The sequence below is a fragment of the Leifsonia shinshuensis genome (genome assembly GCF_031456835.1).
In the GTDB taxonomy this organism is placed as follows: Bacteria; Actinomycetota; Actinomycetes; order Actinomycetales; family Microbacteriaceae; genus Leifsonia; species Leifsonia shinshuensis_C.
Genome location: NZ_JAVDVK010000001.1, coordinates 895,003 through 950,486, shown reverse-complemented (window position 1 = coordinate 950,486; position 55,484 = coordinate 895,003). Strand labels below are relative to the sequence as shown.

General features: G+C 70.3%; 57 protein-coding genes, 1 tRNA gene and 1 pseudogene (2 of these 59 only partly in view). 29 read left to right on the top strand and 30 right to left on the bottom strand.

Annotated elements, in window-relative coordinates; translation table 11 throughout:
• Both J2W45_RS04690 and J2W45_RS04685 read right to left on the bottom strand, forming a co-directional pair.
• Positions 1-1,394: the 5' portion of a DNA polymerase Y family protein gene (locus tag J2W45_RS04690; protein WP_310129418.1), read on the bottom strand. The gene continues 184 nt to the left of window position 1, outside the view; 1,394 of the gene's 1,578 nt are visible here — the first part of the coding sequence; it begins with the start codon at positions 1,392-1,394; the stop codon falls past the left edge of the window.
• Positions 1,394-2,086 carry a hypothetical protein gene (locus J2W45_RS04685; protein WP_310129416.1) on the bottom strand — a complete coding sequence of 231 codons (693 nt, stop codon included), beginning with the start codon at positions 2,084-2,086 and terminating at the stop codon, positions 1,394-1,396. Before J2W45_RS04685 ends, J2W45_RS04690 begins: the two co-directional genes overlap by 1 nt.
• 137 nt (positions 2,087-2,223) lie before the next feature.
• Here J2W45_RS04685 and J2W45_RS04680 point away from each other — a divergent pair, with 137 nt between their 5' ends.
• Complete coding sequence (locus J2W45_RS04680) at positions 2,224-2,655, top strand: NUDIX hydrolase (RefSeq protein WP_310129415.1); 432 nt, start codon at positions 2,224-2,226, stop codon at positions 2,653-2,655.
• Positions 2,656-2,664: 9 nt separating this feature from the next.
• Here the strand turns inward: J2W45_RS04680 and J2W45_RS04675 are convergent, their stop codons facing one another.
• The 7 genes from J2W45_RS04675 to J2W45_RS04645 all read right to left on the bottom strand — a co-directional run bounded on the left by J2W45_RS04675 (position 2,665) and on the right by J2W45_RS04645 (position 10,367).
• On the bottom strand, positions 2,665-3,498 hold the full coding sequence (locus J2W45_RS04675; protein WP_310134914.1) for a DUF3097 domain-containing protein: 834 nt from the start codon (positions 3,496-3,498) through the stop codon (positions 2,665-2,667).
• Between the two features lie 54 nt (positions 3,499-3,552).
• The gene (locus tag J2W45_RS04670; protein WP_310129414.1) at positions 3,553-3,843 is read right to left on the bottom strand and encodes a DUF6504 family protein; all 291 of its coding nucleotides are present in this window, start codon (positions 3,841-3,843) and stop codon (positions 3,553-3,555) included.
• Between the two features lie 81 nt (positions 3,844-3,924).
• Entirely contained in the window at positions 3,925-6,915 is a 2,991-nt protein-coding gene (locus J2W45_RS04665; protein WP_310129411.1) for a DUF7927 domain-containing protein, read from the bottom strand.
• Between the two features lie 133 nt (positions 6,916-7,048).
• The gene (locus J2W45_RS04660; protein ID WP_310129409.1) at positions 7,049-8,137 is read right to left on the bottom strand and encodes a VIT1/CCC1 transporter family protein; all 1,089 of its coding nucleotides are present in this window, start codon (positions 8,135-8,137) and stop codon (positions 7,049-7,051) included.
• A 10-nt stretch (positions 8,138-8,147) separates the two neighbouring features.
• Positions 8,148-9,149 (bottom strand): helix-turn-helix transcriptional regulator, encoded by a 1,002-nt coding sequence (locus J2W45_RS04655; RefSeq protein ID WP_310129408.1) that lies wholly within the window; start codon positions 9,147-9,149, stop codon positions 8,148-8,150.
• A gap of 57 nt (positions 9,150-9,206) precedes the next feature.
• Entirely contained in the window at positions 9,207-10,172 is a 966-nt protein-coding gene (locus J2W45_RS04650; RefSeq protein ID WP_310129407.1) for a cation diffusion facilitator family transporter, read from the bottom strand.
• 110 nt (positions 10,173-10,282) lie between these two features.
• Positions 10,283-10,367 (bottom strand) — tRNA-Leu (locus J2W45_RS04645).
• A gap of 131 nt (positions 10,368-10,498) precedes the next feature.
• Here J2W45_RS04645 and J2W45_RS04640 point away from each other — a divergent pair.
• Both J2W45_RS04640 and J2W45_RS04635 read left to right on the top strand, forming a co-directional pair.
• A complete protein-coding gene (locus J2W45_RS04640) occupies positions 10,499-11,818 on the top strand; it encodes a M20/M25/M40 family metallo-hydrolase (RefSeq protein ID WP_310129406.1) in 1,320 nt (439 codons plus the stop codon).
• A 46-nt stretch (positions 11,819-11,864) separates the two neighbouring features.
• A complete protein-coding gene (locus J2W45_RS04635) occupies positions 11,865-12,728 on the top strand; it encodes an undecaprenyl-diphosphate phosphatase (RefSeq protein WP_310129405.1) in 864 nt (287 codons plus the stop codon).
• Between the two features lie 27 nt (positions 12,729-12,755).
• Here J2W45_RS04635 and J2W45_RS04630 read toward each other — a convergent pair whose 3' ends face one another.
• Positions 12,756-13,703 carry a proteasome assembly chaperone family protein gene (locus tag J2W45_RS04630; protein ID WP_310129402.1) on the bottom strand — a complete coding sequence of 316 codons (948 nt, stop codon included), beginning with the start codon at positions 13,701-13,703 and terminating at the stop codon, positions 12,756-12,758.
• A gap of 87 nt (positions 13,704-13,790) precedes the next feature.
• Here J2W45_RS04630 and J2W45_RS04625 point away from each other — a divergent pair, with 87 nt between their 5' ends.
• The 10 genes from J2W45_RS04625 to lnt all read left to right on the top strand — a co-directional run bounded on the left by J2W45_RS04625 (position 13,791) and on the right by lnt (position 24,236).
• Positions 13,791-14,531 (top strand): HAD family hydrolase, encoded by a 741-nt coding sequence (locus tag J2W45_RS04625; protein WP_310129401.1) that lies wholly within the window; start codon positions 13,791-13,793, stop codon positions 14,529-14,531.
• Complete coding sequence (locus J2W45_RS04620; RefSeq protein ID WP_310129399.1) at positions 14,528-15,568, top strand: tRNA (adenine-N1)-methyltransferase; 1,041 nt, start codon at positions 14,528-14,530, stop codon at positions 15,566-15,568. The genes J2W45_RS04625 and J2W45_RS04620 overlap by 4 nt, the downstream gene beginning before the upstream one ends.
• A 40-nt stretch (positions 15,569-15,608) precedes the next feature.
• Positions 15,609-16,526: an FKBP-type peptidyl-prolyl cis-trans isomerase gene (locus J2W45_RS04615; RefSeq protein WP_310129398.1), complete on the top strand. Its 918-nt coding sequence runs from the start codon at positions 15,609-15,611 to the stop codon at positions 16,524-16,526.
• 21 nt (positions 16,527-16,547) lie between these two features.
• On the top strand, positions 16,548-17,651 hold the full coding sequence (locus tag J2W45_RS04610) for a helix-turn-helix transcriptional regulator (RefSeq protein ID WP_310129396.1): 1,104 nt from the start codon (positions 16,548-16,550) through the stop codon (positions 17,649-17,651).
• Positions 17,644-18,639: a helix-turn-helix transcriptional regulator gene (locus J2W45_RS04605; protein ID WP_310129395.1), complete on the top strand. Its 996-nt coding sequence runs from the start codon at positions 17,644-17,646 to the stop codon at positions 18,637-18,639. Before J2W45_RS04610 ends, J2W45_RS04605 begins: the two co-directional genes overlap by 8 nt.
• Positions 18,640-18,648: 9 nt before the next feature.
• Positions 18,649-19,008 (top strand): hypothetical protein, encoded by a 360-nt coding sequence (locus tag J2W45_RS04600; RefSeq protein ID WP_310129393.1) that lies wholly within the window; start codon positions 18,649-18,651, stop codon positions 19,006-19,008.
• 4 nt (positions 19,009-19,012) lie between these two features.
• A complete protein-coding gene (gene tatA, locus J2W45_RS04595; protein WP_310129392.1) occupies positions 19,013-19,306 on the top strand; it encodes a Sec-independent protein translocase subunit TatA in 294 nt (97 codons plus the stop codon).
• Between the two features lie 43 nt (positions 19,307-19,349).
• Positions 19,350-20,102, top strand: coding sequence for a twin-arginine translocase subunit TatC (gene tatC / locus J2W45_RS04590; protein ID WP_310129390.1), 753 nt, complete (start codon positions 19,350-19,352; stop codon positions 20,100-20,102).
• Positions 20,103-20,123: 21 nt separating this feature from the next.
• The gene (locus J2W45_RS04585) at positions 20,124-22,556 is read left to right on the top strand and encodes a DEAD/DEAH box helicase (protein WP_310129388.1); all 2,433 of its coding nucleotides are present in this window, start codon (positions 20,124-20,126) and stop codon (positions 22,554-22,556) included.
• Between the two features lie 72 nt (positions 22,557-22,628).
• A complete protein-coding gene (lnt, locus tag J2W45_RS04580; protein ID WP_310129386.1) occupies positions 22,629-24,236 on the top strand; it encodes an apolipoprotein N-acyltransferase in 1,608 nt (535 codons plus the stop codon).
• Between the two features lie 22 nt (positions 24,237-24,258).
• Here lnt and J2W45_RS04575 read toward each other — a convergent pair whose 3' ends face one another.
• From J2W45_RS04575 to J2W45_RS04560, 4 genes are all read right to left on the bottom strand, one after another.
• A complete protein-coding gene (locus J2W45_RS04575; protein WP_310129385.1) occupies positions 24,259-24,630 on the bottom strand; it encodes an RNA polymerase-binding protein RbpA in 372 nt (123 codons plus the stop codon).
• Positions 24,631-24,752: 122 nt separating this feature from the next.
• Positions 24,753-25,502 carry a glycerophosphodiester phosphodiesterase family protein gene (locus J2W45_RS04570; RefSeq protein WP_310129383.1) on the bottom strand — a complete coding sequence of 250 codons (750 nt, stop codon included), beginning with the start codon at positions 25,500-25,502 and terminating at the stop codon, positions 24,753-24,755.
• Positions 25,499-26,503 carry an SPFH domain-containing protein gene (locus tag J2W45_RS04565; protein WP_310129382.1) on the bottom strand — a complete coding sequence of 335 codons (1,005 nt, stop codon included), beginning with the start codon at positions 26,501-26,503 and terminating at the stop codon, positions 25,499-25,501. The genes J2W45_RS04570 and J2W45_RS04565 overlap by 4 nt, the downstream gene beginning before the upstream one ends.
• A complete protein-coding gene (locus J2W45_RS04560; RefSeq protein WP_310129381.1) occupies positions 26,500-27,000 on the bottom strand; it encodes an NfeD family protein in 501 nt (166 codons plus the stop codon). The genes J2W45_RS04565 and J2W45_RS04560 overlap by 4 nt, the downstream gene beginning before the upstream one ends.
• A gap of 106 nt (positions 27,001-27,106) precedes the next feature.
• On the opposite strand from J2W45_RS04560, the gene J2W45_RS04555 reads away from it, so the two are divergent.
• Both J2W45_RS04555 and J2W45_RS04550 read left to right on the top strand, forming a co-directional pair.
• Positions 27,107-27,877 (top strand): SDR family oxidoreductase, encoded by a 771-nt coding sequence (locus J2W45_RS04555; protein ID WP_310129379.1) that lies wholly within the window; start codon positions 27,107-27,109, stop codon positions 27,875-27,877.
• Entirely contained in the window at positions 27,874-29,868 is a 1,995-nt protein-coding gene (locus J2W45_RS04550; protein ID WP_310129377.1) for a S9 family peptidase, read from the top strand. The genes J2W45_RS04555 and J2W45_RS04550 overlap by 4 nt, the downstream gene beginning before the upstream one ends.
• Positions 29,869-29,924: 56 nt before the next feature.
• On the opposite strand, the gene J2W45_RS04545 is transcribed toward J2W45_RS04550, so the two are convergent.
• Positions 29,925-30,566, bottom strand: coding sequence for an HdeD family acid-resistance protein (locus J2W45_RS04545; RefSeq protein ID WP_310129374.1), 642 nt, complete (start codon positions 30,564-30,566; stop codon positions 29,925-29,927).
• 227 nt (positions 30,567-30,793) lie between these two features.
• Here J2W45_RS04545 and J2W45_RS04540 point away from each other — a divergent pair, with 227 nt between their 5' ends.
• The 3 genes from J2W45_RS04540 (at position 30,794) to J2W45_RS04530 (ending at position 33,258) form a co-directional block, all read left to right on the top strand.
• Positions 30,794-31,711 carry an Ig-like domain-containing protein gene (locus tag J2W45_RS04540; protein ID WP_310129373.1) on the top strand — a complete coding sequence of 306 codons (918 nt, stop codon included), beginning with the start codon at positions 30,794-30,796 and terminating at the stop codon, positions 31,709-31,711.
• A 61-nt stretch (positions 31,712-31,772) separates the two neighbouring features.
• Entirely contained in the window at positions 31,773-32,684 is a 912-nt protein-coding gene (locus J2W45_RS04535; protein WP_310129372.1) for an Ig-like domain-containing protein, read from the top strand.
• Positions 32,685-32,769: 85 nt separating this feature from the next.
• Complete coding sequence (locus J2W45_RS04530) at positions 32,770-33,258, top strand: GNAT family N-acetyltransferase (RefSeq protein WP_310129371.1); 489 nt, start codon at positions 32,770-32,772, stop codon at positions 33,256-33,258.
• 1 nt (position 33,259) lies between these two features.
• Here J2W45_RS04530 and J2W45_RS04525 read toward each other — a convergent pair whose 3' ends face one another.
• Entirely contained in the window at positions 33,260-33,814 is a 555-nt protein-coding gene (locus J2W45_RS04525) for a TetR/AcrR family transcriptional regulator (protein WP_310129370.1), read from the bottom strand.
• Between the two features lie 39 nt (positions 33,815-33,853).
• On the opposite strand from J2W45_RS04525, the gene J2W45_RS04520 reads away from it, so the two are divergent.
• The 5 genes from J2W45_RS04520 to J2W45_RS04500 all read left to right on the top strand — a co-directional run bounded on the left by J2W45_RS04520 (position 33,854) and on the right by J2W45_RS04500 (position 42,121).
• On the top strand, positions 33,854-34,576 hold the full coding sequence (locus J2W45_RS04520) for an MBL fold metallo-hydrolase (RefSeq protein ID WP_310129368.1): 723 nt from the start codon (positions 33,854-33,856) through the stop codon (positions 34,574-34,576).
• 111 nt (positions 34,577-34,687) lie between these two features.
• A complete protein-coding gene (locus tag J2W45_RS04515) occupies positions 34,688-37,765 on the top strand; it encodes an FtsX-like permease family protein (RefSeq protein ID WP_310129366.1) in 3,078 nt (1,025 codons plus the stop codon).
• Positions 37,762-40,461: an ABC transporter permease gene (locus J2W45_RS04510; protein WP_310129365.1), complete on the top strand. Its 2,700-nt coding sequence runs from the start codon at positions 37,762-37,764 to the stop codon at positions 40,459-40,461. The genes J2W45_RS04515 and J2W45_RS04510 overlap by 4 nt, the downstream gene beginning before the upstream one ends.
• Positions 40,458-41,357 (top strand): ABC transporter ATP-binding protein, encoded by a 900-nt coding sequence (locus J2W45_RS04505; protein ID WP_310129363.1) that lies wholly within the window; start codon positions 40,458-40,460, stop codon positions 41,355-41,357. The genes J2W45_RS04510 and J2W45_RS04505 overlap by 4 nt, the downstream gene beginning before the upstream one ends.
• The gene (locus J2W45_RS04500) at positions 41,354-42,121 is read left to right on the top strand and encodes an ABC transporter ATP-binding protein (protein ID WP_396427060.1); all 768 of its coding nucleotides are present in this window, start codon (positions 41,354-41,356) and stop codon (positions 42,119-42,121) included. The genes J2W45_RS04505 and J2W45_RS04500 overlap by 4 nt, the downstream gene beginning before the upstream one ends.
• Before the next feature lie 29 nt (positions 42,122-42,150).
• Here J2W45_RS04500 and J2W45_RS04495 read toward each other — a convergent pair whose 3' ends face one another.
• Complete coding sequence (locus J2W45_RS04495) at positions 42,151-42,615, bottom strand: SRPBCC family protein (RefSeq protein ID WP_310129362.1); 465 nt, start codon at positions 42,613-42,615, stop codon at positions 42,151-42,153.
• A gap of 83 nt (positions 42,616-42,698) precedes the next feature.
• On the opposite strand from J2W45_RS04495, the gene J2W45_RS04490 reads away from it, so the two are divergent.
• Positions 42,699-43,457, top strand: a complete 759-nt coding sequence (locus J2W45_RS04490; RefSeq protein ID WP_310129360.1) for a metalloregulator ArsR/SmtB family transcription factor — start codon at positions 42,699-42,701, stop codon at positions 43,455-43,457.
• Positions 43,458-43,551: 94 nt separating this feature from the next.
• On the opposite strand, the gene J2W45_RS04485 is transcribed toward J2W45_RS04490, so the two are convergent.
• Together J2W45_RS04485 and J2W45_RS04480 are read right to left on the bottom strand one after the other, a co-directional pair.
• Positions 43,552-44,019 carry an NUDIX domain-containing protein gene (locus tag J2W45_RS04485; protein ID WP_310129358.1) on the bottom strand — a complete coding sequence of 156 codons (468 nt, stop codon included), beginning with the start codon at positions 44,017-44,019 and terminating at the stop codon, positions 43,552-43,554.
• 78 nt (positions 44,020-44,097) lie between these two features.
• Positions 44,098-44,700, bottom strand: a complete 603-nt coding sequence (locus J2W45_RS04480; protein ID WP_310129357.1) for a 2'-5' RNA ligase family protein — start codon at positions 44,698-44,700, stop codon at positions 44,098-44,100.
• 104 nt (positions 44,701-44,804) lie between these two features.
• On the opposite strand from J2W45_RS04480, the gene J2W45_RS04475 reads away from it, so the two are divergent.
• Positions 44,805-45,353 carry an adenylyl-sulfate kinase gene (locus J2W45_RS04475; protein ID WP_310129356.1) on the top strand — a complete coding sequence of 183 codons (549 nt, stop codon included), beginning with the start codon at positions 44,805-44,807 and terminating at the stop codon, positions 45,351-45,353.
• A gap of 43 nt (positions 45,354-45,396) precedes the next feature.
• Here J2W45_RS04475 and J2W45_RS04470 read toward each other — a convergent pair whose 3' ends face one another.
• From J2W45_RS04470 to J2W45_RS04460, 3 genes are all read right to left on the bottom strand, one after another.
• Positions 45,397-46,224 carry a LysM peptidoglycan-binding domain-containing protein gene (locus tag J2W45_RS04470; protein WP_310129355.1) on the bottom strand — a complete coding sequence of 276 codons (828 nt, stop codon included), beginning with the start codon at positions 46,222-46,224 and terminating at the stop codon, positions 45,397-45,399.
• Positions 46,225-46,290: 66 nt separating this feature from the next.
• On the bottom strand, positions 46,291-46,902 hold the full coding sequence (locus tag J2W45_RS04465; RefSeq protein WP_310129352.1) for a class I SAM-dependent methyltransferase: 612 nt from the start codon (positions 46,900-46,902) through the stop codon (positions 46,291-46,293).
• 159 nt (positions 46,903-47,061) lie between these two features.
• Complete coding sequence (locus J2W45_RS04460) at positions 47,062-47,586, bottom strand: P-loop nucleotide/nucleoside kinase family protein (protein WP_310129349.1); 525 nt, start codon at positions 47,584-47,586, stop codon at positions 47,062-47,064.
• A gap of 230 nt (positions 47,587-47,816) precedes the next feature.
• On the opposite strand from J2W45_RS04460, the gene J2W45_RS04455 reads away from it, so the two are divergent.
• Positions 47,817-48,209, top strand: coding sequence for a carboxymuconolactone decarboxylase family protein (locus J2W45_RS04455; protein WP_310129348.1), 393 nt, complete (start codon positions 47,817-47,819; stop codon positions 48,207-48,209).
• Positions 48,210-48,435: 226 nt separating this feature from the next.
• Here the strand turns inward: J2W45_RS04455 and J2W45_RS04450 are convergent, their stop codons facing one another.
• The 5 genes from J2W45_RS04450 to J2W45_RS04430 all read right to left on the bottom strand — a co-directional run bounded on the left by J2W45_RS04450 (position 48,436) and on the right by J2W45_RS04430 (position 51,519).
• The gene (locus J2W45_RS04450; RefSeq protein WP_310129345.1) at positions 48,436-48,969 is read right to left on the bottom strand and encodes an AAA family ATPase; all 534 of its coding nucleotides are present in this window, start codon (positions 48,967-48,969) and stop codon (positions 48,436-48,438) included.
• 251 nt (positions 48,970-49,220) lie between these two features.
• Entirely contained in the window at positions 49,221-50,270 is a 1,050-nt protein-coding gene (glsA, locus tag J2W45_RS04445; RefSeq protein ID WP_310129344.1) for a glutaminase A, read from the bottom strand.
• 30 nt (positions 50,271-50,300) lie between these two features.
• The gene (locus J2W45_RS04440; RefSeq protein ID WP_310129343.1) at positions 50,301-50,642 is read right to left on the bottom strand and encodes a hypothetical protein; all 342 of its coding nucleotides are present in this window, start codon (positions 50,640-50,642) and stop codon (positions 50,301-50,303) included.
• Positions 50,643-50,703: 61 nt separating this feature from the next.
• On the bottom strand, positions 50,704-51,033 hold the full coding sequence (locus tag J2W45_RS04435) for an alpha/beta fold hydrolase (RefSeq protein ID WP_310129341.1): 330 nt from the start codon (positions 51,031-51,033) through the stop codon (positions 50,704-50,706).
• A gap of 216 nt (positions 51,034-51,249) precedes the next feature.
• Positions 51,250-51,519 carry a hypothetical protein gene (locus J2W45_RS04430; protein WP_310129340.1) on the bottom strand — a complete coding sequence of 90 codons (270 nt, stop codon included), beginning with the start codon at positions 51,517-51,519 and terminating at the stop codon, positions 51,250-51,252.
• A 118-nt stretch (positions 51,520-51,637) separates the two neighbouring features.
• Here J2W45_RS04430 and J2W45_RS04425 point away from each other — a divergent pair, with 118 nt between their 5' ends.
• The gene (locus J2W45_RS04425) at positions 51,638-52,240 is read left to right on the top strand and encodes a TetR/AcrR family transcriptional regulator (protein WP_310129338.1); all 603 of its coding nucleotides are present in this window, start codon (positions 51,638-51,640) and stop codon (positions 52,238-52,240) included.
• Complete coding sequence (locus tag J2W45_RS04420; protein WP_310129336.1) at positions 52,237-53,079, top strand: class I SAM-dependent methyltransferase; 843 nt, start codon at positions 52,237-52,239, stop codon at positions 53,077-53,079. The genes J2W45_RS04425 and J2W45_RS04420 overlap by 4 nt, the downstream gene beginning before the upstream one ends.
• 19 nt (positions 53,080-53,098) lie before the next feature.
• On the opposite strand, the gene J2W45_RS04415 is transcribed toward J2W45_RS04420, so the two are convergent.
• Together J2W45_RS04415 and J2W45_RS04410 are read right to left on the bottom strand one after the other, a co-directional pair.
• Positions 53,099-53,410: a putative quinol monooxygenase gene (locus J2W45_RS04415; protein WP_310129334.1), complete on the bottom strand. Its 312-nt coding sequence runs from the start codon at positions 53,408-53,410 to the stop codon at positions 53,099-53,101.
• 133 nt (positions 53,411-53,543) lie between these two features.
• Positions 53,544-54,274: pseudogene (locus J2W45_RS04410) on the bottom strand (flavodoxin family protein).
• Positions 54,275-54,402: 128 nt separating this feature from the next.
• Here J2W45_RS04410 and J2W45_RS04405 point away from each other — a divergent pair.
• Positions 54,403-55,326, top strand: a complete 924-nt coding sequence (locus J2W45_RS04405) for a S1C family serine protease (RefSeq protein WP_310129333.1) — start codon at positions 54,403-54,405, stop codon at positions 55,324-55,326.
• A gap of 51 nt (positions 55,327-55,377) precedes the next feature.
• On the opposite strand, the gene J2W45_RS04400 is transcribed toward J2W45_RS04405, so the two are convergent.
• A protein-coding gene (locus tag J2W45_RS04400) for an MBL fold metallo-hydrolase (RefSeq protein WP_310129331.1) crosses the window boundary here: on the bottom strand, positions 55,378-55,484 show its final stretch. 508 nt of this gene lie beyond the right edge of the window; the window shows 107 of its 615 coding nt (coding positions 509-615); its start codon lies off the right edge, out of view — the gene reads right to left on this strand; its stop codon occupies positions 55,378-55,380.

The following is a 55,484-nucleotide window of genomic DNA, read 5'->3' as shown; positions in this document are numbered from 1 at the left end:
GTCGCCGAGAACAGGGCGATCGGTGCGGTGACGTCGCCGCGGTCGGTCACCTCGACCGGTGCGCCCTCCACCGTCAGCACCGCGACGGGACGCGGCACCTCGAACACCGTCGACGGCGCCGGGGCGCGGAGCGACCCGGGCCACGGCCGGTCCGCGCGCGCGACCCCGACCGGACGGTCGCCCCACGGCACCAGCACCTGCCGCTCCGCGGGGGCGCGGCCGCCCGCGATCGTGGCGGTGACCACCGCCTCGTGCCCGAGCATGCTCTGCACCCGGGTGAGGCCGTGGTGGATGCGCTCGTCGGCGCCGCCGCCCCACAGGCCGTCCTCGTGGTGGCCGATGTCGTCGACCGCCTCCGGCGCGAGGGCGACGCGGGAGATCGGCGACGCCAGGCCGGAGTCGATGGCGCCCGCGCCCTGCAGCTGCCAGCGCACCCGGTCGACCACATCCGGCGCTGAGAACAGCCGGGGGTGCAGCCAGGTGCGATCGCTCACCCGCCCGGACTCGTCGGTCACCTCCACCCGCAGCGACGTGCACACCAGCCCCGCCTTGGTGAGGCCGGCGATGAACTGCTCCGCGGCGCCGCGCACCGCGAAGGTCACCTGGTCGACCCGGTCGAGGGGAGGCTCGAACTCGATCGCGCGGTCGAGCTGCTTCGGCGGGGTGCGCGGCACCACGGCGGTGCCGTCGAGCCCGCTGGCCAGGGTGTGCGCCTGCTCGCCCCGCTCGCCGAACCGCTCGCGCATGTCGACGCGGGAGAGCGCGGCGATGTCGCCCAGCGTGTGCAGCCCGAGCCGGCGCAGCAGCGGCGTGAGGTCGGAGAGTCCGAGCTGTGCGACCGGGAGCGGCGCGAGGAACGCGGGGGAGCCGCCCGCCGGGATGACCCGCACGCGGGTGCGGGTGCCGCCGGTGGAGCGGGCCGCCTGCTCGGCGGCGAACGGTCCGTCGGCGACGCCGACCCGCGCATCCGGCAGGCCCAGCTCTTCGAGGCAGCGCAGCAGCTCGGCGGCCGCCTCCTCCTCTCCGCCGTAGTAGCGGGCGGGGCCGCGCGCCCGCAGCCCGAACGTGCCGGGGCGGACCGGCTGGACGCCGGGCGTGATCTCCTCCACCCGGGCGAGCACCGGGTCGAAGGCGCGCGCATCCTGCACCGGGTCGTACGGGACCACCTCCAGCTGGGGGCAGCGGGCCTGCGCCTCGCGCATCCGGAGCCCCCGCTTCACACCGTCGGAGCGCGCCGCCTCCGAGCACGCGAAGACGAGACCCTTCTCGACCAGGGCGAGCGGCAGCTCCGGCGCCAGGTCGAGCGCCTGCTGGGCCGCGATCACCGGCCAGTCGGGGCACCACACCACGATGGCGCGGGTCACGGCCGGCTCGTACCCCTTGGTGGCGGCCATCAGCCCACCGCCTCGAGCCGGGTGGGGGCGGTGGCGCGGAAGCTCTCGTCGACCGCCGGCAGCCACAGGTCGGCGGCGCGGCGCGGGCCGGACCCGCCGCGCGGCGCGGACTCCACCGTCACCCGTCGGGACGAGAGGTAGCCGTACCCGGCGCCCAGCCCGTCCCAGCCGCTCCGCGCGACCCGCAGCGTGGCCTCGACCTGAGGCCAGTCGCCCGCGACGATGAGCGTCGCCTCGCGCTGCCGCAACCGGGCGCTCAGGCGCGCCACGTCGCCGCCCGTGGCGCGGGACGGCGGGGCGACGACGACCACGCTGAGCACGTCGACGACGGCCGCGGTGACGGTCAACCAGTCGTCGCCGGGATGCGGCACCAGCACCAGCCGCTCGAGGTCGATGCCGAACCGGCTCGCGGCCTCCGCGCCGAAATCGGGCATGCCCACCACACCGCACCAGGCGCCGGCCGCGCTCGGACCGGCGAGCATCGCCATCAGCAGGGTGGTCGACCCCTGCACCGAGTAGGCCACCCCCGCCTTGAGCGCGCCGCCAGGGAGGAGGGGGGAGAGGGCGGGATGCGTCTGCAGCGTCCGGCTCTCGAGCTTGGTCGCCTGCATCTGCCGGATGCGGGTCTGCAGCTCGTGCACCTGCGCCCGGTCGACGACCGGTTCGCTGAGTGAGGAGGCTGCGAGTGACACCCTCCTATTTTCGAACACATGTTCGAATCTCGCAAATGAAATCTGGCGGTATCGACCCGGTTTCGGAAGGGGGTCGAACCGGCGCAGAGCTGTGCCGGCACTGTACGCCGGACGACCGACAGCGGACACAATGGAGGGTGCGCACCACCTACCCTGCGGCCGTCTACCTCTGCCTCTTCGACGGCGATCGCCTCCTGCTGCAGCGTCGTATGGGCACGGGCTACCGGGACGGCGAGCTGTCCCTCCCCGCCGGGCACGTCGAGCCGGGGGAGTCGGCCACCGCCGCGGTCCTGCGGGAGACGCGCGAGGAGATCCGGGTGGAGCTCGACCCGGGCGACGTGCGGCTCGCGCTGGTCCAGCACGGGCGCGCGGACGGCGACGCCTACATCGACTTCTTCTTCGTCGCCGACCTTCCACCCGGCGCGCAGCCGACGATCGGCGAGCCCGACAAGGCGTCCGAGCTGGTGTGGGCGCATGTGGATGCGCTGCCCGCGGACGTCATCCCCGTCATCCGGAACGGCATCGAGGCGCTGCTGCGTGGCGAGACGTACACGGAGTACGGCTGGTAGCGCCGCCCGCTACGGTTCGGTGACGAAGTCGATGAGGTGCTCGACCCGGCCGAGGAGCTCCGGTTCGAGGTCGGAGAACGACCGCACTCGACCGAGGATGCGCTTCCACGCGCGGGCGATGTCGGCCTGGGTCTCGTGCGGCAGTCCGAGCGCCGCGCAGATGCCGTGCTTCCACGGCACCGAGCGGGGGATGGCCGGCCAGGCGTCGAGGCCGACGCGCTCCGGCTTGACCGCCTGCCAGATGTCGACGAAGGGATGCCCGACGACCAGGACATGTGCTCCGTAGGGCCCGCGCGCGACCTGCTCGGCGATCCGGCTCTCCTTGGAGCCGGGCACCAGGTGGTCCACCAGCACGCCGATTCGACGGCTGCGGTCGGGGCGGAACTCTTTCACGATCGCATCCAGGTCGTCGACGCCTTCGAGGTATTCGACGACGACGCCCTCGACGCGGAGGTCGTCCCCCCAGACGCGCTCCACGAGTTCGGCGTCGTGCCGGCCCTCGACGAAGATGCGGCTGGCGCGCGCGACGCGCGCCTTCTGCTCGCCCACCGAGAACGACCCGGAGGCGGTACGGGCCGGTCCCCCCGCCGCGCGCGACGGGACGACGAGCCGCACCGGTTCGCCGTCGATCAGGAACGAACCGGTGAGAGGGAACACCCGCTTCTTGCCGAAGTAGTCCTCGAGCTCGACGGTCTGCGCCTCCAGGCGGGTGATCGCCCCGCAGAAGCCGCTCGCGGCATCCTCGATCACCAGGTCCCGCACGGCCTCGACGGTCGGCACGGCCTTGCGGCCCGCGTTCTTCCAGTCGCCGGACAGGACATCGGTTACGTAGCGGTCGTCCATCACCCGATGGAGGCTATGCGACCGGATGCGCCTGGTGCGGGAGGCACGCCCGCCTCAGTCGAACACGCGGACCAGCCGCCACGACCGCTCGACGGCGTCGTGCCGGACGTCGAACACGTGGGCCACGCCGTCTTCGCTCGTGCCCTGGAACCGCCACCCGCCGATCTCCCGGGGCAGGCTCCCGATCGTGTAGCGATGCTCGCCGAACGGTCGCCACCAGGCGCACACCTCCGCCCAGACCGTGGGCGTGTCCGACACGCGGTACCGGGTGGACCGCCACACCAGGCGCGTGGGGACGCCCTCGTCGGTCGTCCAGACGGCGACCGCCTCGTCGATCTCGGTCATACTGCTCACCTCGCCACTCGAACAAATGTTCGAGAACGAGTGTAACGTCCACCCGCCGACAGCGCACCCCCGCGTGCCCGCTCATCCGGCTCGCCGCCGTCTGAGCAGCAGGCAGGAGCCGAGCACTCCCGCGGCGCCCAGCGTGCCGCCTCCCGCGACGGTCAGCGTGTCCGTTCCCAGGCCGCCGGTGAAGGGGAGGGCGGGGACCGGGAGCTGCGTGTTCGCGATGTCCGGAAGCGCGACCGCGGAGTCCGTCCTCGACACCACGACCGGGATCGGACGCAGATCCCGGAGGAAGCCCTCCGGCGCACGCGTCTCCACCAGCTGGTACGTGCCCGGTCCCAGCCCCGTCACGCGGAACAGGCCGGCGACGGGGTCCCTGTCCGCTCCCGGGCAGTCGCCGTCCGCCGCGGTCACGCAGTCGGCGACGGCCGTCGCGGGCCCGGTGGCCCGCCCGGACCCGTCGACGGGCGTCAGGGTCCACTCCGATCCCGCGAGGACGTTCTTCGCCGCGGTCGCGTCGGTCTTGCGCCAGGTGGCATCGACGACCTCCACCGTCACGGTCGCGGTGCACGCCGGATCGTTCGAGCCGGCCGGGCAGTTCGAGCCCGGGGATGGGGACACGACTGCGTTGACGAGCTCGTGATCGCCGGGGTCTGGGCTCCGGACGATCACCGAGTACGTGATCGTCGCACTCCCGCCCGGGGGCAGAGAGCCTGTCCATCGCAGCGTGGGTGCCACGTAGGTCACCGTCCCCGTCGTCGCCCGCTGGTCGTCTGCCAGGGTCGCCTCCGCGAGCACATCGCTCAGGTCGTCGGTCACGACGGCCTCCGCGTAGGCCTGCGAACCCGTGTTCCGGATGAGGATCTCGTACTCGACGCGGTCGCCGGGCCGCGCGTCCTTCACGGAGGACGTCTTGGTGAGGGCGAGCGAGCACCGGGCCGGGTCCTGGCTGACCTGGAAGACGGCCGCTCCGGTCGTGTTGCCGTTCGGGGCGTCCGACCCGGCGGCCGAGGTCGTCACGGCGCTCGCCGAGTTCGACAGCGTCGGCGGCGCGGCGTCGTCGCAGGTGCTCGCGGGCGCGGTGGTGGCGAAGCACATCTGCGGCGGATCCCCCCACCAGGCGACGACGATCTGGGCCCCGCGGACGTTGCCGATGTCGGTCACGCCGTTGAGGGTGACGCTCGCCGTGAGCTGCGTCACCGTCCGTGGGATGTCCGAGATCTCCCAGGCGAGCGCTCCGGCGTTGAGGGTCAGGGCGCGGTCGTGCCATCCCGGGATGACGGATCCGTTCTGATCCTTGAGCGTCACGGACCCGGTCCGGTACGCGGCCGTATCGAGGCCGGACAGGCTGAGCGCGTGCCAGAGATGGAACGACGCGGCTCCCGTGCCGCAGTAGAAGCTCTCGGGCTTCACCGTCACCGATGTCGTCGCCGGAGGGATGCACGCCCCACCGGTGACGGCGTCGAAGAAGGTGATCTGGCCGCCGTCACCGGTCGCGACGAGGCAGTCCGGGGTGAACGACGTCGCGGGACGCGTGGTGTAGTTCTTGCTGTTCGCCGGCTTTGTGAAGCCGGTGCAGGTGGGCACCGTGCCCGACCCGGAGTAGCGACCGAAGTCGAGGCAGGTCACGACGTCGCCGGCCGGCGCGTACACCTTCGTGCCGATCGTGAAGACGTCTCCCGAGCCGTTGCCTCCGGCGCCGACGATCGCGCCCGTCCCGGAGTAGGGGTTGGTCGGCTGCGCCACCCCGGTGAGGCTCCAGCAGGCGGAGGTCGTGCCGGTGCCGTTCGCCAGCGTGCAGATCCCGCTGAGTGCGCCGGTGGCCGACAGTCGGGGAGCGAACGGAGTCCCCGCTTTGGCGAGGGACGAGGACGTGGCCACCGGCCACGAGCCGGCGCACAGGGCCTTCGATGCCAGGTCGTAGCAGTAGGTCTGCCATGAGCCGGCGCTGGTCAGCTGGACGCTCGCGAATACGTGGTCGCCGAACACCGCCGACGTGTAGACGTTCGCGGTGGTGACTCCGGTCGTCAGCCGGACCTGCCCGCAGGTCGCGGAACTCGGCGTGATGCAGACCAGGTAGGCGGAACCGGAGCCGACGGCACTCGCCCAGGTGTTGCCGTCGGATGCCGGGAGGCCCGTTCCTCCGATCGTCGCGGCGACCTGGGTGTTGCTGGTGGTCGCGCCGATCGGGACGGACGAGAGGCCGCAGCTGGTCGGGGTCGTGGTCGCCAGGTCGAGGCAGGCGATGACGACGCCCGAGTTGTCGTCCGGCCCCATGTACCAGTGCAGTCGAGTGCCCTCCAGCCAGGTGCCGTTCTGCTGGGCGCTCTTGCCGGGGTAGACGATGCCCGTGCCGATCGGCGTCCCAGTGGTCGACGACCAGCTCTGGACGTTGCTCGACGTCGGCCACCCCGGGCACGTCGCGCCGGTGGGCGTGGCGCAATAGACGATCGCCCCCGAGCTGTGGTGCCAGATCGCGTAGATCATGCCGTTGTGGACGACCGCATTGTAGGCGTCGCCGCCGGCGACACGGAGGTCGACCGGAGGACTGATCGTGAACGGGGGCGACGCCTGCTGGGTGCGGGGGAGCATGCCGGACGCCCTGAAGCCGACGCCGGTCGCATCGGCCGGCGGGGCGCCCGTCGCCCACGAGACGCCGCCGTTCGTCGAGTACTGCGGGGTCACCGCGCCGGCCGGATTCGACGGGGGCGGAAGAACCAGTGAACCGGGGACGTACGTGCCTGCCCGCGTCAGCACGTCGGTGAGCGACACCTCCGCGGGCGCATCGCTGTTGTTCTGGTAGCCGACGACCCACGACACCGTGTCTCCCGGCCGCGCCGTGCCGGTGGCCGGGCCGCCGGGTGCATCCGGCGCGGCCGCCCTCGATCCGTTTTCCGTGTCGGTGCCCGTGGCCTGGATGGTGGAGAGCGCGGTCGTCGATGCGGCGGCGAGCGGAGGCGGCGCAACCAGCGCAGCGGCGACGACTCCGACGGCGGCGCACAGGACCAGGCACGCGGCTGCCCAGCACGCGCGCGGCCGTCGCGCCGCGGGCCCGAGTCGATGCGCCATGGTGAGTGCTGCCCCTCCGCCGTGGGGGACGGATGTGTCCCCGCTTAACGAAGACGACGGGGACGCGGTCGCATAACGCGGATGGCGGTCCTATGCATTCAATCTTTCGGCGGCGCCGCTGAACCGCCCCCGGTCAGCCGACGGTCGCGCCGAACAGCAGCCCGAGCAGATACGTGGCGGCTGCGGCCCCGTACCCGATCAGCAGCTGGCGGATCGCGCGCTTGAGCGGCGACGCGCCCGACAGGAGCCCGACGACGGCGCCCGTGCCGAGCAGCACGATGCCGACGAGCAGGGCCGAGACGATGATGGCAGCCGTGCCGGTGAGCCCGAACAGGAACGGCAGGATCGGGATGAGCGCGCCCGACGCGAAGAAGCAGAAGCTCGACAGCGCGGCGTTCCAACCGGTGCCGATCGCCTCGTGCTCGTCGTCGGCGGCCGTCGGAGCGATCGGGATCGGGGAGGTCACCGCCTGGAGGCTGGAGAGCACCTCGCGGGCGTGCGACGCGGCCTCGTCGGGGGTCATGCCGCGCGCCCGGTAGACGAGCGTGAGCTCGTTCGCATCCACGTCGAGGTGGGGGAGCGCCGAGCCGGTCGCCGGGTTGGGGGTGGACGCCTCCAGCAGCTCGCGCTGGGACCGCACCGAGACGTACTCGCCGGCGCCCATGGACAGTGCTCCCGCCAGCAGGCCGGAGATGCCGGTCAGCAGCACGACGTGCGTCGGGACGCCGCTGGCGCTGACCCCGAGGACAAGCGCGAGGTTGCTGACGAGTCCGTCGTTCGCCCCGAACACGGCCGCCCGGAACGTGCCGGACAGACGCTGCCGGCCGCGCGCGGCCAGGGCGCGCACGACCTCCTCGTGCACCTGCTCGTCGGCCGCCATCTGCGGCGTCGCGTCGCTGTCGGACGCGTAGGGGGAGCGGGCTTCGGCGCGCTGCGCCAGTGCCAGCACGAAGACCGAGCCGAAGCGGCGCGCGAGCCAGCCCAGCATCCGGGTGCGCACGTCGCCGCGCAGGGGCCGGCCGGCCTGTTCGCCGAGGAGATCGACCCAGTGCTGCTCGTGCCGGCGCTCCGCCTCGGCCAGGGAGAGCAGGATGTCGCGCTCCTCGCCCTCGCGACGGCTGGCGAGATCGCGGTACACCGCAGCCTCCGCGCGTTCGTCGGCGAGGTAGCGTCGCCACCTCTTGATGTCGGCGGGGCTCGGGGTGCGTGCTGCGGTCGTCATCCCCTCCAGTTTAGAGCGGGCCGTCCGGGGCCGGTCCGGGAACGGCCTCGATTCCCAGCGCCGCCGCAGACCGCGTGAAGCGCTCCCCCCAGTCGGCGGCGGCGTGCACGGCCTCCTCCGGTCCGACGATCCGGAACGGGGCGTCGACCGCCGCCAGGCCGAACAGCGCCCAGTCGGAACTGTCCGCGGTGATGCGGACGGCACAGCTGCCGTCGCCGTTGTCCTCGACGGTCGACCAGCGGCCGAGCACCTCGACGACGCGATCGTAGGGCGCCTCCACCACCGCCTCCACGACGAGGGGCTCGACGACGTTGTGGAGCGATTCCCGGACGTACTCGGCCGCATCCTCGGCCGGCAGGGCGCGCGGACGGAAGCGCGTGCCGGTCGGCCGGGGCTCCGCGATCCGGTCGAGCCGGAAGCTGCGCCAGTCGAAGCGGGTCAGGTCGTAGGCGACGAGGTACCAGCGCCGCTCGATGGACACGAGACGGTGCGGCTCCACGGCGCGCGTGGACGCCTGCCCGTCGCGCGCGACGTACGCGAACTCGATCCTCTCCTCGTCGCGGCACGCCTGCGCGAGCGCGGTGAGGATGGCGGCGTCGGCGGTCGGCGCCGGGCCCAGTGCGGTCGACAGGGTCGTCGTGCGCAGCGCATCCACCCGCCGCCGGAGCTTGGGCGGCATGACCTGGACGATCTTGGCGAGGGCGCGGACGGACGCCTCGTCGACGCCGGCTATGCCGCTCTGCGCCGCCGTGCGGAGCCCGACCGCCAGGGCTACCGCTTCATCGTCGTCGACCACGAGCGGCGGCAGGGAGGCGCCCGCGGCCAGCTGGTAGCCGCCGGCGACGCCGCGCGTCGCGTCGACGGGGTAGCCGAGGTCGCGCAGTCTCTCCACGTCGCGCCGGAGCGTGCGCGGGGAGACGCCGAGCTTGTCGGCGAGCTCCTGACCGGGCCAGTAGCGATGGGTCTGGAGCAGGGAGAGGAGCTGGAGTGCTCGCGTACCGGTGCTTGCCATACTTCGATTGTGCACGGCAAGCGGTCGGAAGCTGGCCGCTATGACCGCAATAGCGGTTCAGTCCGCCGATTCGGGCACGGCCTCGAGGTGCAGCGCGGGTGCTCCGGGGCGTGACAGGGTCAGGACCGCCTCGGTCACCCAGGGCGATTCCTCGACCTCGGCCTCCACCCGCTCCAGATCCGCGGCGACGTCGGACTCCCGGTCGTCGCCCACGAGGTCGACCGCCGCGACGAGGTAGAACCGCTCGGGCCCGACGTACTCCAGGTGCAGGTAGGTGACCTTCTCGACCTCGGGATGCTCCAGCAGCATCCCGAGCGCGGTCTGCCAGGCCCGGTCGGACCCCGGCTCACCCAGGAGGAACCGTCGGTTGCGCTCGATCAGCACGACGGCGACGACGGCGAGGAGGACGCCGATGAGGATGGACCCCAGCGCGTCCCAGAACCCGTTGCCGGTGAGCTCGTGGAGCAGCAGCCCGAAGAAGGCGATGACGAGCCCGATGAGAGCCGCCGAGTCCTCGGCGAACACGGCACGCAGGGTCGGGTTGGAGGTGCGGAGCACGTGCTCGAACGTCCCCGTTCCGATGGAGGACGCCTTCGCGTGGGCCTGGCGGTACGACTGGATGAACGAGATGCCCTCGAAGACGAACGCCGCGGCGAGCACCAGGTAGCCGACCAGGTAGTCGGTGTCCTCCTCCTTCGACGACAGCGCCTGGACGCCGTGCATGATCGACACCACCGCTCCCGCCGTGAACAGCCCGACGGCGGCGAACAGGCTCCAGACGTACGAGTCGCGGCCGTAGCCTCCCGGATGGGCGGAGTCGCGCGGCTTGGCCGCCGAGCGCTCGGCCTGGATGAGGAAGACCTCGTTGCCGGCGTCAGCCCAGGAGTGGGCCGCCTCGGCGACGAGCGACGCGGAGCCGGTGAGCACGGCGGCGATGGTCTTCGCGATGGCGACCAGGATGTTCGCCGCGAAGGCGAGCAGCACGGTGAACAGGCTGGAGGAGGACCGTTTGCTGCGGGACACAGCGACACCATAGTCCCGGACGGGGAGCGGCGCTCCCGGACGAGGTGGCGAAAAAGCGGAAGGCCCCGGTCACGCGACCGGGGCCTTCTCTACTGTGTTCTGCTCTTCTGTGTCCGAGGGGGGACTTGAACCCCCACGCCCTATACGGGCACTAGCACCTCAAGCTAGCGCGTCTGCCATTTCCGCCACCCGGACAGGTGGAAGGCTTCCGGACTCGTCCGGCTGCCGAAGAAAGACGATAGCACGGTTTTCCCCAGCGGCAGCACTTGTCCACACACCCCGGGCGTGGCGGGGCGGGGGCCGTGATCGCCCGGTAGCGTTGGGGGATGACCGACGAACTCCGCGCCTCCGGGTCCGGCCTCGACGAGACCGCGATCATCGCCCGTGACCTCATCCGTTTCGACACCACCAACTACGGCGAGGGCCGTTCGAACGGCGAGGCCGACGCGGCGGAGTACGTCGAGGCGAAGCTCGTCGAGATGGGGCTCGCACCGCAGGTCTTCGAGTCCGATCCCGGTCGCGCCAGCGTCATCGCCCGCGTCGAGGGCGCTGACCCGTCGAAGCCGGCGCTGGTGGTGCACGGTCACCTCGACGTCGTGCCCGCCGACCCGCGCAACTGGACGGTCGACCCGTTCGGCGGCGAGATCCGCGACGGACTGCTCTGGGGCCGCGGCGCGGTCGACATGAAGAACATGGATGCGATGATCCTGACCGCGGTCGGCGACATCCTGGCCGCCGGCGAGCGTCCGGCGCGCGACCTGGTCGTCGCGTTCTTCGCGGACGAGGAGGACGGCGGCCGCCGCGGCTCCCACTACCTGGTCGACACGCACCCCGAGCTGTTCGAGGGCGCGACGGAGGCGATCAGCGAGGTCGGCGGGTACTCGATCGACCTGGCCGGGCGGCGCGCCTACCTGCTGCAGACCGGCGAGAAGTCCCTGGTCTGGATCAAGCTGATCGCGCGGGGGCGGGCGGCGCACGGCTCGCGCCTGATCCGCGACAACGCGATCACGAAGCTCGCCGAGGCGGTCGTCGCCCTCGGGCGCGAGGACTGGCCGGTCCAGCTGACCGCGACGACGACCCGCCTGATCGACGAGCTGGGCCGCCTGCTCGAGGTCGACCCCGAGCGCGTCGGACCCGACGAGGTCGTGCTGCGCACGGGCACCGCGGCCGGCTTCATCCTGGCGACGCTGCGCGCGACCACGAACCCCACGCTCCTCGAGGCCGGGTACAAGCACAACGTGATCCCCGACACGGCGGAGGCGCTGATCGACATCCGCACTCTTCCGGGCGACGAGGATGCGGTGCTCGCGCGGGTGCGCGAGTTGATCGGCGAGGACGTCGAGATCGAGGTCATGCATCGCGACATCGGCCTGGAGGCGGAGTTCGGCGGCGGTCTGGTCGACGCCATCACGGGCACGCTGCAGCGTCACGATCCGGGAGCACCGGTGCTGCCGTACCTCCTCTCCGGCGGCACGGACAACAAGGCGCTCAGCACGCTCGGGATCACCGGGTACGGCTTCGCGCCGCTGAGACTTCCGGCCGAGCTCGACTTCCCCGGCATGTTCCACGGCGTCGACGAGCGGGTGCCGCTCGACGCGCTAGTGTTCGGGAGGACCGTGCTCCGCGACCTGCTGCGCTCCTACTGAGCCGCGCTCCCCGCCAGAACGCCCCTCCGGAACAGGACACCGACTCTTGGACTTCATCAACGCGCTCATCCTCGGCTTCGTGCAGGGGCTCACCGAGTTCCTCCCGATCTCGTCGTCGGCGCACATCCGCATCGTGGGAGAGCTGCTCGGCACGGGCGCCGACCCGGGCGCCCGCTTCACCGCCATCATCCAGCTGGGCACCGAGGCGGCCGTCCTGCTGTACTTCTGGAAGGACATCACGCGCATCATCGCGCAGTGGTTCCGCGCCCTGTTCGGTCGCATCCCGCGCAACGACCCCGACGCACGGATGGGGTGGCTCGTCATCATCGGCAGCATCCCGATCGTGGTGCTGGGGCTGCTCTTCCAGAACCAGATCGAGACGGTCTTCCGGTCGCTCTGGCTCGTCGCCACGACGCTGATCGTCTTCGGCATCCTGCTCGGCATCGCCGACTGGGTGGGGGCGAAGACCAAGCGGCTGCGCGAGCTGACCTGGCTCGACGGCATCATCTTCGGTCTCGCGCAGGCCCTCGCCCTCATCCCGGGCGTCTCGCGCTCCGGCGGCACGATCACGGCGGGACTGTTCATGGGCTACCAGCGGCGTGCCGCCGCGCGGTACTCGTTCCTGCTGGCGCTGCCGGCGGTCTTCGGCAGCGGGTTCTACCAGCTGTACAAGGCGGTCAAGGAGCCGTGCACCCAGGCGCTCGCCAGCGCCGGAACGTGCACCCCCGAGGTCTTCGGTCCGTTCGAGACCGCGGCCGCGACCGTCGTCGCGTTCGTCGTCGGGCTCCTCGTGATCGCGTTCTTCATGGGCTACATCTCGCGGCGCAGCTTCCTGCCCTTCGTGATCTACCGCATCGTGCTCGGCGTGCTGCTCATGATCCTGCTCGCCACGGGCGTGCTGCAGGCCTAACGGCCACCCGCCACCTGCGACCGAGCGCTAGCCGCGCCGCGGGTCGTCCGGCCCGCGCCCGGCGGTGCCGCCGTCGCGACCGCCGTCCCGGCCGTCCCCGCGCCGGCGCAGGTAGCGCTCGAACTCCTGGGCGATCGCCTCGCCGCTCGCCTCGGGGGAGTCGACGGTGTCGCGCGCCTGCTCGAGCTGCTGGATGTAGGAGGCCATCTCCTCGTCGTCCGCGGCGAGCGCGTCGATCCCCGACTCCCAGGCTGCGGCCTCGTCCACGAGGGTGCCGCGCGGGATGGTCACGTCGACCAGCTCCTCGAGCTTGTCGATCAGCGCGAGCACCGCCTTCGGGCTCGGGGCGTTGTGCACGTAGTGGGGCACGGACGCCCAGATCATGATCGTGGGGATGCCCACGTCCTCGGCGCCTTCGGCCAGCGCGCTCAGGATGCCGACCGGCCCCTCATAGCTGGAGCGCTCGACGCCGAGCTCGGCCCGGACGGCCGCGTTCTCGCTCGACGCGAAGACGGAGATCGGGCGGGTGTGCGGAACGTCGGCGAGCATCGCGCCGAGGAAGACGACCGCTCCGATGTCGGCGGCGAGCGCCACATCCATGATCTCGGCCGTGAAGCTGCGCCAGCTGCGGGAGGGCTCGGTGCCGAGCAGCAGGAAGATGTTGCCGGCGTTGTCGCCGGTGACGGTCAGCTCGGCGTCGCCCGCGAGGTCTTCGCCGATGTGCCCGGGGAGGGAGGGGCCGTAGACGACCGCGGACGGCCAGATGAGGCGCCTGCGCCCGTCGTCGTCGGTCACCACGGGCCGGTTGAACTGGAAGTCGAAGTAGAGCTCGGGGTCGACCTCGGCGATCGGCACCACGTCGAGCTGCTCCTTGAGCGTCTTCACCGCGCCGCTGGCCGCCTCGCCGGCGTCGTTCCAGCCTTCGAACGCCACCACCAGGATGCGGCCTCCGAGGATGTTCTGTCCGTCAGTCACGAAGTCGTCCCTCGTCCTTCCCGGCGTCCGGTCGGGGCGCCATCCCTCAAGAATAGGCCCGCCCCTCTCCGGATAGACTTGCCCGTTGTGACCGCGTCTTCCCCCCGCAGCGAACAGGCCCCTCTCGACCGCGAGACCGCCGGCTCGTCCGCCGCCGTCCTCCCCGCCGCCGTGCTGTGGGACATGGACGGCACCCTCGTCGACACCGAGCCCTACTGGATGGCCTCCGAGCAGGAGCTCGTCGGCTCGTTCGGCGGCACGTGGACGCACGAGGACGGCCTGCTGCTCGTGGGGCTCGGTCTCTGGAACTCGGCGGAGATCCTCCGCTCGCGCGGTGTGGCGATGGAGGCCGACGAGATCGTCCACTGGCTGACCGACCGGGTGCAGCAGAAGCTCGACGAGGAGGGCGTGCCGTGGCGGCCCGGCGCCCGCGAGCTGCTCGAGTCGTTGCGTCAGCGGGGCATCCCGACCGCCCTGGTCACCATGTCCGTGCGCCGGATGGCGGAGCAGATCGTCGGCCACATCCCGTTCGACGCCTTCGACGTCATCGTCAGCGGCGACGAGGTGGAGGAGCCGAAGCCGGCGCCCGAACCGTACCTCCGCGCCGCCCGCCTGCTCGGCGTCGAGCCGCGCGACACCGTCGCCATCGAGGACTCGCTGGTCGGGCTGGCCTCCGCCGTCTCGTCGGGCGCAGCCACCATCGGGGTGCCGCACATCGTGCCGCTGCCCGAGTCCGACGAGCACACGCTGTGGGAGTCGCTGGAGGGACGCACCGCCGACGACGTCGTCGCCGTCGCCCGCGCGCGCCGCGAGGGGGAGACCCGATGAACGAGAGCCGACGCAGCTCCGGCCCGTTCCGCGCGGGCGACCGCGTGCAGCTGACGGGCCCCAAGGGCCGCATGAACACGATCACCCTCGAGCCGGGCAAGCTGTTCCACAGCCACCGCGGCGTGCTGGAGCACGACGCCATCATCGGCCTCCCGGACGGTTCGGTCGTCACCAACAACGCGGGGGTCGAGCACCTGGCGTTGCGGCCGCTGCTCACCGACTTCGTGATGTCCATGCCGCGCGGCGCCGCGATCGTCTACCCGAAGGACGCGGCGCAGATCCTGGCCCTGGCGGACATCTTCCCCGGGGCCACCGTGGTGGAGGCGGGTGTCGGCTCCGGCGCCCTGTCACTGTGGCTGCTGCGCGCCATCGGCCCCGAGGGCCGCCTGCTCTCGTTCGAGCGCCGGGAGGAGTTCGCCGACGTCGCCCGCGGCAACGCAGCGACCTTCCTGGGCGGCGACCCGGAGAACTGGACGCTCACCGTCGGCGACCTGCAGGATGCGCTCCCGGCGGCGGTCGAGCCCGGCACCGTGGACCGCGTGGTCCTCGACATGCTCGCCCCGTGGGAGACGCTGGACGCGGTCACCGACGCCCTCAAGCCCGGCGGCGTCGTGATCTGCTACGTCGCGACCGTCACCCAGCTGTCGCGCGTCGCCGAGGCGATCCGAGCCTCCGGCGACTACACGCACCCGCAGTCGAACGAGACGATGGTCCGCGGCTGGCACGTGGAGGGCCTCGCCGTGCGCCCGGACCACCGCATGATCGCGCACACCGGCTTCCTGATCACCGCGCGCCGCCTCGCGCCGGGAACCGTGCTGCCGGAGCTCAAGCGCCGGCCCTCCAAGTCCGACTACTCGGACGCGGATGTCGAGGCCTGGACCCCCGGGGCGCTGGGGGAGCGGGAGTCGAGCCCCAAGAGCCTGCGGAAGCGGATGCGCGAAGCGGCCGCGAGCGCCGATCTCGCGAAGTCGCGCGACACCGCGACCGTGCACGAACCCTCAGGCGACGCGGACGAGGACGCTCCGGGCGTCGGCTAGCATGAATGGGCTGCTCCCAGCCCCGATCGAAAGAGAACCCGTGCGCAGAGTGACCATCGGAAGAACGTCCGCGATCGTGGCCGCCGCCGCTCTGGTGGCCGTCGCGCTGACCGGATGCTCGACCAACCCGAACGCCGACTGCGGCTCCGCACTGCCCACGGGCAACGCGTCGAACCTCGTCCAGGCGACCGGGAAGATCGGCTCGAAGCCGAAGATCACCGTTCCGACGCCGCTCGACACCACGAAGTCGGAGCGCACCATCATCACCGAGGGCACCGGGGAGAAGGTCCAGCGCGGCCAGGTCGTCGAGATCCAGTACACGATCCTCGACGGTGCGACCGGCGAAGTGCAGCAGACCTCGTACGGCAGCGGCGACACCTACCCGCTCGCGCTCGGCTCGGGCAACGAGGCGCTGAGCAAGGGCCTGCAGTGCGCGCCCGTCGGCTCGCGGGTCGCGGTCGTCGTCTCGCCGAAGGACGCCGGCGGCAGCGGCGCGACGACCTCCGGCATCATCGTCGTCGACATCATGAAGGCGTACCTCCCGAAGGCGGACGGCGCCGTCCGTCCCTCGCAGAACGGCTTCCCGACCGTCGTGCTCGCCCCGACCGGGCAGCCGGGCATCACCATCCCGTCGGCGGGTGGAGCACCGAAGACGGTCCGCACCGAGGAGCTGAAGTCCGGCGACGGCGCGACCGTCAAGAAGGACTCGATCGTCATCCTCCAGTACACGGCCGTGGGCTGGGAGAACAAGAACGTCGTCTTCTCGAGCTGGCAGTCGGGTTCGCCCGACCTGGTGTCGATCAAGAGCGGCCAGAGCCAGCTCAACCAGGCGCTGCCGCAGGGCGTGCTCGATCAGCTGGTCGGCAAGAAGGTCGGCTCGCAGGTCGTCATCAACGCGCCCGCCGAGGGCCAGGTTCCGGCCGCCGCCTGGGTGGTCGACATCCTCGGGGTGCGCTGACCCGCGGACTAGGATGGACGGGTGTCCCGTTCACCCGTCTCGCCCGCGCGCGTCCCCGTCGAGGAGCGTCTGTTCAGCCTCGTGCTGGCGTTGCTCGCGACGGAGAACGGCCTGACCAAGAGCGAGATCCTCTCGACCGTGCAGGGCTACCGCCAGCGGTATGAGCCGCACGGCGACAACAGCAGCCTGGAACGGCAGTTCGAGCGCGACAAGGATGACATCCGCGAGCTCGGCGTCCCGCTCGAGACGGTGGAGGCGCCCGAGGCGTCCGGCAACAATCAACTGCTGCGCTATCGCATTCCCAAAGGGGCATACGACCTCCCGTCCGACGTGAGCTTCTCGCCGGAGGAGCTGACGCTGCTCGGTCTCGCCGCGGCGGTGTGGCGCGAGGGGTCGCTGTCGGGCGAATCCCGGCGCGCGCTGATGAAGCTCCGCTCCCTGGGAGTCGAAGCGGACGACCCGGTGGTCGGCTACGCACCGCGGCTGCGGGTGCGCGAGGCGGCGTTCGAGCCGTTCAGCCAGGCGCTGGAACGCCACGTCATGGTGCAGTTCCCGTACCTGAAGCCTGGCGAGAGCGCGTCCCGGCAGCGCACCGTCGCGCCGCTCGCGCTGGTGCAGCACCAGGGTCGCTGGCATCTCCAGGGCATCGATCAGGATGCGCTCGAGTCGCGCACCTTCCTGCTGTCGCGCGTCGTCGGGCCGGTGAAGCTCACCTCGCGGGTCTTCGACCCCGAGCAGTACCGCGTCGGCGGCGAGGCGTTCGCCGAGCGCGCCCTCCTCGAGCTGGAGCGGATCTGGGAGTCGAACGTCGCCGAGATCGAGGTCACGGCCGGCACGGATGCGGCGACCCGGCTCGGCAAGCGCTACGGCGACGCCGTGCCGGTGGGGGCCGACGGCGAGCCCGTTCGGCTCACCGTGAACTTCTCGGACAGCAACATCCTGGCCGACCAGCTGGCCTCGTTCGGCCCCGAGGTGCTGGTGCTCGCACCGGAGGAGCTGCGGGAGCAGGTGCTGCAGCGGCTGGAGGCGGTGGTCGACGCTCACTCCGGCGCCACGGACTCCGGCGCCGCACATTCCGGCGCCGCAGACGAAGGTGCAGCGACGGGGGAGCGCGCCGATGGCTGAACGACGGAAACCGATGCAGGCGCAGGACAAGCTCGCCTTCCTGCTCGCCCTCGTGCCGTACCTGATGGACCGCGACCGCGTCAGCGTCGCCGAGGCGGCCGAGCACTTCGGCGTGGAGCAGGACCAGCTGCGCGACGCCGTGCGCCTGATCGCCGTCTCGGGCATCCCGGGGGAGACCAACGCGTACCAGCCGGGCGACCTCTTCGACATCGCGTGGGACGACTTCGAGGAGAACGACCAGATCGTCCTCACCCACCAGGTCGCCATCGACGACTCCCCGCGGTTCTCCGCCCGGGAGGCGGCGGCCCTGATCGCCGGGCTGCAGTACCTCACGGCGCTGCCCGAGAACGCCGACCGCGACGCGATCGGCTCGCTGATGGCCAAGCTGGCGCGCGGCGCGTCCGCCGCACCGAGCCAGCTCGCCGTCGCGCGGTCCGAGACCGACGAGGCGCTGGCGACGATCCGGGATGCGGTCCTCGCGGGCGTGCAGGTCGAGTTCGACTACCTCAGCTCCCGTGGTGAGCGAGAGCGCCGGCGCGTCGACCCGCTGCGGATCGAGTCCGTCGACCAGGACTGGTACCTGCGCGGATGGGACCATCTGCGCACAGCGATCCGCACCTTCCGCCTCGACCGGATCGACGACCTCGTCGCCACGACGGAGCCGATCACCTACCGCCCGGGCGACGTGAAGCTGCCGGAGACGCTGTTCACCGGCACGCCGGAGGACCTGCTGGTGACGGTGGAGGTCTCCGCATCCGCCATCCCGCTGATCGAGGACTACATCCCCGAAGGCGCGGAGCGGCAGGAGCGCGGGGGCGTCATCCGCACGAGCCTGCGGGTCGCGCACTTCCACGGACTCAAGCGACTGGTCGCCGGCCTCTCCGGCGTGCTCACCGTGCTCGACCCGCCGGAGGCGCGCCAGGTCGTCGCGGGGTGGGCCCGGGCCGGGGTCGAGCGCTACCGCGACGCCGCAGAACCCGGCCGCTAGGCTGTCGGCATGCCCTGGTGGTCGTGGCTCGTGATCTGGACCGTGCTCGTGCTCGGTCTGCTCGGCGAGCTCGCGTACTTCGCGTGGTCGCTCTTTCGCAAGGTGGTCGCCGCGGGACGGGAGGCGGCCGCGCTGATGGACAAGGCCGAGGTGCTGTCGCAGCGGGCCGAGGAGCTCCACGACAGCTTCGAACCGGCGGTACTCGCCGACGTGGACGTGCTGCGGGCGGAGCGCGAGCAGCACCTCACCGAGCGCGCCTATGCGCGGCAAGCTCGCAGGGACGCCCGGGTCCGACGCGGTAGACTACTGGTCGATGTGGATCCGGCGACGGTTCCGGATCGCTTCGCCCACCTTTTGAGAAGGACCTGATCTCATGTTCGCAGGACTGACCGGATGGCATCTGCTCATCATCCTCGCCGTGATCCTGCTGCTGTTCGGTGCGCCGAAGCTCCCCGCGCTCGCCAAGAGCATCGGCCAGTCGATGCGCATCTTCAAGGGCGAGGTCGACGAGCTCAAGAAGGACGGCAAGTCCGACCAGCCGGCCGACGGCACCGCGCAGAACACCACCGCGCAGAACACCGCCGCCGCCAACCCGGTCGCGCAGGCTCCGGTGGCGCCGACGGTCACCCCGGTCGACCCCTCGACCGAGCCCAACCCGAAGTCCTAGTCCGGTGGCCTCCACGAAGCGAGGCTCGAACCGCGAAGGACGGATGACGCTCGCCGAGCATTTCATCGAGCTTCGCAAACGCCTCTTCCGCTCGGCTCTGGCCCTCCTGGTCGGTTCCGTCGTCGGCTGGTTCCTCAGCGACTACGTGATGAATGCGATGCGCGGCCCGATCACGGCGATCGCGACGCAGCAGGGCCGCGAGGCGATGCTCAACTACGACAGCATCACCGGCGCCTTCGACCTGAAGATGCAGGTCGCCATCACGATCGGCGCCATCATCTCCAGCCCGGTCTGGCTCTACCAGATCTGGGCCTTCTTCGTCCCCGCGATGACGCGGAAGGAGAAGAAGTACGGTTTCGGCTTCTTCTTCACCGCCGTGCCGCTTTTCGTGGCCGGCGGCGTGTGCGGCTGGCTGCTCGTGCCCCACATCGTCAGCCTGCTCACGAGCTTCGCCCCGGAGGCGGACTCGGCGATCATCGGCGCGAAGACGTACTTCGACTTCATCCTGAAGCTCGTCATCGCCGTCGGCATCGCGTTCGTCCTGCCGGTGTTCCTGGTGCTGCTCAACTTCGTCGGCGTGCTCAGTGCGAAGTCGATCATCGCCTCGTGGCGCTGGGCGCTCATCCTGATCGCCCTCTTCACGGCCATCGCGACGCCCGCGGCGGACGTCCTGTCGATGTTCCTGCTGGCGATCCCGATGGTGGCGCTCTACTTCGCCGCATACGGCGTCGCCTGGCTGCACGACCGGCGCGCGGCGAAGAACCAGCTGCGGCTCGAAGCCGAACTCGCCGCCTGATCGGAGGCATAGGCTGGTCGTGTGACCGACCAGACGCTCTCGCCGGCGGAGCGGTACGCCGCCTCCCGCGACCGGGCCCGCCAGCCCCTGCTCGAGACCTTCCGCGAAGGGCTCCGGTTCGATCTGGACCCGTTCCAGCGTGAGGCGTGCGCCTCGCTCGAACGCGGCCGCAGCGTGCTCGTCGCGGCGCCGACCGGAGCCGGCAAGACGATCGTCGCGGAGTTCGCGGTGTTCCTCGCCATGCGCGAGGCGAACGCCAAGGTGTTCTACACGACGCCGATGAAGGCGCTGAGCAACCAGAAGTTCCAGGAGTTCGTCGAAGCGTACGGCCCCGAGTCGGTCGGCCTCCTCACCGGCGACACCAACATCAACTCGCGCGCCCGGATCGTCGTGATGACGACCGAGGTGCTGCGCAACATGCTGTACGCCGACTCGGACCTCCTCACCGACCTCGCCTACGTCGTCATGGACGAGGTGCACTACCTGGCCGACCGCTTCCGCGGGGCCGTGTGGGAGGAGGTCATCATCCACCTGCCGTCGGAGGTGCGGATGGTGTCGCTCAGCGCCACGGTCTCCAACGCCGAGGAGTTCGGCGACTGGCTGCAGGCGGTGCGCGGCGACACGGACGTCGTCGTGTCCGAGGAGCGCCCGGTGCCGCTGGAGCAGCACATCCTGATGCGCTCGAAGCTGATCGACCTGTTCGACTCGTCGGGTCTCGCGGCGACGAACCGGGTGAACCCCGAGCTCGTGCAGATGGCCCGCTACGGCGGACGGGTGCTGAGCAGCCGGCAGATGCGCGACGTCGGGCGCTACCACTCGAAGGGCGGCCGCCCCGACAGCTTCCGGATGAACCGCGCGGACCTGGTCGCACTGCTGGATGACCGCAACCTGCTGCCCGCCATCTTCTTCATCTTCAGCCGCAACGGTTGCGACGCCGCGGTGAAGCAGGTGCTGCGCGCCGGCGTCCGGCTCACCGAGAAGCACGAGCGCGATGAGATCCGCGAGATCGTGGAGGAGCGCTGTCGCACGCTGCTCGACGAGGACCTCGCGGTGCTCGGGTACTGGGAGTGGCTGGAGGGCCTGGAGCGCGGCGTCGCCGCCCACCACGCCGGGTTGCTGCCGGCCTTCAAGGAGGTCGTCGAGGAGCTGTTCCGCCGGAAGCTCGTGAAGGTGGTCTTCGCGACGGAGACCCTCGCCCTCGGCATCAACATGCCCGCCCGCACGGTGGTGCTGGAGAAGCTGGAGAAGTTCAACGGGGAGGCGCGCGTCCCGATCACGCCGGGGGAGTACACACAGCTCACCGGCCGTGCCGGCCGTCGCGGCATCGACGTCGAAGGGCACTCCGTCATCCAGTGGGAGGACGGGCTCGATCCGCAGTCGGTGGCGTCGCTCGCCTCCCGCCGCAGCTACCCGCTGAACTCCAGCTTCCGTCCGACGTACAACATGGCGGTCAACCTGATCGATCAGTTCGGGCGACCGCGCACGCGCGAGATCCTGGAGTCGTCGTTCGCGCAGTTCCAGGCCGACCGCGCCGTGGTCGACCTGGCGCGCAAGGCGATGCAGCAGGAGCAGTCCCTCGCCGGGTACGAGGAGGCCATGGCCTGCCACCTGGGCGACTTCCGCGAGTACTTCAGCATCCGCCGCGAGCTCACCGACCTGGAGCGCAAGGGATCGCGCATCGAGAACGCGTCGAACCGCGAGCGGGAGCAGCGCCAGCAGCAGCTCGCGGCTCTGCGCAAGCGGATGAAGGACCACCCCTGCCACCGCTGCACCGAGCGGGAGCAGCACGCCCGCTGGGCGGAGCGCTGGTGGAAGCTGAAGCGCGACACCGATCGCCTGCGGTCGCAGATCCAGTCGCGGACCGGAGCGGTGGCGAAGGTCTTCGACCGCGTCTCCGATGTCCTCCTCGAGCTCGGCTACCTGGCCGACGAGGACGGCGAGACCGTGCTGACGGTGCACGGTCGCACGCTGAAGCGCATCTACGGCGAGCGTGACCTGCTGGTCGCGGAATGCCTGCGCCGCAACGTCTGGAAGGACCTCGACGCACCGGGGCTCGCCGCGATGGCCTGCGCGCTCGTCTTCGAACCGCGCCGCGACGAGGGGCTCGCGAGCGAGCGCACGCTGCCGCGCGGCGCCTTCCGGCCGGCGCTGGAGAAGACCACCACGTTGTGGAGCCGCCTCGACGACCTCGAGCAGGAGAACCGGCTTCCCGGCAGCGAACCGCCGTCGACCGCGATCTCGCTCGCGATGTGGATGTGGTCCCGCGGCTCCGGGCTGGATGCGGTGCTGACCGAGGCCGACATGGCCGCCGGCGACTTCGTCCGCTGGGCCAAGCAGACGATCGACCTGCTCGACCAGCTGTCGCTGGTGGCGCAGGGGAACGTGGGCCGCGTCGCCCGGCAGGCGCTCGAGTCGATCCGCCGCGGGATCGTCGCCTACTCGTCCGTCGCCTGAGCGACGCGGCGCCGCGACGCCCCGGTAGTTCCTGAGCCGCCGCCACATCCGGATGCTTTAGGCTCTCCCTTCGTGCGCACCCCCTCCCGAGCCCCGCTTCCGCTCTGGCTCGCGGTGCTGCTGGCGGCGGCTGCAGGCCCTGTGCTGGACGCCGGTTTCCCGGACAAGGATGTGTGGCCGCTCACGTTCGTCGGCATCGCCATGGTGCTGCTGGCCCAGCGGGGACGCCGTGCCGGCTCGGGCTTCCTCGTCGGCTTCGTCGCGGGCGTCTCGTTCTACCTCGTGCATGTCGCCTGGACGGCCCTCTACCTCGGTCCGGTGCCCTGGGTCGCGCTGTCGGTCTTGGAGGCGCTGTTCTGTGGCGCGGGCGGCGTCCTGCTGACCCTCGCGTACCGCTGGCTGCCGCGGGCGTTCCCCACGCTGCTCGGGCGGCTCGGCCTGCTGCCGGTGGTGATCGGCGGCCTCTGGGTGCTGCGGGAGTTCGTGACCGGCACGTGGCCGTACGGCGGCTTCTCGTGGGGGCGCGTCGCCGAGTCGCAGTCGACCAGCCCGCTCGCGCCGATGGTCGCGTGGCTGGGGATCTCGGGCGTCAGCTTCGTGATGGTGTGGCTGGTCGCCCTCCTGGTGGAGTCGCCCTTCACCGTGGAGGTGGGCTCGGCATCCCGCGCCCTGCTCGCCGGGATCGCGGTCGCACTGGTCTTCGCGGTGCCCGCCTGGCCGGCGACGACGCACGGGACCACGCGGATCGCGGCGGTGCAGGGGAACGGCCCCGCCGGGTACTTCGACAACGCGCCGGAGGGCGCCGTCTTCGACACGCAGGTCACCGAGACTCTGCAGATCCCGGCGAAGGAGCGCACCGGCGCGAACCGCGTCGACATGGTCGTGTGGCCGGAGGGGTCCGCGCTGCCGGATCCCACCCGCGATCCCCAGACGGCGGAGGCTCTGGATGCGCTCGGGCGGCTCTACAAGGCGCCGTTCATCGTCGGCACGATCACGCAGCGCGACGACAAGCTGTACAACACGTCGCTGCAGTGGGAGGCCGGGCGCGGCGCCGTCGACTACTACGACAAGAAGCACCCGGTGCCGTTCGGGGAGTACGTGCCGGACCGGGCCTTCTGGCGGCCGTTCGCGCCGTCGCTGATCGACCTGATCGGCCGCGACTACACGCCGGGGACCCGGGACAACGTGTTCGACGTGGGAGGTGTGCGCGCGGGCATCTCGATCTGCTTCGACATCGTGGACGACCAGCTGCTGACCGACATGATGCGCGGGGGAGCGCAGGTGATCCTGGCGCAGACGAACAACGCCGACTTCGGTGAGACGGATGAGAACCAGCAGCAGCTCGCCATCGCCCGGCTGCGGGCGATCGAGTCCGGCCGGTCGCTGGTCAACATCTCCACGGTCGGCAGCAGCCAGATCATCGGGCCGGACGGGAGCACGATCAGCTCTATCGCGCCGTTCAAGCCTGGTCACATGGTCGCGGACGTGCCTCTCGGGACGACGACCACACCGGCGACGCTCCTCAGCCGGGGGATCGAGTTCCTGGTCGCGGGGCTGGGCCTGTTCGGGCTGTTCGCCGCGTTCGTGGGCCGACGGAACCCGGCACTGCTGCCTCTCGTTCCGCTGCAGGAGCCGCGGCGCGCAGCGGACATGAAAAGGCCGTCCTCACCTCGACGGTGAGAACGGCCTCCGCCTGCTGATGTCAGGCGCTGTGCTTGTGCTCGCTGGTTCCCCGGCGCGCCCGCAGGTACTGCAGGCGCTCCTCGAGGAGCTCCTCCAGTTCGGCGCGGGTGCGGCGCTCGAGCAGCATGTCCCAGTGGCTGCGCGGCGTCTTGACGTCCGAGTGGTCGACCTCGACGGGGGTGTCACCGACGAGCAGAAGGGCCTCATGCCCGCAGTGCTTGCACTCCCAGGTGTCGGGGGCCTCGGCCTCGGCCGAGAACACCACCTCGGTGTCCTTGCCGCACGCAGAACACAGGTAGGTGTAACGGGAACGCGGAGAGTAGACGACGCCTTCTTCGCTCTGTAAGCTCTGGGCGCCGAGTCTCATACCGCGCAAGCTTCGATCTGCCATTGTGTGGTCTCTCCTCTGTGCGCGAATCCTCACAGTTATAAACCGTCAAGCTGGGGATTATCTTTCCGGGGCGCCGTTTCTCCCAGTGCCCTCACAGAGTCACCGGCGCCGCGGCGGCGCGTTCAGCGGCGGGCGTCGACCACCCGGCGGAGAACGTCGCAGCGGTCGGTCACGATGCCGTCGACGCCGGCGTCGAGCAGGCGGATCATGTCGCCGGGCTCGTTCACCGTCCACACGTGCACCTCTGCTCCAGCGGCATGGATGCGCTCCACCGTCCGCGGGGTCACGATGCGCAGAGGTCCGCGCCGCTCGGGCACCTGGACCGCGGCGAACGGGGCGAGCGAGCGGCGCACGAGGGCCGAGAGGCCGAGCTTGGCGCCTGCGATCACCGGCAGGAACTCGGAGACGGCGGGGGAGCAGGCGACGCCGGGCAGCTGGGCGGCGACGGCCTTCCGCCGGTCGGCGGCGAAGCTGGTGATGAGCACGCGGTCGGTGGCGCGGGCCGCGCGGATCGCCTCCACCGCGGAGGCGGCTGCGCGCGCATCCTTGACGTCGATGTTGAAGCGCGCGGCGGGGAACGCCTCGAGCGCCTCGGCGAGCGAGCAGAAGCTCTGGCCGTGACCGAGATCGATGCGGCGGAGCTCGGAGAGCGTCAGCTGCGCAACCTGGACGTCGCGTCCGGCGACCCGGGAGAGGTCCGGGTCGTGGGCGATGACCGCGACGCCGTCGGCGGACGCGTGGATGTCCGTCTCGAGGTGCGTCGCGCCCGCGTTGAGCGCGCGGAGGAACGCCAGGAGCGTGTTCTCCGGCGCGTCGAGTGCCAGGCCGCGATGCGCGATGACGCGCGGCGGCCTGCCGTCGAGGAAGCTCACGATGCGGGCGGGGGAGCGGGCGATTCCGTCGGTGCGATGGGCGCGGCGTCCGCCGTCGGCGCGGTCGGCGCGGTCGCCGCCGCTGGCGCACCGGCCGTAGGCGCGGTACCGGGCGCGAACGCGGTGCCGATGCCCTTCAGGGCCTCGGTGAGCTCGCTCGGGATGATCCACAGCTTGTTCGCGGGGCCGTCGGCGAGCTTCGGAAGCGTCTGGAGGTACTGGTAGGCGAGCAGGAGGTTGTCCGGATTCCCCTTGTGGATGGCCCCGAACACCGTGGTGATGGCCTGCGCCTCGCCCTCGGCGCGCAGCACGGCGGCCTTCGCGTCGCCCTCCGCCTTCAGGATCGCCGCCTGCCGCAGACCTTCCGCGTTCAGGATCTCGGACTGCTTGGTGCCCTCGGCGGTCAGGATCACGGCACGGCGGTCCCGCTCGGCGCGCATCTGCTTCTCCATCGAGTCCTGGATGGAGAGGGGCGGCTCGATCGCCTTGAGCTCGACGCGCGCCACCCGGATGCCCCACTTGCCGGTGGCTTCGTCGAGGACAACGCGCAGCTGTCCGTTGATGTTGTCGCGGCTCGTCAGCGCCTCTTCGAGGTTCAGCCCGCCGACCACGTTGCGGAGCGTGGTGGTGGTGAGCTGCTCGACGGCGCCGAGGTAGTTGGCGATCTCGTAGGTCGCGGCGCGCGCGTCGTTGACCTGGAAGTAGACGACCGTGTCGATCGAGACGACCAGGTTGTCCTCGGTGATCACCGGCTGCGGCGGGAACGAGACCACCTGCTCGCGCATGTCGATGAGCGGGCGGACCTTGTCGATGAACGGCACGACCACGTTGAGCCCCGGCATGAGCGTCTTGTGGTACCGGCCGAGCCGCTCCACCACTCCAGCGCGGGCCTGCGGGATGATGCGGATCGCCCGGAACAGCGTGACCAGCACGAAGATCGCGATGATCAGGACGATAACGCTCACGACGATGGTCACGACGAGCTGGGTCGAATCGGTCACGGCGCGATCCTCTCGGTAATGCCGTCGGTTCCAGCGGAGACCGGTGCGGGGGCGACGACGGCGGTGGCCCCCTCGATCGAGACCACGACGACCTGCTCGCCCGGCACGAGCTCGGTTCGGGAGCCGTCCGGGGAGTCGAGCCGCGCGGTCCACGTCTCGCCGACCTGCAGCTTCACGAGGCCCGTGGCGCGGGTGACGGTGGAGACGACGACGCCGCCCATCCCGATCAGCCGGTCGACGTTGCTCTTCGCCGGGTCTCCGCCGCGCTTCAGCGCATGGAGGAGGGGCGGCCGGATGAAGAAGATCAGCACGACGGACAGCACGGCGGCGATGATCAGTTGCAGCCACCAGGGCGCTCCGAACAGACCGGAGAGGAGCCCGCCGAGACTGCCGATGGCCATCATGAGGAAGACGAAATCGAGGCTCAGCATCTCGATGATGACGAACACGAGGATGAGGACCAGCCACACGATCCAGGCGAAGGATGCGATGTCCATGGCGTCCCCCTTTCACTGCTTGGTATGACCGTACCAGGACGCAACGGCGACGGATCCGACCCACTTGGTAGTCTCAGGATGCAGACATCGACGCCGAGGAGTATTCGTGGCAAACCCCCTTCCCCCTGGTTCGCTGACGGGCAAGCGCGCCCTCGTCACCGGCTCGTCGCGCGGTATCGGAGCCGACACCGCGCAGTACCTCGCGGAGGCGGGCGCGAGCGTGGTGATCAACTACCGCAACAAGGAGGCGCGCGCGATCAAGCTCGTCGACTCCATCGTCGCGAACGGCGGCACCGCGATCGCGATCGGCGCGGACCTGACCGATCAGGAGTCGGTTGCGGCCATGTTCCGGTCCGTCTCGGACGCCTGGGGCGGCCTCGACGTGCTCGTACTCAACGCGTCCGGCGGCATGGAGTCCGGCATGGCCGAGGACTACGCGATGCAGCTGAACCGCGACGCGCAGGTCAACACCCTGACCGCGGCCCTCCCGCTGCTCGGCGAGGGCGCCCGGGTCGTCTTCGTGACCAGCCACCAGGCGCACTTCATCCAGACGACGCCGACGATGCCGGAGTACGAGGCCGTCGCGCTGAGCAAGCGTGCGGGTGAGGACGCGCTGCGCGCGCTGCTCCCGCAGCTCGAGGAGAAGGGTGTGGAGTTCGTGGTCGTGTCGGGCGACATGATCGAGGGCACCATCACCGCCACGCTCCTCAACCGGCTCAACCCGGGCGCGATCGACGCCCGCAAGGAGGCGGCCGGACGCCTGTACAACGTCAGCGAGTTCGCGGCCGAGGTCGCCGCGGCCGTGATCGACCCGATCCCCGTCGATCACACCCGCCTCGTCGGCGACGTGTCGAGCTTCACCCCGATCGCCGAATGAAGGCCGCCGATCTCGACCTGCTGGTCGGCGTCTCGACCCCGACGGTCCACCCCGGAGGGGGCCGGGCCGTCGTCGCCGTAACGCATCCCTCGCTGAGCGCCGACGCGACGGTCGGTCAGCTGTGGACCATCCCGCTCGGCGGTCACGCCGCCCCGAAGCTCCTGACGCGCGGCTTCCGCGACACCGCGCCGCGGTTCTCCCCGGACGGGCGGCTGCTCGCCTTCCTCCGGGCCGAGCCGAAACGCCCGCCGCAGCTCTTCGTGGTCGACGCGGCCGGCGGGGAGCCCGTCGCGGTCACGGACCGCAAGCTCGGCGTGACCGAGTTCGACTGGTCGCCCGACGGCCGCACGTTGGCGTTCGTCAGCCGCGAGCCGGAGCAGGGCCGCTACGGCACCGTGGAGGGCATCGACCCGAACGGGGAGCCCGCGCGGCGCATCCAGTCGCTCAAGTATCAGGCGAACGGCGTCGGCTACACGATCGACCGGCGGGCGCACGTGTTCGTCGTGTCCGTGCCCGACGTCTGGGCGGCGCCGTCGCCCGCCCCGGCGCCACGGCCGGACGGGTCCTCGGACCCGGCGCCCGCCGTGGCCGAGCCGCGTCAGCTGACCGACGGTCCGTGGGACGACGGCTCGATCTCGTTCTCGCCCGACGGGCGGAGGATCGCCTTCATCTCGGCACGCCACGCGAGCCGCGACGTCGACCTGCGATCGAACGTCTTCACCGTTCCGGTGGAGGGCGGGGACGCGCGCGACCTCACCGGGCCGCACGGTTCGTACAGCATGGTGGACGCCCGCTTCGCTCCGGGTGGCACGCTCTTCTTCACGGCTCAGGATGTGGGCGAGAGCGGCCGCGACTTCGTCGCCAAGAACACGGCGCTGTACGTGATCGAGGCCGACGGCGAGACGCCACGGCGGCTCACGGATCCGGAGCCGGTCGACCTGACCGAGTCGTCGATCGTCCCGGTCCGCGACGACGCCGTGCTGGTGCAGGACCGTCGTCGCGGAGCCCTCGTGCTGGTCGAGGTCGACGCGGCGGGGGAGAGCCGCGACCTGACGGACGAGCGCACCGTCGTCGGCGGCGCCGGCGTCGCGGGCGAGACCGTCGTCGTGTCGTTCGCCGACGCCCGGACCTCCGGCGACGTCGCCGTCGTGGACGCGGGCGGCCTTCACCGGCTGACCGACCTGTCGGCTCCGCTTCGCGCGACCGGCATCGTCGAGCCCGTCGAACTCACGGTGACCGGCCGCGACGGCTACCCGGTGCACGGGTGGGTGCTCACGCCGGAAGGCGAGGGTCCGCATCCGGTGCTTCTCAACATCCACGGCGGCCCGTACGCGTCCTACACCGGCGCCCTGTTCGACGAGGCGCAGGTCTACGTCGCCGCGGGCTACGCGGTCGTGATGTGCAACCCGCGCGGAGCCGCGGGCTACGGGCAGGAGCACGGTCGCGTCATCCGCCAGCGGATGGGCACGGTCGACCTGGCCGACGTGCTGGACTTCCTCGACGGCGCCATCGCCGAGACGCCCGGTCTCGACCGGGAACGCGTCGGCATCATGGGCGGCTCGTACGGCGGCTATCTGACGGCGTGGACGATCGCGCACGACCACCGCTTCGCCGCGGCGATCGTCGAACGCGGGTTCCTCGACCCGGACGCCTTCGTCGGGACGAGCGACATCGGCAGCTTCTTCGGCGACGAGTACACCGGCACCGACCCCGAGCTGATGCGGTCGCAGAGCCCGCAGGCGGTCGTCGACCGGGTGCGGACGCCGACGCTCGTGCTGCACTCGTCGAGCGACCTGCGCTGCCCGCTCAGCCAGGCCGAGCGCTACTACGCGGCGCTGAAGCGGCGCGGCGTGGAGACGGAGCTGGTCGTCTTCCCCGGTGAGGACCACGAGCTCAGCCGCAGCGGACGGCCGCGGCACCGCCGGGAGCGCTTCGACATCATCCTCGACTGGTGGGCGGAGCATCTGCCCAGCCGCAGCAACCACCGCTGAACGACGAACGGCCCCGCTCGCATCCCGAGCGGGGCCGTTCCGTGTCGTGCGCGCGGTCAGGCGACGCGCGGTGCAGCCGGGGTCGTGTCCGTGGCCTTGAGGACGTCGCGGCCGAAGGTGAAGGCGCGGACGATCCCGATGACGCCGAGGACGATCAGCGCGATCGCCGCGAACAGCAGCAGGAACGCGGCCGACGAGACCGGCAGGACGAGCACCACGATGCCCGCGAGGATGCTCAGGATGCCGAACGTGATCGACCAGCCCGCGGAAGCGGAGCGGCCGGCTTCGGCCAGCGCCATGACGCCCTCGATGATCCAGCCGACGCCGATGAACGCGACGGTGAAGATCACCAGCGTGACCGCTGCGGCGGAGACGTTCTTGAGCGCCACGATCCCGACGAAGATGAGCAGCACGCCGAGGATGATGTTGAGCGCACGCGCGCCCCCGCGCATCCCGCGGCTGAAGATCCCGACGCCGAGACGCAGGATGCCGGCGACCAGGAAGTAGATGCCGAGGAAGACCGCGAGCACGGCGATGGTCTTCTCGGGCCAGAACAGCAGCACGATGCCGAGGATCACGCCGATGGCGCCACTGATGCCGAGCGCGGTGCGGATGGCGTTGATGGCGGAGCGCGTCATCTGACGGGCGTCCAGGGAGAACTCGTGCAGCATCGGGTCGGTGGGGTCGTTCACGCTCATTGCTTCATCCCTTCGCAGTGGCGGCCGCCAGTGTGGCGGTTGGTGCTGACATTAGCGCTCCGGACGCGCGGTGTCAGGAGGTGTTCTGCGGTGGGTCGGGAGTCGCATTCAGGCGGTCATGTCGAGTGAGAGAGCCGACAGTCCAGGCCAGTAAGTGCAAGAGCGTCACGAGTTCGCCGTCGCTGAGTCTCTGAAAGGAGGACCACTCACCCGAAAGGAACTCCATCGTGAACTCATCCTCAGCAGGCCACGGCCGCAAGCTGCTCGCCGGTGGCGCGCTCGCTCTCGCAACCGCCGGACTCACTTTTGGCATCGCTGGCGCGGCAAATGCAGCTGTGACCACCGACAGCGACGGCCGCGCCCTCAGCGACATCAGACTGACTCCCAAGGCTCCTGCTACGGACTTCTCGGTCCCTGGGACAACCGGCACTCTCACGTTCGAGCAGTGGGACGGTGTCACTTCGCCCGGTTCGACGTTCACTTACCAAGTGGGCGGCGAAGATTCTCGGACGATCACGTTGCCGGAAGGCCTCGTGTTCTCTGGTTCATGTAAGGACAGCGAGACGGCATCGACGAAGTACTACTGCACAGTTTCGGAGGACGGCCGGACCCGCACGTCCCGGACGGTGTACACCCAGCCGGTCACGATTCCTGCTACCACGGCTCCGAGTACTGCGTCCTATCCGGTCACATCAACCGGGCTCGTTAGTGGGGCGGTGACCGTATCACTCGCGGCGCCAACGGGGACCACGAGCCATGGTCCCCTCACGCTCTCAGCGATCCCGGTCGGTTCCGTTGCGCCGCTGGTCGTGTCGGGTGCGGGTCAGGCGGATGGTTCGGGGAGCGTTCCGCTGACGGGCACTGCGGAGCCGGGTGCGACCGTGACCGTCAAGGATGCGGCCGGCGATCTGGTGGGCACCAAGATCGTCGGCGTCGATGGTGCCTGGTCGGTGCCGGTCCCGAGCGGCACTTCTTCGCCCTTGTCGATCACGCAGACCGTCGGTGCTCTCACCGGTTCGCCGGTGACTTTCGACGTGGCCGCGCTGCCGGTGTGGCCCGGTCTCGCGGCAGCTGGTGCGCTCCTGGTCGCCGGCTTCGGAGGAAGCAGACTCATCCGCCGAACGCGCAACACCACCCACGCCTGACACCCCCCTCAATCGGTCATCACTTGTGACCGATTCCCTAGCCCCTGAAAGGGATGAATTGATGAACGCTTTGAACCGCGGCAACGGCCGCACGTTGATCGCTGCAGCCGCATTCGCGCTCGCAACCGCGGGACTCACTTTTGGCATCGCTGGCGCGGCAAATGCAGCCACCGGCCACAACAACACAGGCATTACCAACCTGCAGGTCACCCCGAATTCACCGGCGACAGACTTCTCGGTCATCGGCACCGCCGGGACACTCAGCTTCAACTCTGGTGACGGGACGCCGGCAGGGTCCGTCACGGTAGACGTGGGAGACGCGGAGACGTGGGTGTTGAGGCTGCCTGAGGGCCTGAAGTTCGCGACGACCGCTTGCGACAGCTTCAGAACGATCTCCTCCACTCTCGAAGGTACCTGCGCCATCTCGAACGACGGCGGAACAGTGACGCGCACGCGCACGGCTCTCAAGTCGTTTTCCGCCCAGCGCGACGGCTCGCAGTGGACGGACACCTACGCCGTCGTGTCCACGGGCCTCGTCGTCGGAACCGCTTCCGCTACTTACTCGCCGCTGCCCGGTGTCACCACTGCGGCCGGCGCTGCAGCGGTAATCCCGGTCGGTTCTGTTGCGCCGCTGGTCGTGTCGGGTGCGGGTCAGGCGGATGGTTCGGGGAGCGTGCCGCTGACGGGTACTGCGGAGCCGGGTGCGGCCGTGACCGTCAAGGATGCGGCCGGCGATCTGGTGGGCACCAAGATCGCCGGCGTCGATGGTGCCTGGTCGGTGCCGGTCCCGAGGGGCACTTCTTCGCCCCTGTCGATCACGCAGACCGTCGGCGCTCTCACCGGTACGCCGGTGACTTTCGACGTGGCCCCGCTGCCGGTGTGGCCCGGTCTTGCTGCAGCTGGTGCGCTCCTGGTCGCCGGCTTCGGAGGAAACCGACTGATCCGCCGAACGCGCAAAACCACCCACGCCTGATATTCCTTCAGACGGGGCCGGCCTCCGCGGCTGGCCCCGTCCTCGTTTCCCGGGTGCGGTGGCGGTGCCCTCGTAGGGTGGCGGCATGGGAGAGATCGAGATCCGGGCGGCGAACCCGGACGAGTGGGAGGCCGTCGGCGGTCTGCGATGGGATTCGGTCACCGAGTTCGGGGGAGAAGCGCTCGACTCGCGGGAGGAGTTCGCCGCGCGTTTCGCGGAGTGGGCGGCACAGCACCGTGACCGCCACGAGTGCCTGGTGGCCGTGGCGGATGGCGCGGTGGTCGGGATGATGTGGCTGGCTCGCGTCGACCGGGTGCCGAGCGCGCGGGCGTTCGACCGGTCGTCGGGCGACCTGCAATGCGCGTACGTCGTGCCGGAGCTGCGCAACGCCGGCGTCGGCGGACGGCTGATCGACGCGGTCGTCGAGAGGGCCCGCGAGCTCGGTTTGGAGCGCGTGACCGTGCACTCCAGTCCGCGTGCGGTGCCCGTCTACGAGCGGCACGGATTCGCCGCCGAGGGGCGGTTGCTCCATGTCTACGTCGTCCATCCCGAGGCGCCGCCTGCACGCCGCTGAGTCAGCGGGTGACGGCGGAGATGATGCGTTCGAGGCCCCAACGCCAGGCCTCGTCGACGTCGCCGCCGAGGCCGAACAGCCCGCCGAGTTCCATGGTGATGAACCCGTTGGCCCACGCGGTGAGCAGGCGGGCCGCGTCCAGGGCGTGATCCGGACCGGCCAGCTCGGTGACGGCGTCGAGCAGGGGAGTGGCGCTGCGCGCGACGGCGTCCGGGTCCGGTCGGGGTGCGCTGTGCACGGCGAAGACCAGTCCGAAGCCGGCCGGACGCTCGTGCGCGAAATCGCGGAGCGCATCCGCCTGCGCCGCGAGCCGACGTGCCGGGTCCGGCTCGCCACGCGTGTCTTCGAGGCGCGCGGTCAGGTCGTCCAGGGTCGCGGCGACGACGAGCGCCAGAAGCTCACGACGGTCGCGCACCCTCTTGTAGAGGGATGGCGCCCGCACTCCCACACGCTCGGCGACCGCCTGCATGGTCAGGCCGTCGAGGCCGCCGGTCTCGAGGAGCTCGCGCCCTGCGGCGACGATCGCATCGCGGGAGGTCTTATCGGGGGTCGGCATGCTTGCATCTCCTGCTCATAGCTAACTAGCATAGCCATCATGGAACTCGCACCGGGACTTCGCCGCATCGGCAACGACATCATCGCCGTGCACCTCATCGTCACCGACGAGGGGATGACCCTCATCGACACGGGCCTGCCGGGACACTACGCCGACCTGACCCGGGAGCTGGCGGCACTCGGGCGGCCGCTCAGCGACATCAAGGGCATCGTGCTCACCCACGGCGACAGCGACCACACCGGCTTCGCCGAGCGCCTGCGGTCGGAGCTCGGCATCCCGGTGTACGTGGGCTCCGGTGACGCGGCGCGGGCCATGGGGGAGAAGCCCCCGTCGCCGCCCAAGGACCGGCGCCGGATCGGCCCGGTGATCGGTTTCTTCGCCTACTCGATCCGCAAGGGCGGCGTGAAGATGCCGCCGGTCAAGGAGGTCGTGGCGGTGAACGACGGGGATGTGCTCCCTCTGCCGGGAGCGCCCGAGATCATCGGGATGCCCGGTCATTCGCCGGGCAGTGTGGCCATCCACGTGCCCGCCGTCCGGGCGGTGTTCGTGGGCGACGAGCTGACCACCCGCAGCGTTCTCACCGGCGAGACCGGCCCCCAGCCGGCGCCGTTCACGGACGACCAGGCGGGGTCGTCGGCGTCGCTGGAGAAGCTGGCCGGGCTGGATGTCGACTTCGTCATCCCGGGGCACGGCCCGGCGTGGACGCAGGGCGCGCCGGCGCTAATCGCGGCGTACCGGGAGGCGGAGGCAGCGCGCCGGTGATCCAAGGCGGGTGCCGCCCCGCGCGCTGACTTTCTGACGCGGCCCCCGGACACACGACGGGGCCGGTGCGCGGTGCAGGGACGCGGGGTGCTCTCGCGCTACGTTTAGAAAATGCGTGCAGACGACGGGCGGCTCGGTCGAGTCCGCCCGTTCTGGCTGCTGCGGAGCCAGGCGCAGCGCGGGACGCTCGTGTCCACCGGGCTCGTGGTCGTGGTGATCGCGTTCCTCGCATCCGTGATGACCGGATTGGCGCTTCGCTCTCCCGATACCGCGGTGCGGGCCACGCTGGAGAACGAGCCGGCAGCGGCGACGTCGCTCGCGCTGCAGGCGTCGCAGGGCTCCGACCCGCGGGTTCAGGATGCGGCGGTCCGGTCCGTGGTGGCGCGGCAGTTCCGCGGTGTGCCTCTGCAGATCGCGCAGACCAGGTTCGTGCCGACCGTCCCCGTGGCCGGCGGCGGCAGCTCGACGCTCCTGGTGGCGACGGATGCGCTGCATGAGCGGGTGCGGCTGACCTCGGGACGCTGGCCCGAATCCACCTCGACCCCGGCCGCGGGTGAGACGGCGCTCGACGCCGGCTTCGCACGTAGGCACCGCCTCGCTCTGGGAGACACGGTCGTCCTCTCCGAGCCGGACGGCCCTGTCACCGTCACGGTGGTGGGCATCTGGCGTCCGGTCGCCCCGGCGTCGCCAGCGTGGCTCGGACTCGCGAGCGGCGCCGCGGGGACCGACGGTCGAGCGATCGTCTCGAATGCCGTGGCGAACGAAGCAGGCGACGGCACCTCGGTGCAGTGGGTGCTGACCCCGGACCCGGCCCGCATCACCGCGGCGCAGCTCCCGCGGCTCCACAACGGTCTCGCCGGCGTCGCGGACGCTCTGAGCGAGGACCCGACCGCGGCCGCCAGCCCGTTCTCGTCGAGCGGTCAGGCGCTCGCGACGACGACGGCGATGGAGCGTTCGGTCGTCGCACTGCGCGCCGTCATCCCCATCCCGCTGAGCGTGCTCGCGGTGTGCGCGGTGATCGCGCTCGCCCTGCTCGGCCGCTTGCTCGCCGACGCGCGCCTGGTCGAGACCCGCCTGCTCCGATCGCGCGGGGTGACGCTTCCGCGGCTCGCCCGCGCTGCGGCATTGGAGTCCGGCGCGGTCGCTCTGGTCGCGGTGATCGTCGGCACCGCTGCCGCGCAGCTCGTCCTCTGGTCGCTCACCGGCGGCCCCACCGCCGGTCTTCCCGGAGCGATGGATGTGCTGCTCCCGCCGCTCGCCGCACTCGCCGCCGCGGTGGCCACCGCCACACTGACGGCCGTGCTGTCGGCGCGTTCCCTCACCGACGCTCCGGGGGCCGTCGAGGCGGGTCGCGGCCGGACGGCCGTCTCAGCGGGTCTCGCGGTGCTGGCGCTCGTCGCCGCGGCGGTGGCTCTGTGGCGGTTCGTGGTGTTCAGCTCCTCGACCGCCTCGGGAGGCGGGGGCGGGATCGATCCGGCCGGTGTCGTTGCCCCGGCGGCGGTTCTCTGCGCGATCGCGCTGCTCGGGCTGTCGCTCTTCGGTCCGGCCGCGGGAGCCGTCGAACGGCTCGCCGGCCGTGGACGCGGCGTCGCGGGGGTGCTCCCCGCCCGCCAGGTGGGCCGCGGGATCGCGCTGTTCTCCGGCCCGGTCGCCCTCATCGTCCTCACGGTGGGTGTGCTGACGTTCGCGGCGGGATACGCGGGCACTTTCTCGGGCTTTCTGCGCGACTCCACCCTGCTCACGACCGGGGGAGAGGTGCGGGCCGACCTCGGCGTCGGCGGCAGCCCCAACGACGGCGGCGATCTGTCGGGCGCGGATCGCATCCGGGAGACCGGCATCACCGCGGCGCCCGCCATCGTCGACGACGCCACCATCGGCGACACGGACGCCTCCCTGGTCGTCACGGACACCAGCCGCCTTCCTGCGCTGGTTCCCGTGGGCGGATACCTGCTCGACACCGGTGGCCTTGCCGCATCCCTCGCCGGCGGGGCGGGACTGCCCGGTGCCGATCTTCCGGCCGATACGACGTCGGTGGCGTTGCGGGTGACGGCCGTCTCGGGGGACACCGCGGCAGCCGGCGTCGCGGCGCCGACGGAGGTGACGGTGTGGATGGCGACGAGCGCCGGTGAGGCCGTCCCGATCATCGCGCGACCGGCGACATCCGGTGACGTGCTCATCGCTCTGCCCAAGGATGTCGGCCGACGTCTCGTCGCCGTCGACGTCACAGCCGAGGCCGCCGGCGCGACCGACGTGACGGTCGCGGTGACAGGACTGCCCGTCGCCTCGAAGCCCGCGGGAGACTGGTCGCTTGGGCGAGCCGCGTTCGACTCCGACACGCCGTTCCGTGCTGCGGGGGCCGGGCGCGCAACCGCCGCACTGCTGGACGGAAAGGCGACCGCGCGTTTCGTGCCGGACGCCGAGCCGACGCTGCGCGTCGCCGTCACGACGGCTCTCGCCGCCGACGACTCCCTTCGGGTGGGGCAGCAGATCGACGTGAACAGCTCGGTCGGGGGACTGACCGCGACCGTGGCGCGCATCGTCCCGGCGCTGCCCGGGACGACCGCGGAGCGCGCCGTCCTCGCCGACTACTCCGCGGTGACCGCGCAGCTGCTCCGCACGACGCCGTCGGTATCGCGCGCGACCTCGATCTGGGCCACCGGAGACGACCCGGCAGCGGTGGAGCGCGCCGTCGCGGGCGTCGTCGGACGCGACGCGGTCGTCACCACCGCCGAGGGCGGTTTCGTGTCGCGCTTCCTCAGCGGCGCCGTGCTGAGCACCTGGCTGGGCGCGGCCGGCTGCGCGCTGCTGGCCGTCGCCGCGGTGGCCGCCTCGATCTCCTCGGCGCTGCGCCGCCGCCGTGGCGAGGTCGTCGTGCTGCGTGCGGTCGGCCTGTCGGCGAAGCAGCAGGCGTGGACGCGACGGGCCGAGGTGATCGGCGTCTCCGCGGCAGCAGCTTTGTTCGGCCTGGCCGGCGGCGTGGTCGTCGTGCTGCTCGTCGGCAACACGCTCGCGCGGCTCTCGGTCGTGACGGCGCCGTCGACGCTGTCCGTGCAGGGCCGGGTGGATCCGCTCGGCATGGGGATCGGCGTCCTCGCGCTGGTCGCCGCCCTCGCCGTCGCCGTCTGGGCGTACGGGCGGTCTGTGCGGCGTCAAGCTCACGACACGGCCTACCGGGAGGAGACACGGTGAGCGCGCGTTCCCTCTCGGACCTCCGGCTGTTCCTGCGCTCGCTCCGGGCCTTCGGCGGCGGCCTCGCCCTGCTCGGCGTCGTCACTCTGGTGACCGCGACCGCCCTGGCCGCCTGGCCGCGCGTGAGCAGCGAGATCCTCGGTGGGGAACTCCGTCACGAGCTCCAGCAGGCGGGAGCAGGCGGCCGCGACCTCACCACGGCGATCCGCACCGGGGTGGTGTCGAACGGGCCTGCCGTCGACCCGGCCCGGCTGTGGGACGCGCTGCCGGGGATCGCAGAGAAGGTGCGTGACCGGATGGCACCGACTCTTCGCGCCGCGACGGCACCGGGCGACAGCGCGGCGCGGAGCGACGAGCTCCCGACCTCGGCTCCGGTGGGCGCGGAGAGCAACAGCCGCTACACGGTCACCGTCGAGGCCTACCGTGACCTGCGGAAGACCGCGCACCTCGTCGAGGGCAGCTGGCCCATGTCTGCCGGGGGAACGACGGGAGCACCCATCCCGGTGGTGCTGACGGTGGATGCCGCGCGCTTGCTCGACTGGCACGTCGGCGAGGTCCGGCGGTCCTCGGCGGGGCCCGGGCAGGACCTCTCGTTCCGTCTGAGCGGAACGGTCGCACCCGACGATCCCAAGGCCGACTTCTGGGATCTCGACGTCAGCCGGTCTCGCGGTCACTTCGTCGATGGCGGCGACTCCGGCAAGGAGTTCGGAGGGGTCGCGTGGGTCGATCCCGGAACCTGGTCGGTGCTCGCGCCGCGCCTCGGCGCGACCTTCGCGTCGGTCTGGTTCCCCGTGGAGCCGCAGCGGTTCACCGCCGAAGCGCTTCCGGCCGTGCGGAGCGCTCTGGGGGGTTTCCTGGCCACACCGCTGTCGGTGACGGCGGGCGACGCGACCGTTCCGCTCGCCATCGCCACGGCGGTGCAGGGGCCGCTCGACGAGTTCGTGGCCCGCGCACAGCCCGCGCAGACCTTGTTCGCGATCCTCATCAGCGGCCCTCTCGTGGTCGCGTTGACCGTTCTCGCGCAGGGCGCCCGCCTTGTGCTGGACCGGCGTCGGCCCGCACTCGCGCTGATGTCCGCGCGCGGCGCATCCCCGGTCCGTCTCCGCACCGAGCTCGGGGTGCAGGGGCTGCTCGTCGCCGTCCCCGCCGCGGCGCTCGGACTCCTGGCCGCCGTGGCTCTGACGCCAGGCGGTGTTCCCTTTGCGCTGCCGGTCGCCCTTGCCGTGTTCTGCGCCGTCCTGCCCTCGATCGCTCTGGTGGTGGCGGCCGGGCCGCTGTCTCCCATGGCAGGAGAGCGCGGTCGGGGTCGCTGGACGTGGGTCGCCGAGACTGTGGTCATCGGCTTGGCCGCCCTGAGCGTCGTGCTGCTCACCCGGCGCGGTCTCGCCTCGCCGGCCGCGGGCCTCGAGGTCGACCCGCTCACCGCGGCCACCCCGGTCCTCGTGGCGCTTGCCGCCTGCGTGGTGGTGGTCCGGCTGACCCGGTACCCGATCGGGTGGATCGCGGCCGGCTTCCGGCGCGGTCGCGGCCCGGTGGCGTTCCTCGGCGCCTCGACGGCACGCCGGTCGCGGTCAGGACTTCTCTGGCCGGTGTTCACGCTCGTCGCCGGAGTGAGCATCGCGCTCTTCTCGGTGAGCATGCTGGCGACGGCGACAGCCGGAGTGGGGGAGGGTGCGCGGATCCGGGTGGGCGCCGACCTGTCGCTCACTGCCGCATCCACCCTCAGTCAGCGGCAGCTCGACGCGGTCGGCGACCTCCCGGGCGTGCAGCGCACGGCGACGGTGGAGTGGGCCGGCGGGCTGCGCCTGACCGCGGGGGGAGTGTCTTCCGACGTCTCCGGGTACCTCGTGGACCCGAGGAAGCTCGACGCGGTGCAGGCCGACCTTCCGCCGGAAGCGCGGCTCTCCACCGCACTGACGGGCGGCATCCGCGGGCGCACCGCCGCCGCGCTCGGCGGCTGGTCCAGCCAGATCCCGATCACCAGCGCGCTCGTGGTCACCGGCGGCACCAACGTGCACCTCGGCGTCAAGGAGCTCGACTTCGTCCCCGGCGTGTACGTGCGGGATGCGGAATGGGTCTACCTGGACGCCACGGCGCTGCCCGCGTCGAGCGATATCTCGGGACGCCCGCAGACCGTGCTCGTGAAGCTCGCACCGGGGGCGGATGCGGCGCGCGTCCACGCCGAGCTCTCCCGCATCGGCGGCAGGGGAGCGGTGGTCGGAGATGCGATCGCCGAACGCGACGCCCTGCGGTCGTCCCCCTTGGTCGCGGGCACGGAGCTGGTGGCTGCGCTGTCGATCGCGCTGACGGTCCTGCTCTGCGTGGCGGCGCTGCTGCTGACCCTGGTCATCAACACGTCGGCGCGGGTACGTCTCGTCGCGACCCTGCGGACCATCGGGTACAGCTCGCGCCAGACCGCCGGAGTGCTCGCCTGGGAGCTGGGGCCCGTGCTGGTGGTCGGCATCCTCGCCGGCGCGGTCGTCGGGCTGGTGCTGCCCGCGCTCGTCCTGGAACCGCTGGACCTGCGCGGTTTCACCGGCAGCCCCGTCCAGCCGCCGGTCGTCCAGGACCCGCAGCTCGTCGCCGCTGTGCTGGCCGGCTTCGTCGTCGTCGCCACCCTGGCGACGTTCGTCGCCCTCGCGACGGCACGCCGCCATACGGCGGCGGCCGTGCTGAGGAACGGAGGAGGAGAATGACCACCGTGACCGCCCCCGCCGACGCAGCCATCGACTGCACCGACCTGGTTCGCATCTTCACGGCCGACGGCATCGAGGTGCAGGCGCTGCAGGGGCTCACCCTGCGTGTCGAGAGCGGCGGTCTGGTCGCCATCGTCGGGGCGTCCGGCTCCGGTAAGTCGACGCTGCTCGGCATCCTCTCCGGCCTCGACAAGCCGACGGCCGGCACGGTCACCGTGGCCGGGCGCGACCTCCTGGCGCTGCGCAGTCGCGAGCGCGTCGACTACCGGCGCCGCACGGTCGGTTTCGTCTGGCAGCAGACCTCCCGCAACCTCCTCGGCTATCTGACCGCGCGTGAGAACCTGGCCCTCGCGATGTCCGTCGCCGGCACCGGCGACCGCGACCGGCGCGCGACCGAGCTTCTGGAGCTGCTCGAGGTCGGGCACTGCGCCGACCGTCGCCCCACGGAGATGTCGGGAGGCGAGCAGCAGCGTGTGGCGATCGCGGTCGCTCTGGCCAACGAGCCGCGCGTGCTGCTCGCCGACGAGCCGACGGGCGAGCTGGATGAGGCGACCAGCGCCGAGGTGCTGGAGGCGATGCGCGGGGTGAACCGCGAGCTCGGCGTCACCACGCTCATCGTCACGCACGACCCCACCGTCTCGGAGCACGTGGCGCGCACCGTCCAGATCCGCGACGGCCGCACGGCGACCGAGGTGCTCCGGCGCACGGGCGTCAACGAGGAGGGCCACGAGCACACGGTCGCCGAGGAGTTCGCAGTGCTCGACCGGGTGGGGCGGCTGCAGCTCCCGCAGGAGTACCTCAGCACCCTCGGGATGCGCGACCGCGTCCGCCTGGCGCTGGAGCAGGACCACGTGGGCGTCTGGCCGCACGTCGCAGACGAGGAGGAGCGCCCGTGACGATCGCGGAGACCCGCGCGGACGGGACGTCCGACCGGACGGACGTCCCGCTGCTCATGGCGGAGGGCGTATCCCGTACCTTCGACACCGCGGCGGGCCGGGTGACCGCGCTCGCGGAAGCGAGCCTGACCGTCCGTCCGGGCGAGCTCGTCGTGGTGAAGGGTCCGTCGGGGTCGGGCAAGACGACTCTCCTGAACGTGCTCAGCGGTCTGGACCGCGCGAGCGGCGGGCGAGTGGTCCTCGACGGCGTCGACCTCTCCACCGCGTCCGAGGCTCAGCTGGTCGAGCTGCGGCGAGGCAGCACCGGTTTCGTCTTCCAGTCGTTCGGGCTGGTGCCCGTGCTCTCGGCGGCCGAGAACGTCGAGCTGCCCCTCCGCCTGCTCGGCGTCGCCCCGGCCGAGCGGGATGCCCGGGTGGATGCGCTGCTCGACAGCGTCGGACTGTCCGGCCATGCGCGGCAGCGGCCGACCGAGCTCTCCGGCGGCCAGCAGCAGCGCGTCGGAATCGCGCGCGCGTTGGCGGGGGAGCCGCGCATCCTGTTCGCCGACGAGCCGACCGGTCAGCTGGACAGCATGACCGGGCGCGCGATCATGGACCTGCTGGTCGACCTCGTGCACGGCCAGGGGATCGCCGCCGTGGTGACGACGCACGATCCGCTGCTGATGGCGCGCGCCGACCGGGTGCTGGAACTGCATGACGGACGCCTGGGCGCCGGCGCGTCACGCCCGCGCGGACGGCACGCGGCGCCCTCGGCAGAGGGCTAGGCGCGGCAGCAGATGCGCGGCAGACGGATTCACCGCGCAGAGACGAGCTGCTCCAAGTTGTCCAGCTCGTTGGCGCGTCCGGCGAGCAGCCGCTCGGTCCAGACGTCGTCGTGCAGCTCCTCGACCTGCATGACCACGCGCGTGCCCTCGCCTGCCGGCTCGAGGTCCACGACCGTGAGCTGCTCGTAGGGCTCGTGGTCGGGCACGAAGTCGATCACGGATCGGTAGGCGATCCGGCTGGGCTCACGGAGTTCGGTGAACACCTTCCGCGCCTGTGTGCTGAGCGGCAACCCGTTCTGCTCGAGGAAGGCGACCTGCGCCGGGTCCACCGCGGTCATCGTGTAGACAAGCTCTCCATCCGGGCGGAGGTCGATGCGGTCGACCTCCGTGCGGAAGCCGTCTGGCGCCCACCAGCGGGAGATGCCGTCGGCCGTGGTCCAGAGCTGCCATACGGTCTCGGGTGACGCAGCGATGGTGCGCTCGATGGTCTTCATGGTGCTGTCCTCTCTGACGTGGATTGCGGCTTTACAGGCCAGACAATATATTCGTTGTGACGAATGTGTCAAGAGGGAGTCGAATGGACGTTCAGAAGGCGCTCGTGGCGATGGGGGAGCCGACCAGGTTCCGCATCCTGAGCCTGCTCGCCTCGGGCCCGCGCACGGTGGGGGAGGTGGCCGCCGCGGTCGGCGCACTGCAGCCGCAGACCACCAAGCATCTGCAGCTGCTCGAAGCGGCGGGCATCATCACGGTCGAGCGGATCGGCCGCCGCCGCCTGGCGCGGGTCGACCGCGACGCCGTGCGGGAACTGGCCGACTGGCTGAGCGGCCTGGCTTCCTCCACAGAGGACGACGAAGTGCTGCAGCAGTATGCCGACGCCGTGCGCGCCGCCGGGACGGCAGTGGACATCCTGTTCGAGCGCACCCTCCTGGCATCGCCTGAGGCGGTGTGGCGGGCCTGGACGGACCCTGCCCAGGCTGCGCGCTGGTGGGCTCCGCGGCATTTCGACGTCGTCCGCTGCTCCGTCGCGGCCGAGGTCGGCGCGGCGGTCGAACTTGTGCTGCGGGAGGGCGACGGAACGGAGTACACGTCGGCCGGAGTCGTCCGGTTTGTCGAGCCGGGGCGCCGGATCGTCTTCGACCTGTCGCCGCTCGACGCCACCGGGCGGCCGTTCTTCGAGGTCGTCGTGGACGCCACGCTCGAGCCCTCGGACGAGAGCGTCGCCCTACGCGTGCGCATAGCGGCGGAGGGTGCCGACGCCGCCGCGGCGCCGATGCTCGCAGGGCTGGAGCCCGGCTGGAGTCAGCAGCTCGACCGGCTCGGCGAGCTCCTGCAGTGAACGCAAGGTGCTACCGGCCGGGGTCGAGGCGCCGACGGATAGGGGAGTCATCCCGCGCGAGTCTGAGCGGGCTGGGCACCGACCAACTCGACCTCTACCTTCTGCACTGGCAGGGCGATGAGCTGGTGAGGCGAAGGAGATCGCCCGACCGTGCGACGGCGTCACGAATCCATTCGTTCGCCTCGCGCGGATAGAGCGGCACATCCACGTCTGCGTCGTCGACCGGTCGCCATACGACCGGGGCCACTGAGCCGTCCGACTCCGTGAGAGTTCCGCCTTCGGCTGCCGGTTCGGGATCCAGGATGCCTGCGTACAAGGCGACGATCTCGTGGCCGAGTTCACCGTTGAAGCGGAAGATGTTCTCGATCATGCCGAGATACGTCAGACCGAGGATCGCGGCGCCGAGTTCTTCGTCCACCTCGCGGACGATCGCCGCACGGTGCGTCTCGCCGAGGTCGACCCCACCGCCGACGAGCCGGTGGTATCCGAGCGGATTCTCGCTCGTGGGCGGATTGCTGCTGACGAGGTGGCGTGAGCCGTCAGCACTCAGCGCGACGAGCATCGCCTTGACGCGGATGCGGGAACGATCTACGGGCATACCGCCATCATCCTGGTTCCTTGGGGCGTGTGTCTGGAGGGCTTACGTCGGGCGGTGGAGGCCTGTCGGCCGCGATCCCAGAGCGATCCTTTCGGTGTGCTCGGAGCCGTTCTGGTACCAGACGAATTCCGCCTCGGTGAGCAGTTCGCTCGGACGCTCGACGACTTCTCGCGAGTTATTCGCGTATGTCTCCTGCCAGTCGTCACTGCTCAACGCGTTGCAGTATGCGAGTGACATATGGAAAGTCCACTGGTCGAGTGGGAGCTCACCAATGCGCTGGAGGTCAGTGGCGTTCAACACCGAAGTGGGGCTCCCGTACGCGTCGACCAGTGACGCGGTTCGGTGGAGCCGCGCGATCAGGATCCGGAACGGCGTCGGAAATCCATCGACAGCCTCGACGCGGACCTCGATCGGCGCTTGCTGTCTTGCCCATGCCGTAATCGTGTCCTTCAGCTCGTGGACGCGCGTCGGCTCAGAGAATCCGCGCAGCGTCACGTGTCCTGTATGTGGATGAGCAATCGCCTCCGGCAGCCGCGACTTCAACGACGTTTGCTCGGCCCGGTAGAACTCACCCACGGGACCGGTTGGCCTCAGCACGAGGTATTGCTGGCCCTCAAGAGAAGCCAGTAATCCCGGATCGGTCATGAATGCACGCGCCAACGGGGCCCTCCATCCGCTCAGTCAATCGACCGTATCGGGCCGCCATGCCCGGATGTGCCGTGTTACGGGGCGTGTGCCACGCTTGAGGTGTGAATGCTGACGCGCCCACCGAAGTGCTTTTCATCGGCGGCCGGGCTGGCGTGGGGAAATCGACCGTCGCGGCCGAGGCGTCTCACCTGCTTGCGTCCGCAAAGGTCCAGCACGCACTGATCGAGGGCGACAACCTCGATCAGGCATACCCGGAGCCCTGGCGCGGAGGCGTCGACCTGGCCGAGCAGAACCTGGCGGCGATGTGGAAGAACTACCGCGACGCGGGGTACCGGCGGCTCATCTACACGAACACTGTCAGCATCCTGCAAATTAAGCCGCTGATCGCCGCACTCGGAGGCACGGTCCGGAGCGTGGGCGTGCTGCTGACTGCGAGCGACGAGGCGACGCGATCCCGACTCGCACTGCGCGAAATCGGTTCTGCTTTCGAGGAACACGTGCAGCGCAGCGCTGCTGCTGCACGAAAGCTTGCTGCAGAGGCCGAACCCGCCATCCATCGCGTGGACACTGATGGACGGACGGTCAACCAGATCGCCCGCGAGATCGTTGGCTTGACCGGGTGGTCTCGTGCGCAGGATCGCTCCGTCTGACGCCGATGCCCGACACGACGCTTCTGCGTGCGAGCCGAAGGGCTCAGCGCCGACCGGGATCCAGGTTGACGCCGATCCCGTACTTCAGATAGGGCTGCGGCGAACCGATCAGCAGCTCCGGGTTGAGCCACACCAGCTGCGCCTCGGTGAGGCCGAAGCGGCGGGACACCTGGTAGATCGTGTCGCCCTGGCCGGGCACGTAGTAGGCGAGGGTTTCGCCATCGAGGACGGTCCGGCCGCGGGCGTTCGCCACTGAGCCGTGGTCCACCGGCGCGAGGTTCGGGTAGGCCGGGGGCAGCGTCCAGTCGATGGTCGCGACGGCGAACACCCGCGCGTCGCCGGGCGGTGACTCCTCCAGCGAGTGCAGGAAGGTCGGGTCGCCGGCGGCAGGGGAGTCGAGCGGCATCCTCATGACGAGGTCGCCGGCGGTGCTCGACGGGCCGGCCACGAGGCCGTAGTAGTTCTCGTCCTGGATGTTCTCGGGTTTGCCGTCGTGCCGCTTCCCGGTCATGGTCAGCATGATGTCTCCGAGGTTCACCGTGGAGGGGTCGTCCGGCGCGATGTGCACCTCGAGGACGCGGTCCTCGCCGACCACGATGCGCACCGCGCCGGTCAGGGGATGGTCGGTGACCGTACCGGGGATCGGCTCGTGCTCGATCACCCTGAGCTGGCCGGTGCCGATGGTCTGGCCGGCTACCAGCAGGTTCGGGAGCTGCTGCGCGATCGGCACCGGATCCGGGTCGGGACTCGCCGTCGATGTCGTCGCCGCCGGGTGCGCCGGAGCGTTCAGCAGCGTGCATCCCGAGACCAGTGCGAGCACGGTCGCAGCGCCGATCGCGACCGTGGCCGCCTTCATCCCCCCGTGGATCATGTGTTGATACTAGTGAGCGGTGGGCAGGGCACTCCACCGGCACGCGCTCCGCACGTCAGGCGGGAACTATTGCTTCAAATCCGGCAGCCGCCGGGCGAGGATCGCTCCTTGCGGGCGAGCGCCCGCCTCTACCCGCTCATACGTCTCAACGATTTCGAACCCTGCGGCCTCCACCTCCGAGGCGAGTCGGGTCACCGGCCAGCGATATGCGTCGATCACGGCGTGCGGGAACCTCTCCAAGGTGGGCCAGGTGAAGAATCCGACCAGGAGCCCACCACCGGGCCGCAGGACACGGCTGAACTCTCGCAGTGGCATCTGGATGTCGTGCGGTTCGCAGTGGATCAGCGAGTACCAGGAGAGCACTCCGGCTACGGAGGAAGACTCGGCGTCCAAGTCGTCGAGCCGGCCGACATCGAACCGGACCCCGGGATACTCTCGACGTCCCCGCGATATGAACGCGGGAACCAGGTCCACGCCGCGCGCATCATTGCCGCGGGAGACGAGGTGGTTCGTCCATTGCCCCGGTCCACACCCCGCGTCGATCACAGGACCGGAGATCCCGTCGGCCCACGTGGACACCAGATGGAGGTCGGCGTGGTGCACTGCTGTCATCGAACCGAACAGATCGATGTACTCCGCCGACCGACGCGTGTAGGCGTCTGCCACTCCACTTGACATGTCGTCAGCGTACGGACACGCGGAGCCGGAGAAATGCAGGCTCGCTCGCATCGTCGACGGTGTACATGCTCATGATTTCAGCTCGGTGAAGAGTCGACTCCTGTTTGCCAACGGGCAGGAGCGGGTGTCGGTGAGAAGGGGAGTAGCACGAGCGTCCGATCAGGCGTTCGCAGTCTGCGCCGACCAGCCCGCTAGGTGGAGGATCTCCTGAACGGACTCCTCCACGGTCGCCGGATGGGTGAGCACCTGGAAGTGCCGGATCCGTTCATGGTCCGAGCGCTTGTGGTAGGCGTCCACCCACATGCGCAGCGCCGCGGCCAGCTCCTCTGTCGGTTCTCGATCGGTCACCCGTGCCTTCAGGATTTCGATGGGCGCGGTGGTCTCGCAGATGATCAACCTCGAGCCGGGCAGTGCCGTCCGGATGAGCTCGACTTCCTCTTCGTCGTCGAACACCATCGGGATTATCAACTTGATGTCGGGGACGGCGGCGACGTAGTTGGGCCAGATCGATCGAAGGTTTTCCCGCGGGAACCACCGGCCCGGGTAGGGGTGCACGAGGCTCAGCTCGTCGACGTCAATGACGCCCCAGGGCATGTCGGCCGCCCCGAGGGATAGGGCGAGCGCCCGCGCGAGCGTGCTCTTTCCTGACCCCGGAGAGCCATGTAGCACCAACACGTCAGCCATATCAACATCCTGAAGCGACCGAGCCAACCGATCAACCTTTGCGACCACCGATGTGTCGCCGGCGCGCACCGCCGACAACTCCTCCGGCGACCCGGAGGCTGGAGCGCGGGCGCCGGGCCACCCAGGCAGCCCGCATAGTGCAACGCGGTTGCATTATTTAGCGCAATGGTGTTTCATTAACTTCATGAGTCGGGCGCTACATCCCAAACCCCGAACGCAAGGAGATATCAATGTCAGAGTCAATCGATCGCGATTACACGACCGCGCTCAACGAAGCCGAGAAGCTCCTCGGCTTCCGGCTCGAGCGCTTCCTCGAGACCGCCCCGACCGAGCCGGAGAATGCTGAGGACTTCAAACGGATCGCCACCATCCAGGCGTTCGGAGACGCCTGGCCCCGCACCGACCACCTCGACACGCACACCCGCGCGCTCGTGTCGGTGACCATCGCGGCGTCCCTGGGCGTCCTCGAACCGCTCCGCGGGCAACTGCGCATTGCGCTCAACAGCGGAGCGACCAAGGAGCAGATCGTGGAGGTCTTCATCCAGATCGCCGCCTACGCCGGCGTCGCCCGTGCCTTCGAAGGCTACGGCATCGCGACTGAGGTCTTCGCAGAACAGGCCTGAGCGAGCAGGCGGATCACATGAAACCCGCGTGAATCGCATCGCTGATAATGCACATTATGTCAATTCGAAGTCGGCCTGTTCCTAATGGATGGCGAATACGCTGCTAGCCCACGGCTCCCCCTGAGCGGTCAGCGCCGGTGCTTGCGGAGGGCTGCGACGACTCGAGGGGCGGTCATGCGCGGCGACGAGCGGCGGCCGCCAGTTCGTGCTGCCTGTCACGGCACAATCAGTTGGTGAGTCGGTCCGCGATCAGAACGGCGAGATCCGCGGGGGCAAGGCTGGTGCTGTCGATAACCAATTCGTCCGTGAACTGGACGTGTTCGAGAATCGCGGCTAGTTCGGGATGCCGCCTTTCATGCCACTCGAATTCGTTTGTGTTCTCGCCGTGCCGAAACTGCAGACGGGCCAGGGCCACATCAGCATCCAGAACCAGCCGCACCATTAGTGGGCGCTTCGAGCCGAGAGCACTCACGCAACGGTTGAACTGCTCAGTCGTCTCGACCACGCCGGCAGCCACGATCACCTTCGCGCCGCGTGCATGAAATTGCGCGGCGACGGCTCGGATGTTGGCCACGGCAAGTTCGAACTGGAACGGGTCTTGTTGTTGAGAGGGCCAGGCACGACGTAGCCAGTCGACGTCGATAACTGCACCTGGAACGCCGCGCTTCTCGAGCTCCTCGCCGAGCTTGTCAGCGGTGGTGGTTTTGCCCGCGCCGACGCTTCCGTTGATCCACACTGCGTCGTGAATGGGTTGAGACATATGCGAAACCATACCGTCGCGCTGCGGGCCCATTCTGGGGCGTCCTGTAGCCAATGGTCATGCGGGCGGTCGGGGACGCAACCCAACGGACGCCAGGTCGGCTACGTCACCATCGCCTACGAGTGCGAGAACCGAAAGCTTGATACGACGCTACCCAGTTAGTGGACCGTTTCCTGCAGGTCGCCCCTCCGCCGATACGGCCGTGACCGGACTTGCGATTGCGTTTGACCAGCCGTTCGCGATCAAGCGGATCAAGCCCCACCCGGTGCCGAAGCGAAAATGTCGAGCCCGAGCGAGTGAGAGAGGAACCGGGCCGCCCGCTGCCCCCGCACGCTGTTGCCGGCGGGGTCGAGGCGCGGTGAGAAGGTTCCGAGGCCGCCCTTGCCCGGTGCGACCGTGACGATACCGCCCGAGACACCGCTCTTCGCGGGAATGCCGACTTCGAACAGCCAGTCCCCCGAGAACTCGTAGAGTCCGCTCGTCGCCATCACGGCGAGCGTGTCACGGCAGACGGATGCATCGATGACCTTCTCCCGGGTGATCGGATTGACGCCTCCATTTGCAAGAGTGGCGGCCATGACCGCCAGGTCCTCGGCGGTCACCAGGAGTGAGCACTGTCTCGTGTAGACGTCGGTCGCCTGAATCGGGTCGAATTCCATCCGCCCATAACTTTGGAGGAGCCGGGCGATCGCCATATTGCGCTGGTTGGTGGCCGACTCGGACGCGTAGACCTCGTCGTCGATCTCGAGCCGCCGCCCGGCGAAGCGGGAAAGTCCCCGTTGGACGAAGTCCCACTTCTCTGCCGCCGTCGAGCCGGGCGCCAGGCTCGTCGTCGTGATCGCGCCCGCGTTCACGAGTGGATTCCTGGGGTCGCCCTCGCTCAGCTCGAGAGCCATGACCGAGTTGAACGGGAGGCCCGTGTTGTTGACGCCGACGCGGCGCGACACCTCCGAGTGCCCCAGTTCATGACACACCAGCGCGAACACGAACACCTTGGAGATCGACTGGATCGAGAACGGGTGGCTGGAGTCACCGACGCTCGTCGTCTGGCCCCCGACACCGCACACGCTGATGCCGAAGAGGGCCGGGTCCGCTTCACCGAGCGAGGGGATGTAGTCGGCGACCTTGCCGTCATCCAGGCCGCGGTAGCGTTCGTGGGCGGTTTCGATGAGTGCGTGGACTCGTTCGACGTCGGGAAGGGTGCCCGTGGAGACCACATTCTCCTGCGCGGGCACTTCGTCCGAATGGACGGCGTCGGTCGAGAAATCGGGCAGCGGAGTCTGTCGTTCAAGGTAGGCCATCGGGTCCTCCGTCTTGATGCGGATCGCGGTTCAGTTGGACCGCATCAGCCGCGCCAGCGCCAACCCGGCCGCTGAGACCAGCGGAGCGGCAGCGATGATTACGGCGACCGGGTTCGGACGGAAGGTCGGCCCGTGGGGTCCTCCGATGTAGGCGCCGATCGGTATCGTGTAGCCGCCGCCACCTCCGCCGCTCCCCTCGCCTCGCTCGGCGCCGTCCGCATCCTCGCCGGACCCCTCGCCGCCCCCGAAACCGAACGCGACGATCGCGACCGGGAGGATGTCGTGGCCGTCGAGCGTTGTCTTCTCGCCGTACGCGAGCCGGGCGCCCCAGGTGGGCACGGAGTCAGCCAGTCTTTCGATGAGCGTTGTCATGGCACCAGACCGTACGCGCGTCGGTGGCCGGCGACCACACTCAATTCCGCTCCTGCGCGGGTCAGCTCGGTGCGCCGCCGCTGCCGGCCACGGCACGTTCGATGACGTCCGCGACGTCTTGCGGGTTGGTCTGCATCACCAGGTGCGGGGCCTTCAGCTCGGTGACGTCCGCGATGCCGGCGCGCTGGTAGCCGAAGCGTCCGACGTCCGGGTTGATGGTGTGGTCGTCGGCCGAGACGATCCCCCACGCCGGCTTGGTCTTCCATGCGGCCGCGGGAGCCTCCTCGTCGAACACGGACGCGGCCAGCGGTCGCTGGGAGACGGCGAGGACCTCGCTGACGCGCGGGTCGAGGCCCGCGGCGAAGATGCGCGGGAACGCGTCGATCTTCACCGAGACGTTACAGGGGCGGCGCGAGGACGGTGTGGCCCCGATCGAGCAGAAGGCGGGTGACGGGCGCCCAACTGGCGGCGTCAGCGAACGCTCCGTGGACGAGGACAATCGTTGGGGACGGCATGACGTTCTCCTATCGCTCTCCGTTTGGTCGGCAGGATAGGGCCGGCCAATCGTGGGCGGCAAGCGAACTCCTGCTGAACGGTCCCCCGCGGCTCATCCGCTCGGATGCGGGTTGGGCGGGCCGTCCCAGTAGCCGTGCGAGACGTTGTTGTCGTACCTCACGAGGTCGTCGGCGCGTTCGAGCGACGGGCACACCGCCATGAGCCGCCTCTTCGACGGATCCAAGTCCCATCGGATCAGCAGGTACTGATCGTGACCGCCCTTGTCCGTGTAGCGCCGGATCACAGCCTTCGGCACCACGACGTCGTCTCGCATCACCAGCCAGGTGTCTCTGTCGTAGCGGATCGGCTTCGGGCGGGTCACGACTCCATTAGAACATATGTTCGAATCTGCTGAAGGGGTGAACTCCCCCACTCAGGGCGCGAGAGCGACACCGGATGTGTTATAAGTAACAGGTTAGTTACTTGCAGAGGAGGCGCGAGTGGATGCTTCGACGACGGTTCGCCGACGGGATGCCGCGGCCTCGACCGCGCGGCTGCTCGCCGCTGCGACCGAGGAGTTCGCGGCGCACGGTTACGAAGGGGCACGCGTCGACCGGATCAGCGCGTCGTCCGGCCTCAACCGCGCCCTGCTCTTCCACCGGTTCGGGGATAAGGAGGGCCTGTACCGCGCGGTCCTCGCCCAGGTGGCGCAGGATGCGGCGGCGACGAGGTCCGCAATCACCGCGGATCGTTCCGCACCAGGCGATCGTGTCGAGTTCGTCGGGATGGTCCGCGAGCTCGTTCGCGCGACCGCTGACTTCTTGCTCGGCCATCCCGATGCTGCCCGAATCCTCGCGTGGGAACGCGCGGCGGGTTGGGCCGCGTTCCACGCTGCACGGCCGGAGTCGGACGACCCCGCCGCAGAGCAGATCACGGAATGGTTCCGACAGGGAGCCGAGCGCGGGTGGCTCAGAGAAGGGCCGTCCCCGGATCGACAGCTCGCTCTCGTCCTGGAGCTGGTGACGGCCGTACTCAGCGAGGGCCCGGAGTTCGTCAAGGACGCCGTTACAGCGGCGCTGATGCGGGAGGAGAAGACCCGGTGAATCGTCTGCCACTGCCCCCTGATCTGTCGCCGGTCGAGCGCTCGGCGCTGCTGCCCATCCTCGGACGTGCGCGTGACGCCGCCAGCGAGAGCCCCATCCTCGGCGACGTGTGGTCCCAGGTCGTGGTCGATACGTTGGCCGTCGACTGGGAGGACCTGGGGCTGCCCCGGAAGGAGGCGTCCAGCGTTGCCGCCCGGGGCCGACTCATCGACGATGGATGTCGTGCTTTCCTGGCCGCGAACCCCGACGGTGTCGTGCTCGATCTCGGCTCCGGTCTCGACGACCGGGCACAACGCGTGCAGCCCCCTGCCGGCTCGCGGTGGTTCGATCTCGACCTCCCCGGCATCCTAGCCCTGCGCCGCCAGCTGCCGGAGCGTCCCCCTGTGCGCGCCGACTACAGCGAACTCGAGACGGATGCGACCTCGTCCGACTGGATGTCCGCGCTGCCGGCCGATCGCCCCTTCGCGATCCTGGCCGACGGGTTCTTCCCGTTCCTCCCGCCCGACGCCTCCCGTCAGCTCGTCCACCGGCTGGTCGAACGTGCGCCCGCCGGAGAACTGCTCATGAACGGTTACACGACACTCGCGCGCTCGCTCATGCCACGCGTGAAGGCCATCCGTGATCTCCACATCGACACCGCCGACGGCACCGCCTTCGACGACCCGCGCGAACCCGAGAGCTGGCATCCGCGGTTGGAACTGGCGGAGCGGACGATGCTCAGCCGCTCCCCCTACGTCGACCGGATGCCCCGGCGCGTCCAGAGAGCGATCCGGATCATGAACGCATTCCCGCGACTCGCCGAACGCAGCGACCTGGGCGTCCTGCGGTTCACGTTCTGATCTGGTCGGCGACTTCCGTTCAGTCGCCGCTCTCGTGCTTGACGGCGAGCAGGTCGACGGTGTTCAACTCCGGGTCTTTCGCCAGCAGGTCCGGGCCCACCTCGCCGAGTGCCTTCGGGATCTCTCCGTTGAGGTGCGCTTGACGCGCATCCTCGTCGGCGAACGTGTCGAAGATGCCGAAGTGCGTGTCGTCGATCTGGAAGGCGTACCAGGTGCGGGTTCCGGGCTCCTGGTCGACGATCGTCTTGCCGCCGATCAGAAAGTCCCTCAACTCCCCCGCCTTGTCGGGCTTCGCCTCGAGCAGCGCCAGTACGCCGAGCTTCAGGTCCATGTCATCTCTCCTAGCGGATCGGGACGTCTCGTCATCCGAATACCGAAGGCGTCAGGGCGGACGCTACCCCTCGGGCGGCGCGTCTGCCATTCCCCGCGGTCGCACGGGGCGGGACGCTGAGGCCCGTGTCGTCCTACGACCGGTACTCCGGGTTCGGGAAGTCGAACCGCGTCCCCGCGTCCCACTCGCGCCGCTGGTTGCCGTAGTCGGGGAAGCCGCCCGCGTCCTTCAGGAGACGGGCCAGGTGGAGGAGGTTCCAGGTGAGGAAGGTCGTGTTCCGGTTGGTGAACTCGTTGTCGAATCCCACGCGGCGGCCGTCGCCCAGGTCATCGCCGTAGCTCGGGCCGGGGCCGGCCTCGCCGATCCAGCCCGCGTCCGCCTGCGGCGGCACCGCGAAGCCGATGTGCTGCAGGCTGTACAGCACGTTGGACGCGCAGTGCTTGATGCCGTCCTCGTTGCCGGTGATGAGGCAGCCGCCGGTCCGGCCGTAGTAGAGCCACTGGCCCTTCTCGTTCAGCTCCCCCGAGTGCGCATAGAGGCGCTCGATGACCTTCTTCGTCTCGCTGCTGTTGTCCCCCAGCCAGATCGGGCCCGCGATTAGAGGATGTCCGCAGCGAGCACCCGCGGGAAGAGCTCCGGCCACGCGTCCACCTCCCACCCGTGCTCACGCATGTCCGGGTAGACGCCCGTGGCGATCGGATGGTCGACCGATCGGAACTGATCGACCTGCACCCCCTGCTCGGCCATGATCGAGGCGCTCGCATCCACCAGCGACTGCGTGTGACTGCGCTCCGGAGACCGGGTGAGGGTGGTGTTGATGAAGAGCGCGCGCAGATCGCTGAAGTCGGTATCTGTGGATGCCATGGCTCACGGTAACGCGGGATGCGCGCTGCGGGGCTGGCCGATCGTGACCGGTCCGGCGCCCGCTCCGCATCGGTAAGCCGCTGGCGAACGCTCCCCCGGCGTCGGCTCTGAACGCGCACACTCGTCTCATGTCGGATGCCGAAGCCCTGGATGCCTACTCCTCCGTGGTCGTGCGCGTCGCCGCCGCGGTCAGCCCGGCGGTCGCCGCCGTGACCGCGCGCACCGCACGAGGCGTGGGCCTCGGAAGCGCGACGGTCGTCTCGCCCGAGGGCCATCTCCTGACCAGCGCGCACGTCGTGGAGGGCACGACGAGCGTCGACCTGGCGTTCGGAGACGGCACCCGGGTGCGGGCGCAGGTGGTCGGCCGGGATCCGCTCTCCGACCTCGCCATCCTGAAAGCCGACGAAGCGACGCCTCCCCCGGTCGAGCTGGGCGACGCCGCCGCGCTCCAGGTCGGGCAGCTCGTCGTCGCGGTCGGCAATCCGTTCGGACTAGCGGGAAGTGTCACGGCCGGGATCGTGTCGGCGCTGGGCCGCTCGTTGCCGACCCGCGCCGGACGGGTGGTCGACGAGGTCATCCAGACCGATGCCGCCCTCAACCCCGGGAACAGCGGCGGCGCGCTCGCCGACAGCTCCGCCCGCATGATCGGGGTGAACACCGCCGTCGCGGGAACCGGCCTGGGTCTCGCCGTGCCCGTCAACGCCACGAGCAGGCGGATCATGGAGACGCTCATGCGCGACGGTCGCGTGCGTCGCGCCTGGCTCGGAATCGCGGGCGCCGAGATCACGCTGCAGGAGGCCGTCGCGCGGAAAGCGGGCGCGAGGACCGGCATCCAGGTCATGACGGTCGTGCCCGACAGTCCCGCGGACCTCGCGGGCGTCCGGCCCGGCGACGTGCTGATCTCCCTCGACCGGACGCCCATCCACTCGGTTGCCGACCTTCAGCGCCTCATGATCGCTAGCACGATCGGCCGGCGGCTCGAGCTGACCGTGTGGCGCAACGGCGCCCTCGTGGACGCGGTCGTCGAGCCCACCGAGCTCGCCGACGCGTGAGCGGGCCGGCGCCCGTTCAGTCCTTGCGCACGCCGGACGCCGAGGCGGTCGTTACGGCGTCCACGGCTCGTCGGCGTGCGACAGCCAGACCTGCTGCGGGTCCAGGGAGCGGATGAGGAGCTGGCCCTCGGTCTCCGGCTCGTCGAGCTGGGCGCCCC

Bases quoted from the DNA above. Each gene is read 5' to 3' on its own strand.
- J2W45_RS04675 (WP_310134914.1), bottom strand. From the start codon at position 3,498: ATGGACGACCGCTACGTAACCGATGTCCTGTCCGGCGACTGGAAGAAC.
- J2W45_RS04670 (WP_310129414.1), bottom strand. From the start codon at position 3,843: ATGACCGAGATCGACGAGGCGGTCGCCGTCTGGACGACCGACGAGGGC.
- J2W45_RS04665 (WP_310129411.1), bottom strand. From the start codon at position 6,915: ATGGCGCATCGACTCGGGCCCGCGGCGCGACGGCCGCGCGCGTGCTGG.
- J2W45_RS04660 (WP_310129409.1), bottom strand. From the start codon at position 8,137: ATGACGACCGCAGCACGCACCCCGAGCCCCGCCGACATCAAGAGGTGG.
- J2W45_RS04655 (WP_310129408.1), bottom strand. From the start codon at position 9,149: ATGGCAAGCACCGGTACGCGAGCACTCCAGCTCCTCTCCCTGCTCCAG.
- J2W45_RS04640 (WP_310129406.1), top strand. From the start codon at position 10,499: ATGACCGACGAACTCCGCGCCTCCGGGTCCGGCCTCGACGAGACCGCG.
- J2W45_RS04620 (WP_310129399.1), top strand. From the start codon at position 14,528: ATGAACGAGAGCCGACGCAGCTCCGGCCCGTTCCGCGCGGGCGACCGC.
- J2W45_RS04605 (WP_310129395.1), top strand. From the start codon at position 17,644: ATGGCTGAACGACGGAAACCGATGCAGGCGCAGGACAAGCTCGCCTTC.
- J2W45_RS04600 (WP_310129393.1), top strand. From the start codon at position 18,649: ATGCCCTGGTGGTCGTGGCTCGTGATCTGGACCGTGCTCGTGCTCGGT.
- tatA (WP_310129392.1), top strand. From the start codon at position 19,013: ATGTTCGCAGGACTGACCGGATGGCATCTGCTCATCATCCTCGCCGTG.
- tatC (WP_310129390.1), top strand. From the start codon at position 19,350: ATGACGCTCGCCGAGCATTTCATCGAGCTTCGCAAACGCCTCTTCCGC.
- J2W45_RS04575 (WP_310129385.1), bottom strand. From the start codon at position 24,630: ATGGCAGATCGAAGCTTGCGCGGTATGAGACTCGGCGCCCAGAGCTTA.
- J2W45_RS04560 (WP_310129381.1), bottom strand. From the start codon at position 27,000: ATGGACATCGCATCCTTCGCCTGGATCGTGTGGCTGGTCCTCATCCTC.
- J2W45_RS04550 (WP_310129377.1), top strand. From the start codon at position 27,874: ATGAAGGCCGCCGATCTCGACCTGCTGGTCGGCGTCTCGACCCCGACG.
- J2W45_RS04545 (WP_310129374.1), bottom strand. From the start codon at position 30,566: ATGAGCGTGAACGACCCCACCGACCCGATGCTGCACGAGTTCTCCCTG.
- J2W45_RS04535 (WP_310129372.1), top strand. From the start codon at position 31,773: ATGAACGCTTTGAACCGCGGCAACGGCCGCACGTTGATCGCTGCAGCC.
- J2W45_RS04530 (WP_310129371.1), top strand. From the start codon at position 32,770: ATGGGAGAGATCGAGATCCGGGCGGCGAACCCGGACGAGTGGGAGGCC.
- J2W45_RS04525 (WP_310129370.1), bottom strand. From the start codon at position 33,814: ATGCCGACCCCCGATAAGACCTCCCGCGATGCGATCGTCGCCGCAGGG.
- J2W45_RS04520 (WP_310129368.1), top strand. From the start codon at position 33,854: ATGGAACTCGCACCGGGACTTCGCCGCATCGGCAACGACATCATCGCC.
- J2W45_RS04515 (WP_310129366.1), top strand. From the start codon at position 34,688: ATGCGTGCAGACGACGGGCGGCTCGGTCGAGTCCGCCCGTTCTGGCTG.
- J2W45_RS04505 (WP_310129363.1), top strand. From the start codon at position 40,458: ATGACCACCGTGACCGCCCCCGCCGACGCAGCCATCGACTGCACCGAC.
- J2W45_RS04495 (WP_310129362.1), bottom strand. From the start codon at position 42,615: ATGAAGACCATCGAGCGCACCATCGCTGCGTCACCCGAGACCGTATGG.
- J2W45_RS04490 (WP_310129360.1), top strand. From the start codon at position 42,699: ATGGACGTTCAGAAGGCGCTCGTGGCGATGGGGGAGCCGACCAGGTTC.
- J2W45_RS04485 (WP_310129358.1), bottom strand. From the start codon at position 44,019: ATGCTCGTCGCGCTGAGTGCTGACGGCTCACGCCACCTCGTCAGCAGC.
- J2W45_RS04480 (WP_310129357.1), bottom strand. From the start codon at position 44,700: ATGACCGATCCGGGATTACTGGCTTCTCTTGAGGGCCAGCAATACCTC.
- J2W45_RS04470 (WP_310129355.1), bottom strand. From the start codon at position 46,224: ATGATCCACGGGGGGATGAAGGCGGCCACGGTCGCGATCGGCGCTGCG.
- J2W45_RS04465 (WP_310129352.1), bottom strand. From the start codon at position 46,902: ATGTCAAGTGGAGTGGCAGACGCCTACACGCGTCGGTCGGCGGAGTAC.
- J2W45_RS04460 (WP_310129349.1), bottom strand. From the start codon at position 47,586: ATGGCTGACGTGTTGGTGCTACATGGCTCTCCGGGGTCAGGAAAGAGC.
- J2W45_RS04455 (WP_310129348.1), top strand. From the start codon at position 47,817: ATGTCAGAGTCAATCGATCGCGATTACACGACCGCGCTCAACGAAGCC.
- J2W45_RS04450 (WP_310129345.1), bottom strand. From the start codon at position 48,969: ATGTCTCAACCCATTCACGACGCAGTGTGGATCAACGGAAGCGTCGGC.
- glsA (WP_310129344.1), bottom strand. From the start codon at position 50,270: ATGGCCTACCTTGAACGACAGACTCCGCTGCCCGATTTCTCGACCGAC.
- J2W45_RS04440 (WP_310129343.1), bottom strand. From the start codon at position 50,642: ATGACAACGCTCATCGAAAGACTGGCTGACTCCGTGCCCACCTGGGGC.
- J2W45_RS04415 (WP_310129334.1), bottom strand. From the start codon at position 53,410: ATGGACCTGAAGCTCGGCGTACTGGCGCTGCTCGAGGCGAAGCCCGAC.
- J2W45_RS04405 (WP_310129333.1), top strand. From the start codon at position 54,403: ATGTCGGATGCCGAAGCCCTGGATGCCTACTCCTCCGTGGTCGTGCGC.